At 67.7% G+C, this 57,671-nt stretch carries 46 protein-coding genes and 1 pseudogene (1 of these 47 running past the window's edge); 21 read left to right on the top strand and 26 right to left on the bottom strand.

The genetic code is table 11. The features are described 5' to 3' along the window. The 8 genes in view from RTY13_RS13810 to RTY13_RS13775 are tightly spaced (at most 58 nt apart) and all read left to right on the top strand, a layout consistent with a single transcriptional unit that may run on beyond the window. Window positions 1–719: the 3' end of a nitrite/sulfite reductase gene (locus tag RTY13_RS13810; protein WP_312784231.1), read on the top strand. Its footprint begins 949 nt before the window's first position; only the last 719 of its 1,668 coding nucleotides appear in the window; the start codon falls outside the window, past its left edge; its stop codon occupies window positions 717–719. After that, the gene (locus RTY13_RS13805; RefSeq protein ID WP_312784230.1) at window positions 706–1,794 is read left to right on the top strand and encodes a phosphoadenylyl-sulfate reductase; all 1,089 of its coding nucleotides are present in this window, start codon (window positions 706–708) and stop codon (window positions 1,792–1,794) included. The genes RTY13_RS13810 and RTY13_RS13805 overlap by 14 nt, the downstream gene beginning before the upstream one ends. Window positions 1,795–1,852: 58 nt before the next feature. Continuing rightward, window positions 1,853–2,872 (top strand): cysteine synthase A, encoded by a 1,020-nt coding sequence (locus tag RTY13_RS13800; RefSeq protein ID WP_312784229.1) that lies wholly within the window; start codon window positions 1,853–1,855, stop codon window positions 2,870–2,872. After that, window positions 2,872–3,897 carry a sulfate ABC transporter substrate-binding protein gene (locus RTY13_RS13795; protein ID WP_312784228.1) on the top strand — a complete coding sequence of 342 codons (1,026 nt, stop codon included), beginning with the start codon at window positions 2,872–2,874 and terminating at the stop codon, window positions 3,895–3,897. The genes RTY13_RS13800 and RTY13_RS13795 overlap by 1 nt, the downstream gene beginning before the upstream one ends. Continuing rightward, window positions 3,894–4,730 (top strand): sulfate ABC transporter permease subunit CysT, encoded by an 837-nt coding sequence (gene cysT, locus RTY13_RS13790; protein ID WP_312784227.1) that lies wholly within the window; start codon window positions 3,894–3,896, stop codon window positions 4,728–4,730. The genes RTY13_RS13795 and cysT overlap by 4 nt, the downstream gene beginning before the upstream one ends. Then, window positions 4,727–5,593, top strand: a complete 867-nt coding sequence (gene cysW, locus RTY13_RS13785; RefSeq protein WP_312784226.1) for a sulfate ABC transporter permease subunit CysW — start codon at window positions 4,727–4,729, stop codon at window positions 5,591–5,593. The genes cysT and cysW overlap by 4 nt, the downstream gene beginning before the upstream one ends. Before the next feature lies 1 nt (window position 5,594). Continuing rightward, on the top strand, window positions 5,595–6,623 hold the full coding sequence (locus RTY13_RS13780) for a sulfate/molybdate ABC transporter ATP-binding protein (RefSeq protein WP_312784225.1): 1,029 nt from the start codon (window positions 5,595–5,597) through the stop codon (window positions 6,621–6,623). Further along, a complete protein-coding gene (locus RTY13_RS13775; RefSeq protein ID WP_312784224.1) occupies window positions 6,620–8,059 on the top strand; it encodes an FAD/NAD(P)-binding protein in 1,440 nt (479 codons plus the stop codon). The genes RTY13_RS13780 and RTY13_RS13775 overlap by 4 nt, the downstream gene beginning before the upstream one ends. Here RTY13_RS13775 and RTY13_RS13770 read toward each other — a convergent pair. The 7 genes from RTY13_RS13770 to RTY13_RS13740 all read right to left on the bottom strand — a co-directional run bounded on the left by RTY13_RS13770 (window position 7,957) and on the right by RTY13_RS13740 (window position 19,260). After that, window positions 7,957–9,144, bottom strand: coding sequence for an aromatic amino acid transaminase (locus RTY13_RS13770; protein WP_312784222.1), 1,188 nt, complete (start codon window positions 9,142–9,144; stop codon window positions 7,957–7,959). The two genes, RTY13_RS13775 and RTY13_RS13770, sit on opposite strands and share 103 nt — an antisense overlap. Beyond that, complete coding sequence (locus tag RTY13_RS13765; RefSeq protein ID WP_312784220.1) at window positions 9,137–9,382, bottom strand: DUF6356 family protein; 246 nt, start codon at window positions 9,380–9,382, stop codon at window positions 9,137–9,139. The genes RTY13_RS13770 and RTY13_RS13765 overlap by 8 nt, the downstream gene beginning before the upstream one ends. A 104-nt stretch (window positions 9,383–9,486) precedes the next feature. Then, window positions 9,487–9,954 carry an Lrp/AsnC family transcriptional regulator gene (locus tag RTY13_RS13760; protein ID WP_312784218.1) on the bottom strand — a complete coding sequence of 156 codons (468 nt, stop codon included), beginning with the start codon at window positions 9,952–9,954 and terminating at the stop codon, window positions 9,487–9,489. A gap of 91 nt (window positions 9,955–10,045) precedes the next feature. Further along, a complete protein-coding gene (gene nagE, locus RTY13_RS13755) occupies window positions 10,046–11,722 on the bottom strand; it encodes an N-acetylglucosamine-specific PTS transporter subunit IIBC (RefSeq protein WP_312784216.1) in 1,677 nt (558 codons plus the stop codon). After that, window positions 11,719–14,259 carry a phosphoenolpyruvate--protein phosphotransferase gene (ptsP, locus tag RTY13_RS13750; RefSeq protein ID WP_312784215.1) on the bottom strand — a complete coding sequence of 847 codons (2,541 nt, stop codon included), beginning with the start codon at window positions 14,257–14,259 and terminating at the stop codon, window positions 11,719–11,721. The genes nagE and ptsP overlap by 4 nt, the downstream gene beginning before the upstream one ends. Further along, window positions 14,259–16,397, bottom strand: coding sequence for a family 20 glycosylhydrolase (locus RTY13_RS13745; RefSeq protein ID WP_312784213.1), 2,139 nt, complete (start codon window positions 16,395–16,397; stop codon window positions 14,259–14,261). Before RTY13_RS13745 ends, ptsP begins: the two co-directional genes overlap by 1 nt. A gap of 124 nt (window positions 16,398–16,521) precedes the next feature. Continuing rightward, the gene (locus RTY13_RS13740; protein WP_312784211.1) at window positions 16,522–19,260 is read right to left on the bottom strand and encodes a TonB-dependent receptor; all 2,739 of its coding nucleotides are present in this window, start codon (window positions 19,258–19,260) and stop codon (window positions 16,522–16,524) included. Window positions 19,261–19,509: 249 nt separating this feature from the next. Between RTY13_RS13740 and RTY13_RS13735 the strand changes: the two genes are divergently transcribed. The 3 genes from RTY13_RS13735 to nagA are packed head-to-tail and all read left to right on the top strand — an operon-like array spanning window position 19,510 to window position 22,450. Then, window positions 19,510–20,250, top strand: coding sequence for a GntR family transcriptional regulator (locus tag RTY13_RS13735; protein ID WP_312784209.1), 741 nt, complete (start codon window positions 19,510–19,512; stop codon window positions 20,248–20,250). Next, window positions 20,250–21,281, top strand: coding sequence for an SIS domain-containing protein (locus tag RTY13_RS13730; RefSeq protein ID WP_312784208.1), 1,032 nt, complete (start codon window positions 20,250–20,252; stop codon window positions 21,279–21,281). The genes RTY13_RS13735 and RTY13_RS13730 overlap by 1 nt, the downstream gene beginning before the upstream one ends. Continuing rightward, window positions 21,281–22,450: an N-acetylglucosamine-6-phosphate deacetylase gene (nagA, locus tag RTY13_RS13725; protein WP_312784207.1), complete on the top strand. Its 1,170-nt coding sequence runs from the start codon at window positions 21,281–21,283 to the stop codon at window positions 22,448–22,450. Before RTY13_RS13730 ends, nagA begins: the two co-directional genes overlap by 1 nt. 57 nt (window positions 22,451–22,507) lie before the next feature. Here nagA and RTY13_RS13720 read toward each other — a convergent pair whose 3' ends face one another. After that, entirely contained in the window at window positions 22,508–23,860 is a 1,353-nt protein-coding gene (locus RTY13_RS13720; protein WP_312784206.1) for a peptide MFS transporter, read from the bottom strand. A gap of 277 nt (window positions 23,861–24,137) precedes the next feature. Between RTY13_RS13720 and RTY13_RS13715 the strand changes: the two genes are divergently transcribed. Then, entirely contained in the window at window positions 24,138–25,187 is a 1,050-nt protein-coding gene (locus tag RTY13_RS13715; RefSeq protein WP_312784204.1) for a proline racemase family protein, read from the top strand. A gap of 32 nt (window positions 25,188–25,219) precedes the next feature. Then, window positions 25,220–27,013 (top strand): aminopeptidase P family protein, encoded by a 1,794-nt coding sequence (locus RTY13_RS13710; RefSeq protein WP_312784203.1) that lies wholly within the window; start codon window positions 25,220–25,222, stop codon window positions 27,011–27,013. Window positions 27,014–27,081: 68 nt separating this feature from the next. Here RTY13_RS13710 and RTY13_RS13705 read toward each other — a convergent pair whose 3' ends face one another. From RTY13_RS13705 to RTY13_RS13675, 7 genes are all read right to left on the bottom strand, one after another. Beyond that, complete coding sequence (locus tag RTY13_RS13705) at window positions 27,082–28,332, bottom strand: FAD-binding oxidoreductase (protein WP_312784202.1); 1,251 nt, start codon at window positions 28,330–28,332, stop codon at window positions 27,082–27,084. Further along, the gene (locus RTY13_RS13700; RefSeq protein WP_312784201.1) at window positions 28,329–29,513 is read right to left on the bottom strand and encodes a Xaa-Pro peptidase family protein; all 1,185 of its coding nucleotides are present in this window, start codon (window positions 29,511–29,513) and stop codon (window positions 28,329–28,331) included. Before RTY13_RS13700 ends, RTY13_RS13705 begins: the two co-directional genes overlap by 4 nt. Before the next feature lie 76 nt (window positions 29,514–29,589). Continuing rightward, a complete protein-coding gene (locus RTY13_RS13695) occupies window positions 29,590–30,294 on the bottom strand; it encodes a GntR family transcriptional regulator (RefSeq protein ID WP_312784200.1) in 705 nt (234 codons plus the stop codon). Window positions 30,295–30,372: 78 nt separating this feature from the next. Further along, on the bottom strand, window positions 30,373–31,371 hold the full coding sequence (locus RTY13_RS13690; protein WP_312784199.1) for a 4-hydroxyproline epimerase: 999 nt from the start codon (window positions 31,369–31,371) through the stop codon (window positions 30,373–30,375). Between the two features lie 11 nt (window positions 31,372–31,382). Beyond that, window positions 31,383–32,312 carry a dihydrodipicolinate synthase family protein gene (locus RTY13_RS13685; protein WP_312784197.1) on the bottom strand — a complete coding sequence of 310 codons (930 nt, stop codon included), beginning with the start codon at window positions 32,310–32,312 and terminating at the stop codon, window positions 31,383–31,385. 75 nt (window positions 32,313–32,387) lie between these two features. Continuing rightward, entirely contained in the window at window positions 32,388–33,827 is a 1,440-nt protein-coding gene (locus tag RTY13_RS13680; protein ID WP_312784195.1) for an aldehyde dehydrogenase family protein, read from the bottom strand. 43 nt (window positions 33,828–33,870) lie between these two features. Continuing rightward, window positions 33,871–34,899: an Ldh family oxidoreductase gene (locus tag RTY13_RS13675; RefSeq protein WP_312784193.1), complete on the bottom strand. Its 1,029-nt coding sequence runs from the start codon at window positions 34,897–34,899 to the stop codon at window positions 33,871–33,873. A 152-nt stretch (window positions 34,900–35,051) separates the two neighbouring features. On the opposite strand from RTY13_RS13675, the gene RTY13_RS13670 reads away from it, so the two are divergent. Continuing rightward, window positions 35,052–37,373: a prolyl oligopeptidase family serine peptidase gene (locus tag RTY13_RS13670; protein WP_312784192.1), complete on the top strand. Its 2,322-nt coding sequence runs from the start codon at window positions 35,052–35,054 to the stop codon at window positions 37,371–37,373. 143 nt (window positions 37,374–37,516) lie between these two features. Here RTY13_RS13670 and RTY13_RS13665 read toward each other — a convergent pair whose 3' ends face one another. Further along, window positions 37,517–40,276, bottom strand: coding sequence for a TonB-dependent receptor domain-containing protein (locus RTY13_RS13665; RefSeq protein ID WP_312784191.1), 2,760 nt, complete (start codon window positions 40,274–40,276; stop codon window positions 37,517–37,519). 458 nt (window positions 40,277–40,734) lie between these two features. Between RTY13_RS13665 and RTY13_RS13660 the strand changes: the two genes are divergently transcribed. Beyond that, window positions 40,735–41,793: an NAD(P)-dependent alcohol dehydrogenase gene (locus tag RTY13_RS13660; RefSeq protein ID WP_312784189.1), complete on the top strand. Its 1,059-nt coding sequence runs from the start codon at window positions 40,735–40,737 to the stop codon at window positions 41,791–41,793. A gap of 162 nt (window positions 41,794–41,955) precedes the next feature. Here RTY13_RS13660 and RTY13_RS13655 read toward each other — a convergent pair whose 3' ends face one another. The 8 genes and pseudogenes from RTY13_RS13655 to RTY13_RS13620 all read right to left on the bottom strand — a co-directional run bounded on the left by RTY13_RS13655 (window position 41,956) and on the right by RTY13_RS13620 (window position 51,045). Then, entirely contained in the window at window positions 41,956–42,645 is a 690-nt protein-coding gene (locus RTY13_RS13655; RefSeq protein WP_312784187.1) for a response regulator, read from the bottom strand. Window positions 42,646–42,653: 8 nt separating this feature from the next. Next, on the bottom strand, window positions 42,654–45,323 hold the full coding sequence (locus RTY13_RS13650) for a sensor histidine kinase KdpD (RefSeq protein ID WP_312784185.1): 2,670 nt from the start codon (window positions 45,321–45,323) through the stop codon (window positions 42,654–42,656). After that, window positions 45,323–45,913 (bottom strand): potassium-transporting ATPase subunit KdpC, encoded by a 591-nt coding sequence (kdpC, locus tag RTY13_RS13645; RefSeq protein ID WP_312784183.1) that lies wholly within the window; start codon window positions 45,911–45,913, stop codon window positions 45,323–45,325. Before kdpC ends, RTY13_RS13650 begins: the two co-directional genes overlap by 1 nt. Beyond that, the gene (locus RTY13_RS13640; protein ID WP_312784181.1) at window positions 45,913–46,656 is read right to left on the bottom strand and encodes a TorF family putative porin; all 744 of its coding nucleotides are present in this window, start codon (window positions 46,654–46,656) and stop codon (window positions 45,913–45,915) included. The genes kdpC and RTY13_RS13640 overlap by 1 nt, the downstream gene beginning before the upstream one ends. 32 nt (window positions 46,657–46,688) lie before the next feature. Continuing rightward, a pseudogene (kdpB, locus tag RTY13_RS13635) lies at window positions 46,689–48,733 on the bottom strand (potassium-transporting ATPase subunit KdpB). A gap of 31 nt (window positions 48,734–48,764) precedes the next feature. Continuing rightward, on the bottom strand, window positions 48,765–50,477 hold the full coding sequence (gene kdpA / locus RTY13_RS13630) for a potassium-transporting ATPase subunit KdpA (RefSeq protein ID WP_312784179.1): 1,713 nt from the start codon (window positions 50,475–50,477) through the stop codon (window positions 48,765–48,767). Between the two features lie 16 nt (window positions 50,478–50,493). Continuing rightward, window positions 50,494–50,580, bottom strand: coding sequence for a potassium-transporting ATPase subunit F (locus tag RTY13_RS13625; protein WP_312784478.1), 87 nt, complete (start codon window positions 50,578–50,580; stop codon window positions 50,494–50,496). Between the two features lie 276 nt (window positions 50,581–50,856). Next, a complete protein-coding gene (locus tag RTY13_RS13620; protein WP_312784178.1) occupies window positions 50,857–51,045 on the bottom strand; it encodes a hypothetical protein in 189 nt (62 codons plus the stop codon). A 183-nt stretch (window positions 51,046–51,228) separates the two neighbouring features. Between RTY13_RS13620 and RTY13_RS13615 the strand changes: the two genes are divergently transcribed. Genes RTY13_RS13615 through RTY13_RS13605 form a run of 3 tightly spaced genes read left to right on the top strand, consistent with a single transcriptional unit; the run spans window position 51,229 to window position 53,669 of the window. After that, entirely contained in the window at window positions 51,229–51,426 is a 198-nt protein-coding gene (locus RTY13_RS13615) for a hypothetical protein (RefSeq protein ID WP_409450313.1), read from the top strand. Window positions 51,427–51,437: 11 nt separating this feature from the next. Then, window positions 51,438–52,571 carry an ABC transporter substrate-binding protein gene (locus RTY13_RS13610; RefSeq protein WP_312784177.1) on the top strand — a complete coding sequence of 378 codons (1,134 nt, stop codon included), beginning with the start codon at window positions 51,438–51,440 and terminating at the stop codon, window positions 52,569–52,571. Between the two features lie 24 nt (window positions 52,572–52,595). Beyond that, entirely contained in the window at window positions 52,596–53,669 is a 1,074-nt protein-coding gene (locus tag RTY13_RS13605; RefSeq protein ID WP_312784175.1) for a YncE family protein, read from the top strand. 73 nt (window positions 53,670–53,742) lie between these two features. On the opposite strand, the gene RTY13_RS13600 is transcribed toward RTY13_RS13605, so the two are convergent. Both RTY13_RS13600 and RTY13_RS13595 read right to left on the bottom strand, forming a co-directional pair. Continuing rightward, a complete protein-coding gene (locus RTY13_RS13600) occupies window positions 53,743–54,534 on the bottom strand; it encodes an ABC transporter ATP-binding protein (RefSeq protein WP_312784173.1) in 792 nt (263 codons plus the stop codon). Next, on the bottom strand, window positions 54,531–55,589 hold the full coding sequence (locus RTY13_RS13595; protein WP_312784172.1) for an iron ABC transporter permease: 1,059 nt from the start codon (window positions 55,587–55,589) through the stop codon (window positions 54,531–54,533). Before RTY13_RS13595 ends, RTY13_RS13600 begins: the two co-directional genes overlap by 4 nt. 68 nt (window positions 55,590–55,657) lie before the next feature. Between RTY13_RS13595 and RTY13_RS13590 the strand changes: the two genes are divergently transcribed. From RTY13_RS13590 to RTY13_RS13580, 3 genes are all read left to right on the top strand, one after another. Then, a complete protein-coding gene (locus tag RTY13_RS13590; protein WP_312784171.1) occupies window positions 55,658–56,425 on the top strand; it encodes an alpha/beta hydrolase-fold protein in 768 nt (255 codons plus the stop codon). Window positions 56,426–56,996: 571 nt separating this feature from the next. After that, complete coding sequence (locus RTY13_RS17715; protein WP_409450316.1) at window positions 56,997–57,269, top strand: hypothetical protein; 273 nt, start codon at window positions 56,997–56,999, stop codon at window positions 57,267–57,269. Window positions 57,270–57,387: 118 nt separating this feature from the next. Next, on the top strand, window positions 57,388–57,660 hold the full coding sequence (locus tag RTY13_RS13580) for a hypothetical protein (RefSeq protein WP_312784169.1): 273 nt from the start codon (window positions 57,388–57,390) through the stop codon (window positions 57,658–57,660). Window positions 57,661–57,671 lie beyond the last annotated feature (11 nt).

The following is a 57,671-nucleotide window of genomic DNA, read 5'->3' as shown; positions in this document are numbered from 1 at the left end:
AGTTCGCCCGCTTCACCCGGTCGAACCTGCGAGAGCACAAGCAGGCCGGATACGGCGCCATCATCATCTCGCTGAAACCCGTCGACGGCGTGCCCGGCGACATCACGGCGGATCAGATGGAGGTCGTCGCCGATCTGGCGGAACGCTTCTCGTTCGACGAAGTCCGCGCCTCCTACGAACAGAATCTGGTTCTGCCCCACGTCCGGCTGGAGGACGCTCATGCGGTCTGGAGCCGACTGCGTGAGGTCGGTCTGGCCACGGCCAACGCCGATCTGGCCACCGACATCATCGCCTGCCCCGGCCTGGACTACTGCAGTCTGGCCAACGCCCGCTCCATCCCCGTGGCCCAGGCCCTGTCGCGCCAGTTGGCCGACGCTGGTCTTCAGGAAAAACTGGGGCCTGTGCGGATCAACATCAGCGGCTGCATCAACGCCTGCGGCCACCACCATGTCGGCCACATCGGCGTCCTCGGCGTCGACCGCAAGGGCGAGGAATACTACCAGCTCACCGTCGGCGGCTCGCCCGACGAGCAGGCGGCTCTGGGCGAGATCGTCGGCCGCAGCCTGCCCGCCGAGGAGGTCGCCCCCGCCATCGCCCGCGCCCTGGATCGCTATCTGGAAATCCGCAACGACGGCGAGTTGTTCATCGACACGGTTCGTCGCCTGGGCGCCGATCCCTTCCGCACCGCCATCTATGAGCCGATCGATGCAGTTGCTTGAGCAAGCCCAGGACGGCGTCCGTCTGACCGTATCCACGCCCGAGAACGATATCCGCGCGGCGGCCGCCGCCAACGACAGCCTGATCCTGGAGTTCGAGGCCTTCCGCGACGGGCGCGGTTTCTCATTGGCCGCCGTCCTGCGCGGTCACGGCTATCGCGGTCGACTGATCGCGGCGGGCAAGGTCCTGCCCGATCAGGCGCGGCACCTGCGCCGTTGCGGTTTTGACGCGGTGGAGCTGGCGCCCGGCGCCGACGCCGCAGCGTGGCGGCGCATGGATCAGGTCTTCAGCGCGGCCTATCAGCCCGCAGGCGGCGATGACCGGCTGGTCTGGCGGCAACGTCATGCGCCTGCCGCCGAGGACGCCGCCGCCCAAGACGCCAGGAACCTGGCCGCGCGCCTCAACGCCCAATGGGCCGACGCCGATACGGAAGACCTGCTGCGCGCGGTTCTGGACCCGGCCTTGGGACGCAGGTCCGCCGCCGTCTCTTCCTTCGGGGCCGAGGCGGCAGTGCTGCTGCACCTGATCTCGCGCGTGCAGCCCGACCTGCCCGTCGTCTTCCTCGAGACCGGCCAGCACTTCTTCCAGACCCTGGCCTATCGTCGTGAACTGGCCGAGCGGCTGGCTCTGACCGATGTGCGCGACATCGCGCCCGACGCCGACACCCTGTCCGTTTCCGATCCGCGCGGCGACCTGTGGCGCAGGGCGCCCGACGCCTGCTGCGCCGTTCGCAAGGTCCAGCCTCTGGCCCAGGCTCTTGACGGTTTCGACACCCGCATCACCGGCCGCAAACGCTATCAGAACCGCCAGCGCGCCGACCTCATGCCGTTCGAAGCCGTCGGCGGCGTCCTGACCGTCAACCCTCTGGCCCGATGGTCAGCCGATCAGATCGAAAACTGGCTGCGCGATCACCAGCTGCCGCGCCATCCGCTGGTCGAGCAGGGCTACCCCTCCATCGGCTGCTGGCCCTGCACCCGCGCCGTCGTCGCCGATGAAGGCGCGCGCGACGGCCGCTGGGCCGGTCAGGAGAAGACTGAGTGCGGCATCCATGGACGAACCCTGGCGCCGGTCTGTTGACCCTGGCCATCCGCCGCCTCGCCCAATCCCATTCCAAGACCTGACCCAGAGACCTCCCTTGTCCATCGCCAGCATTATCAACCTCATCGGCGACACGCCGCTGATCCGCCTGAACCGCCTGTCGGACGCCACCGGCTGCGAGATCCTGGGCAAGGCGGAATTCCTCAATCCCGGCCAGTCCATCAAGGACCGCGCCGCCCTCTCTATCGTCCAGAAGGCCAAGGCCTCGGGCGCGCTGCGGCCCGGCGGCGTGATCGTGGAAGGCACGGCGGGCAACACCGGCATCGGCCTGGCCCTGGTCGGGGCGGCGCTGGGCCACCGCGTGGTCATCGTCATGCCGCGCACCCAGTCCGAAGAGAAGAAGCTGGCCATCCGGGCCCTGGGCGCGCGTCTGATCGAGGTGGACGCCGCCCCCTTCTCCAGCCCCAACCACTTCGTCCACTACTCCGAGGAGGTGGCGCGCAAGCTGAACCTCAGCGAGCCCCACGGCGCCTTCTGGGCCAATCAGTTCGACAATACCACCAACCGCGCCGCCCACTATGAGGGCACCGCCGCCGAGATCTGGGCGCAGACCCAAGGCAAGGTCGACGCCTTCATCAGCGCCGTCGGCAGCGGCGGCACCCTGGCCGGCGTCGCCGCCTTCCTGCGCGAGCGCAATCCGGCGGTGAAGATCGGCCTGGCCGACCCTGCGGGCGCCGCCCTGTTCAACTGGTTCACCCAAGGCCAGATGACCGGCGAGGGCAGCTCGATCACCGAGGGCATCGGCGTGGCCCGGATCACCGGCAATCTGGAAGGCTTCACGCCCGACTTCACATATCGCGTGGAAGATGCTGAATTTCTGCCCATTCTGTTTGACATGGTGACGCATGAGGGTCTGTCGTTAGGCGGGTCTTCGGGCGTCAACCTAGCCGGCGCGGTGCGGCTGGCGCGCGACCTCGGGCCGGGCAAGACCATCGTGACGGTCCTGTGCGATCCCGGCACACGCTACGCCTCGCGTCTGTTCAACCCGGCCTTCTTGCGCAGCAAGGGCCTGCCGACACCGCAATGGATCGCCGCAGACGTGCGGGAGTTGGCGTGATGGCGGGACTTGCAACGGATCGACGCGCACTTCTCCTTGGCGCCGGCGCCTTGGCGCTCGGCGGATGCGCCCAGAGCAAGGGGACCGAAGCCGCCCTGCTGAACGTCTCCTACGACCCGACGCGCGAGTTCTACCGCGCCTATAACGCGGCCTTCCTCGCCCACTGGCGTGAAAATGGCGGCACGCCGTTCGCTGTCGAACAGTCGCACGGCGGATCTGGCAAGCAGGCCCGCGCCGTCATCGACGGCCTGCCCGGCGACGTCGTCACCCTGGCCCTGGCGTCCGACATCGACGAGATTGCCGCGCGCGGTCTGATCGCCGCCGACTGGCAGACGCGCCTGCCCAACAACGCCTCGCCCTACACCTCGACCATCGTGTTTCTGGTGCGCAAGGGGAACCCCGAGGGCATCCTCGACTGGCCGGATCTGCTGAAGCCCGGCGTCGAGGTCATCACCCCCAATCCCAAGACCTCGGGCGGGGCGCGCTGGAACTATCTGGCGGCCTGGGCCGACGCCCTGCGCCGTCCGGGCGGGACGGAACAGTCGGCGCAAGCCTTCGTCTCCGATCTGTTCCGCCGCGTGCCGGTTCTGGACACGGGCGCGCGCGGATCGACCACCACCTTCGTCCAGCGCGGCATCGGCGACGTCCTGCTGGCGTGGGAGAACGAGGCCTTCCTCGCCGCCCGCGAACTGGGGCCGGATCAGGTCGACATCGTCGCCCCGCCCTTCTCCATACTGGCCGAGCCGCCGGTGGCCGTGGTCGACAAGGTCGTGGACCAGAAGGGCACACGTGATCGCGCCCAGGCCTACCTGGCCAACCTCTACGACGAACCGGCCCAGATCCTGGCGGCCGAGCACTACTATCGCCCGCGCAACCCAGCCGTCTCGGCGCGCTTCGCTGACCGTTTTCCCCACCTGACTCTGGCCGACATCTCGGACTTCGGCGGCTGGAACGCGGCGCAGAAGCGCCACTTCGCCGATGGCGGGGTCTTTGATCAGATCTATCAGCTCGGCCGACGATCATGACCCGACCGGTGATCTGGAAGGCGCCCAGCCCCCTGCCCGGCTTTTCCTTATCGCTGGGATTCACGCTTGCCTACCTGTCGCTCTTCGTCCTCATCCCCCTGACCGCCCTGGCGGTCCGGCCGTGGGAGAACGGGCTGGACGGCGTCATCGCGGCCATCACCTCGCCGCGCGCCCAGGCGGCCCTGAGGCTCAGCTTCGTCGCCGCCGCTGTCGCCGCCGCCGTCAATGCGGTGATGGGCGGGCTGCTGGCCTGGGTGCTGACCCGCTACGACTTTCCGGGCAAGCGGCTGGCCGACGCCGTCATCGACCTGCCCTTCGCCCTGCCGACCGCTGTGGCGGGCATCGCCCTGACCGCCCTTTACGCGCAGAACGGCCCCGTCGGCGGTCTGCTGGCGCCGCTGGGGATCAAGATCGCCTACACCCCGGTCGGCGTGGTCGTGGCCATGATCTTCGTCGGCCTGCCCTTCGTCGTTCGCTCCATCCAGCCCGTGCTTCAGGATCTGGATCGGGAGGTCGAGGCGGCCGCCGAGACCCTGGGCGCCTCGCCGTTCCAGCGCGCCACGCAGATCATCCTGCCCGCCATCCTGCCGGCCCTGCTGTCCGGCGTCGGCCTGGCCTTTGCGCGCGGCGTCGGGGAATACGGCTCGGTCATCTTCATCGCCGGCAATATGCCGCTGCGGTCCGAGATCGCGCCCCTGCTGATCGTCACCCAACTGGAGCAGTTCGACTATGCCGGGGCGGCGACCATCGGTCTGGCCATGCTGATCCTGTCCTTCGCCATCCTGCTGGGCTTCAACGGCCTGCAAGGTATGATCGCGAGGCGGGGCGTATGACGGCCGAAGCCCTGCCCCTTGCGCCCGCCGCCGCCTCACGCAAACGAGGCCTCGGACGCAACCTGCTGATCGGCTTGGCCCTGCTTTGGCTGGTGCTGATCGTGCTCGCCCCGCTCGGCGTCATCCTGGCCGAGGCCCTGCGCAAGGGCCTGGGCGCGGCGACCGCCAGCCTGTCCCAGCCCGACGTCTGGGCCGCCGCCCGGCTGACCATGCTGACCACGGCCATCGCCACGCCGCTGAACGCCGTCTTCGGTCTGGCCGCCGCCTGGTGCGTCACCCGGTTCGACTTCATCGGCAAGACCCTGCTGATGTCCCTGATCGACCTGCCTTTGTCGGTGTCGCCGGTCATTTCCGGCCTGGTCTGGGTGCTTCTGTTCGGCGCCTCAGGCTGGTTTGCCCCCTGGCTGAACGCGGCCGGGTTGCAGATCATGTTCACCCCGGTCGCCATCATCCTGGCCACCATCCTCGTCACCCTGCCCTACGTGGCGCGCGAGCTGATTCCGCTGATGCAACAGCAGGGGTCGGATGAGGAACTGGCCGCCCTGACCCTGGGCGCACGGCCCTCGGCCATCTTCTTCTTCATCACCCTGCCCAATGTGCGCTGGGCCCTGCTCTACGGCGTCCTGCTGGCCAATGCCCGGGCCATGGGCGAGTTCGGGGCCGTCTCGGTGGTGTCCGGCCATATTCGCGGCCTGACCAACACCCTGCCGCTGCACGTCGAGATTCTCTACAACGAGTATGACTTCGTCGGCGCCTTTGCGACAGCCGCCCTGCTAGCCGCTCTGGCGCTCGTGACCCTGATCCTGAAGTCCTTCCTCGAGCGCCGCCACGCCGACGACCTCGCCGCGAGGGGGCGGCGCTGACATGACCCTCGAAATCACATCCATCACCCGCGCCTATGACGGCCTGCCCGCGCTCGACGACGTCAGCCTGACAGTCCGCGACGGCGAGTTCCTGGCCCTGCTCGGCCCCTCCGGCTCGGGCAAGACCACCCTGTTGCGGATCATGGCGGGACTGGATCGCCCGTCTGCGGGACAGGTGGGCTTCAACGGCGAGGACTTCCTGGCCCTCAGCCCGCGCCAGCGCCGCGTCGGCATGGTGTTCCAGAGCTACGCCCTGTTCCGCCACATGACGGTGGCCGACAACATCGCCTTTGGCCTGAAGGTTCGCCCGCGCGGATCACGTCCCGGCCGCGCCGAGATCGCTGAACGGGTTCAGGACCTGCTGCGGCTGATCCAGTTGGAGGGATATGGCGGCCGCTATCCCAGCCAGTTGTCCGGCGGCCAGCGCCAGCGCGTCGCCCTGGCCCGCGCCCTGGCTATCGAGCCGCGCCTGCTGCTGCTGGACGAGCCCTTCGGCGCCCTGGACGCCCGCGTCCGCCGCGACCTGCGCCGTTGGCTGCGTCAGGTGCATGAGCGGACCGGCGTGACGACGGTCCTCGTCACCCACGACCAGGAAGAGGCGCTGGAACTGGCCGACCGCGTCGCCATCCTGCGTCAGGGCCGGATCGAACAGGTGGACACGCCGCAAGCCCTCTATGACCGCCCCGCCTCGGCCTTCGTCCATGACTTCCTTGGCGAAGGTCTGCAGCTTCAGGCCACGGTGGCGCGCGGCGAGGTCGTGTCGAACGACTGGCGCGCGCCGTCCGACGCCCCGACCGGCGAGGCCCTTCTCTGCATCCGCCCGGATGATCTGGAAGCCGCCGACACCGGCCTGGTCGGCGTGGTCATGTCCAGCCTGCGACGCGGCGATCGCGCCCGTGTGGCCGTCTCCCTACACGGCCGCCGACTGGAGTTGGAACGACCCATCGGCGACCCGCTGGCGACCCTGGCGCCCGGCGCGCCGGTCCGCCTGCACCCCCGCCGCTTCCATGTCCTGGCGAAAAGCGCATGAGCGGGCCGACGGTCGCGATCATCGGCGCAGGGTTCAGCGGCCTGCTGACCACGCTCAACCTGCTGCGGATGTCGCCGGATGTTTCGGTGCAGTTGATCGAGCGGCGCGGCGTCTTTGGCCTCGGCCCCGCCTATGCGACCGGCAACCCAAAACATCTGCTCAATGTCCGCCTGTCGAACATGAGCGCCTTTCCCGACAAGCCGCACCATCTGGCCGACTGGATGGCCGAACAGCCCGCCTGGTTCGCCCGCGACGACTTCATCACGCGCGGCGACTATGGCCGCTATCTGGCCCACCTGCTGGATCAGGCCCTGCGCTCTGACCGGGACGGAGAGCGCCTGTCCCTGATCCGCGGCGAGGTCAGCGCCATCCGCCCGCATGAAGACGGTTGGAAGATCATGCTGGATGGGCGCAGTTCGACGGTCGCCGACGCCGTGATCCTGGCCCAGGGCAATCTCAGTCCGGCTGCGCCTGCGGGCCTCGATCCCGCCCTGATCGGTTCCAGCCGCTATCTGAGCGATCCGTGGGGCGCGCTGGACGCCCTGCCGGCCGAGGCCGACGACATCCTGCTGATCGGGGCTGGCCTGACCATGGTGGATGCCGCCATCGCCCTGCGCCGCCCTGGCCGCCGCTTCACCGCGGTCTCGCGCCACGGCCTGCTGCCTCGCAGCCACGGCTCGACCACCATGGCGTCACGCAAACGCACCTATTCGGGTGGACCGGCCGAGGTCTTGCGGCAGGCGAGGCTCGCCGCCGCTGAAGAGGACTGGCGCGCCGTGGTGGATGACGTGCGTCATTCCGCTCGGCTCCTGTGGTCATCCTGGTCCCTGCCCCAGCGCAGCCGGTTCCTGCGCCATCTTCGTGCGCTGTGGGACAATCGCCGCCACCGCCTGGCCCCAGGCGTCGCACGCGAGATCACCGCCATGCTGGCTTCGGAACAGTTGGAGATCTTAGCGGCCCGCGTCCTCACGGTCTCGGCCGTCAACGACCATGTCGAAGCCGTGCTGAAGCTGCGGGGCGGTCCTCAGTCCCCGGCCCGTCGGTTCGATGCGGTGATCAATTGCTCCGGCCCGACCGGCGACGTGACCCACAGCCACGACCCGCTGCTGAAAGACCTCTTGAGACAGGGTCTCGCCATCCCGGCCGCCCTGGATCTAGGCCTGGCCGTGGACCCCAAGAGCCGCCTGATCGACGGCCGTCTGCTGATCCACGACCGCCTCTTCGCTGTCGGTCCTTTGACGCGAGGCCTGTTCTGGGAAGCGACCGCAGTGCCCGACCTGCGCGAACATGCCCAAGTCGTCGCCCACCATGCTCTGGAGGCCTTGACCCCGTCTCACCCCGCCCTTGCGTCGATCTCGACCAACCCCGTTGCGAACCGCTCGAAATTGGCGTCGTTCAAGCCCGCGACATTGATGCGACCGGAAGCGTCAATATAGACAGCATGACGTTCACGCAGGACCCGAACCTCCTCCCCCGCCAACGGCAACAAGGCGAACATGCCCCGCTGTCCCGACAGACGGCTCAGATCCAGACGCTCCAAGGGGATCGCCGCTAGTCGTCTGCGGACAAGATTGACACGGTCGCGCATCGCCTCGAGCTCGCTACGCCATTGACGCGCCAAGTCTGGCGAGGTCAGGACCGCCTTGACCACGGCCGCCCCGTGATCCGGCGGATTCGACCACAGCAGCCGCGCCTGGCCAGCGGCGGTGCGCCCCATATTGACCGCAGTTGCCGTCGTCCCGCCCAGCATCATCAACATCCCGGCGCGATCACGATACAGACCGAAACTCTTGGAGCAGGACAGGGCCACAAGCGCGGTCTCGCAGACGTCCAACAGGGCGCGCACACCCGCCACATCCGCCTCGATCCCATCGCCCAAGCCCGGATAGGCCAGGTCGATCAGCGGCGTCAGGCCCCGGCTCGCCGCGACCGAAGCGATTTCCCGCCAAGCCTCCAACGGCAGGTCAGCCCCCGTCGGATTGTGGCAGCAGCCGTGCAGGAGGACGACATCGCCCGGCCGCGCCTGGGCCAGGGCCATGTTCAGCGCTTCGACGTTCGCATGTCCGTCGGCGTCCAGGTGCGCGAAGGTCTGCGCCTGCAGGCCTACGGCCTCGATCAGCGGCAGGTGCGCCGGCCAGGTCGGGACGCCGATCCAGACGCGCGCCTGAGGATTGGCCAGAGCGATTACCTGCAACGCCAGCCGCAAGGCGCCGGTGCCGCCCGGCGTCTGGATGCGCCCCAGCCGAGCGGACGCAGCGCCTTCAAGCCCTGGGAAGGTCGCTTCCTGAAGGCGCAAGGTGAACTCGCCATCGCCCGCCGGGCCGACATAGCCCTTGGACGTCTGTATGTTCAGGATGATCTGTTCTGCGGCCTTCACCGCCGCCATGATGGGGATGCCGCCGCGCTCGTCGCGATAGGTGCCGACGCCCAGATCAATCTTGTCTGTTCGCGGGTCCGCCTGCATCAGCATACCCAGTTCCATCAGGGAATCGGTGCGGGCGGGCGGCAGGCGATCAAACATGGGCGCTGTCCGTGGTCACCGCGCGGGCCGGGTCGGTGCGGTGGGTAACCATGCGATGATGCAGGGTCGTGACAACGCCGCTGCCCGTCTTGACGCACAGCCCCGGAAAGACGGCGTGGACGAAACAGGCCAGCGCTCCCAGGAACATGGCCCCGCCGAACGAGGCCGCCACGCCCATGTGCTCGAAATAGCTCTCACCCACCGATGCGGGGTGCTCGACGAACAGACGTTTGAACATGAGAATCTCCAGACCAGACGAAGAGTCTATTTCGCCAGCTCGAGAGAGATTTTCTTATTTCGTCCCTATTTCAGGCATGAGGGAGAATTTCATTCTCAGCATGATCAGCCGGCCTGTACCGGCACGGCGGTGGTGAACTTGAGCTGCTCCATGGCGAAGCTGGACGAGACGTCGCACAGGGGGGCGATGGCGATCAGACGCCGATAGAAGCGGTCATAGGCGGCGATATCCTTGACCAGCACCTTGAGCAGATAGTCGACCTCGCCGCTCATCCGATAGAATTCCACCACCTCAGGCAGGGCGCTGGCCTTCTTGAAGGCCTCCAGCCAGGCCTCGTCGTGCTGGCTGGTCTTGATCGAGACAAAGACCACCAGCGGCAGGTCCAGCGCATCCCGATCCAACAAGGCGACTCGGGCGACTATGACGCCCGTGTCCTGCAACCGTTTCAACCGTTTCCAGCAGGGTGTCTGGGACAGGCCGACCCGCTCAGCCAGGTCAGCGACGGAAACCGTTGCATCTTCCTGCACGATGGAGAGGAGACGGCGGTCAATAGCGTCCAGGACGATGCTCATAGGCACACCTTCTGAATCAGGTCCCGGCGCCCTGTCCAGTCTATTGGGCGGCGATCTTCCAACCCGCAGCTTCGACAGGCCGGAAGCCTGCCTATTCAGCGACACTCAGAATCTGGAGCGTTCGCTCGCCAGTCCGCACGAAGCCCCGCGGCAAGAGAGCGGTTAGTCGGTCCTGATCCACTTCAGCTTCATTCAACCGGACACATAGCCGTCCGGCGCTCCTGTGGACGACCTCGATATTGCCGGCGCCGCCCAGCGCCGCCAGGATCTCGGGCGCGAGCGATGGCGCGTCCTCTGTGAAAGCGACCGGAGCGGACGAAGGGCCGCCCGCACCGACCACCACCCTGATTTCGTCCGCCACCGCGTCGGCGATGGGCCCCAGCACGACCTGGAGCTGGTTCGGTCCCGGGGCGATGACCCCACGCGCGCCGAGGCGCTTCAACGCCGCTTCGTCCACGGCCTCGCGCGAGCGAATGTGCAGCCGCAGGCGCGTGGTGCAGGCGGCCACGGCGGTCAGATTGGCCGTCCCGCCCAGGGCCGCGACAAAGGCCCCGGCTCTCCCGCCCGCCACATCGGCGACCGGCGCCGCCACGACGGGTTCATCCTCACGCCCCGGCGTCTTCAGGTTGAAGACCCTGATGGCGACACGGAACAGGCCATAATAGAGGCCGCCGTAGATCAGCCCGACCGGCAGCAGCATCCACGGCCGGGTCGCGCGACCATAGTTCAGCACATAGTCGAACAGGCCCGCCGAGAAGGTGAAGCCGAGACGCGAACCCAGCAGGTCCATCGCCACCATCGACACCCCGGTCAGCACCGCGTGGATGGCGTAGAGCACCGGCGCCAAGAACATGAAGGTGAACTCGATCGGCTCGGTCACCCCGGTCAGGAAGGCGGTCAGGGCCAGCGAGAACAGCATCCCCCCGACCTCCTTGCGGCGTTCGGGCCGGGCCGCGTGGTACATGGCCAAACAGGCGGCGGGCAGGCCGAACATCATGACGGGAAAGAAGCCGCTCATGAAGACGCCCGCGCTGGGATCGCCCGCGAAGAAGCGGTTCAGGTCGCCGGTCGCGCCGCTGTAGTCGCCGACGATGAACCAGGCGACGTTGTTCAGGATGTGGTGCAGGCCGGTGACGATCAGCAGGCGGTTCAGCGCGCCGTAGACGAACAGCCCGAACTCGCCCGAGCCGACCACCCCGCGGCTGAAGACGTCGATGGCGTGGTCGATGCCGGTGAAGGTCAGGCCGACAACGGCCGCCACGACCAGACCGGCCACTCCCGCCACAATGGGCACGAAGCGGCGCCCGGCGAAGAAGGCCAGATAGTCCGGCAGCTTGAAGGTCGAGAAGCGGTTGTAGCAGGCCCCGGCGATCAGGCCGGCGACGATGCCAATGGGCACCCCCAGACGGGAGAGGGCCTGATCCTTGAAGGCCTTGGACGCCGCATCCGCCGCATCGCCGGTCAGCCCCGCGACCACCTCGGGCGGGACCGCCAGCAGGACCTTGGACGCCTCGACCGAGATCAGGAAACAGACCACGCCCGCCAGTCCTGCCGCGCCATTGTTGTCCCTGGCCAGGCCCACGGCGACGCCGACCGCAAACAGCAGGCCCAGGTTGGCGAAGACCGCCTGCCCCGCCGCCGAGATGAAGGCGATGTCGAGCAGGTCCGGCTGGCCCAGTCGCAGCAGCAGGCCCGCCACCGGCAAGACGGCGATGGGCAGCATCAGGGCCCGGCCGAGCGGCTGCAGGCTGGACAGTCCGATCTTCATGCGACCGCTCCGACGACACGGGATTTCATGAGGGCGGCCAGACGGTCGTCGGCCAGGGACCGCACGGCCTCGGCGCTGTCCAGAGACAGGGCCTCGGCCGCCAGCTGGCGACAGTCGGCCAGGTTCAAGCCCCGCAGCAGGGCCTTGATCTCGGCTGTCATGGACGGCGTGGCCGACAGCTCGGTGACGCCGAGACCGATCAGGATGGGCGCGGCCAGCGGATCTGAAGCCAGTCCGCCGCAGACGCCGATCCAGCGCGTATCCGCGGCGCCCGCCGCTGTCTGGGCGATCAGGCGCAGCACCGCCGGATGCAGACTGTCCAGCTGTGCCGCCAGGTGGGCGTTCTGACGATCCATGGCGAGTGCATACTGGGTCAGGTCATTGGTGCCGACCGAGACGAAGTCGATGTGGGGCGCCAGCAGGTCGGCCGTCATGGCCGCCGCCGGGGTCTCGATCATCACCCCCAGCAAGGGCGCCGCGCCGCCGGTCTCGGAGACGGCGATGTCCAGCAGGGCGCGGACCTGACGGACCTCGGTCGCCGAGGCGATCATCGGCAGCATGACCGCGACGGTCCCGCTGGACCGCACCCGGCAGATGGCCCTCAGTTGGGTCAGCAAGAGGTCGGGGCGATGCAGGCCCGTGCGCACTCCGCGCAGGCCCAGGGCCGGATTGTCCTCATGCGGCATGGGCAGATAGGACAAGGGCTTGTCGCCGCCTGCATCCAGGGTGCGGATGACCAGGGGCCGTCCGTCAAGGGCGTCAGCGATGGCCTGATACTGGGCCAGTTGCTCGTCCTCGGTCGGGGCGCTCTGGCGCTCCAGGAAGAGGAATTCGGTGCGCAGCAGGCCGCAGCCCTCGGCGCCCCCGGCCACGGCGGGCGCGGCCTCGGCCACGTCGCCCAGGTTGGTGAAGACCTCGATGCGGACGCCGTCGGCGGTGCGGCAGTCCTCGGCGGCCAGGGCGCGGGCCTCAAGACGGCGACGGTCGCGGGCGGCGACGGCGCTCTGCGCCTTGGCCTGACGGGCGGCGGACGGATGAGCGACCAGGCGTCGTCCGTCGGCGTCCAGCACCACCAGGGCGCCGTCCTCGACTCGATCCAGTCCCGAACCGACGGCAACCAGGGCCGGCACCCCCATGGCGGCGGCCAGGATGGCGACGTGCGAGGTCGGTCCGCCGCGCGCGGTGCACAGACCCGCGACCTTGACCGCATCCAGGGCGATCAGTTGCGACGGCAGAAGATCGTCGGCCAGGATGACCGAGCCAGCCCCCAGCACCACCGGCGCCGGCGCGGCCTCGCCCGACAGTTCGACCAGGACCTGACGCTCCAGATCCATCAGGTCGTCGGCGCGTTCAGCCGTGCGGGCGTCGCCGAGCGAGCGGAACAGGGCCACGCCCCCTTGTGTCGCCGTGCGCCAGGCGAAGCCCGCACTGCGGCCCGCCTCGACAGCCTCCTGCGCCGTAGCGAGCAGGCCGGGGTCATCGAGAAAGGCCAGATGGGCGGCCAGGATGGCGCGGCGATGAGCGCCTCCGGACGCCACCGAAGCCTCGATCCGCCCACGCACGGCGCTCAGGGCCTGCTGCAAGGCGGCCTGTTCCAGCGCGACGCCGCGTCCATGTTCGGGCGTCTCGATCTCGGCCTGACGCAGGCGCACCGCGCGACCGATGACCAGACCCGGCGCCGCCGTGACGCCCGAGAAGATCAGCTCGCCGTCTTCACCGGTGGCGGGCCCGGTCTGCGCGATCGGCGGTTCGGCGACGGGCGCGGCATGGGTCGCTTCCCCGCCCTCGCCCAGACCGGACGCGATCAGGGCGTGGATCGCTTCCAGCGCCGCCTCTGCTTGCGGACCACTGGCGCTCAGGGTCAGGTCGTCGCCGTCCTTCAGGCCCAGGGTCATCATGGCGGTCAGGCTGACCGCGTCGGCGCTGCGCTCGCCCAGGCTCAGGAGAACGCGGGCGTCAAAGCCCTTGGCGGCGGCGGCCAGTCGCGAGGCCGGGCGGGCGTGCAGGCCATGCGGCAGCGGCGCACGCACGGTGCGGGTCAGCGTCGCCTCCACAGCCTGAGGTGCCGACTCGGCGACAACGACCTGACGCACAGCCATGATCGGCTCGCCCGCCACGACCAGACGGTTCATCGGCAGCAGGCGGACCTCGCCCTCATTGGCCAGCAGGATGGGCGAGATCAGGCTCTTGGCGCCGGCGGCGATCACATCGAGATCCAGGCTCAACAGCAGATCGCCCGTCCTGACCCGATCCCCGGCGGCGACGTGGGCCGTGAAACCCGCACCGTTCAGAGACACCGTCTCCAGCCCCAGGTGGATCAGGATTTCCGGCCCATGATCCGAGCAGATGCTGACGGCGTGGCCTGTGCGGGCCAGGATCGACACCACTCCGTCGAAGGGCGCGCGCACCGTCATGCCTGTCGGGTCGATGGCCACCCCGTCGCCGACCATGCGCCCGGCGAAGGCGGCGTCAGGGACCTCGTCCAGCGAACAGACCCAGCCGTCGATCGGCGCGTGGACGATCAGTTCGACCGCCATCAGTCTTCCTCGCGTTTGGCGGGGTCGGAAACGCGCACCCAGTCGACGCCCCACATCGGGTCCAGTTCCTTCTGCGTGAACTTCAGGCAGAGGTCATGGCGCCCAGCCCGGGCCGGAAGCTGGCCTGACAGGGTGGTGATCCCGTCGTTGCCCGCGGCCTCGGCCAGAGGAAGGATCAGGGCCGGTTCGCCCTCACAACCGCCGATGCGGACCTCCAGCTCGCCGGCCGGGGTGCGCGGCGTCCCCAGGCGGATCTTGTCGCGATCGGCGCCGATCTGGAAGTTGAAGGGAACCTGACCCACGGCGGCCTCGAAACGCAGACCCTTGCTCAGGTCAGCCGACTGATAGATCCAGCAGGGATTCAGAATATCCATCAGCAGGGCCGGACGTTCCCCCTCCAGCGGGGCGTCGTCGATCAGCGACAGCGGCAGGGCCGCGCTGCACAGTTTCATCTGATGATCATAGCGACGCTGGCCGTCGGCAGGCGGCGTGGCGGAAACCTCGGTCAGGCCGCTGGTCGCATAATCGATGCCGAGGCTGCGATAGCGGACCAGTTGTGGCTCCAGACGGGTGCGGAAGTCGGCGAAGTCCATTCGCGCGTGCGGGGTCCAGGCCATTTCCGCCAGGGCCGAGATGCGGGGAAAGGCCTGATATTCGACCCGGTCCTCGGTCCGCATGTGCTCGGAGAACAGGTTGCCCTGCACGCCCAGAACGCGCCGCGCCTGTTCCGGCGTCAGTTCGTCCGGGGTCGGGTCGAAGCTGTAGACGTCCCGCAGGGTGGAGGTGAATCCGCGTCCCGGCGCCCCGTCATCGGCGCTCTGGCGGTTGTCGAAATAGAGGACCGGCGCCGGCGACATCACCGTGTCGTGGCCCAGACGCGCCGCCTCGATGGCCCCCTCGACCCCGCGCCACGACATGACGCTGGCGCTGGGATTGATGCCGCCCTCCAGGATTTCGTCCCAGCCGATCATGCGACGACCGTGGTCGTTCAGGCGTTTCTCCAGACGGGCGACGAACCAGGATTGCAGCTTCTCCTCGTCAGCCAGCCCCAGTTCGCGCATCCGCTCCTGCACGCGAGGCGAGGCCTTCCACTGATCCTTGACCGCCTCGTCGCCGCCGATGTGGACGTATTCGGAAGGGAAGAGATCGACCACTTCGTCCATGACGTTTTCGAAGAAGACCAGGGTCGCCTCCTCGACGTTGAACAGGGTTGGATAGACGCCCCAGTCGGCGGGCACGGCCGGAACGGCAGCGCCAGGCACGTCGGTCACGCCTAGTTCGGGATAGGCGGCGATCGCCGCGCTGGCGTGACCGGGCACGTCGATCTCTGGCACCACTACGATGTTGCGGGCGGCGGCGTAGGCGACGATGTCGCGGACCTGGTCCTGAGTGTAGATCCCACCATAGAGACGCGGGCGGCCGGTCGCCGGGTCGATGTCCTTCTGGGCCGCCGCGCCCGCATGGACACGCCAGCCGCCGACCTCGGTCAGCCTGGGATAACGCTTGATCTCCAGCCGCCAGGCCTGGTCGTCGGTCAGGTGCCAATGGAAGACGTTGAGCTTGTGCAGGGCCATCCAGTCGATGAAGCCCTTGATGAATTCGGGCGACTGATAGTGGCGGGCCGAGTCCAGCATGACGCCGCGCCAGCCGAAGCGCGGGGCGTCGGCAACGGCGACGGCGGGAATGGTCGCCGCCCCTTGCCCGGCCTCGGTCGTCGCCAATTGCCACAGGCTGATCGCCCCATAGAGCAGCCCGCCGAAGTCGCCGGCGGCGATGACCGCGCCGCGCGGACCGACGTCCAGTCGGTAGGCGTCTGCGGCGGCGCCGAGGTCGCGACGGAAGACGACGGCGCCGGGCGCGGCCTCGCCTTCGCGCACCGTCAGGCTCAGGCCCCGCGTGCGCCGCATCAGGTCGGCGAAATAGGTCGCCGCGCGCAGGGCCTCGGCGTCGCCGCGCGGCGTGATGAGAACCGTGGCCTCGTTCAGGGCGAAGACGCCGGGCGCCGGGGTGACGGCGGCGGGCCGCGGAATCACCGCGCCGGTCGGAACCTGGGCCATGACGGCGGAGGACGCAGCCAGGCTCAGCGCAAGCGTCAGCATGGGGGCGAACGCTTTCGCCGATCGAACGACCTGGGTCATACGCAGTCTCGCATCAAAAAAAGCGCGCGGGACGGTGACGCCCCGCGCCAGTCTGGCCTCAGGAGAGGGCCTTGGCGATAGGCGGAACAGGGGGCGACGAACGCCGCCCCCTGATCGCGGCGTCCTAGAACTCGACGCTCAGCGTCGCCATCAGCTTGCGACCGGTGCGATAGACGCCGCGCGGCAGGCTGACCGTATTGGCGTAGGCGTAGTATTCGCTGTCGAGCAGGTTCTGACCCGACACCGTCAGACTGACCCGATCGGTGAAGGCATAGGCCGCCGTGGCGTCGAGGCCCGTGTAGGCGCGGACATACATGTTGTCGCCGCGATCCACGCCGGTGAAATATTTCGACCGCCAGGTGTAGGTCATGCGCGCCGAGAAGGCGCCAGCCTCGAAGAAGGGACTGATGTTGACCTGGTGCTTCGAATTGAAAGGCAGGTCCTGACCGTTGTCGGCGCTGCCGTCGACATAGGTGTAGTTGGCCAGCAGACCCAGGCCATAGGCGTAGTTCTGCTGATAGGCGAAGGTCGCCCCCTTCAGATCCGCCGAACCCGCATTGGTCGGACGGCTGATCTGATAGGTGGTCTGCTTGTTCTGCGCCTGGTTGAAGTGGGTTTCCGGCGCGGTCGCCTGCAGGATGTAGTTGTCGATCTTCTTGTAGAAGATTTCACCCGACAGGATGGCGTCAGGTGCGAAATACCATTCGGCCGCCGCGTTCAGGTTGGTGGACTTGTAGGGGTCCAGATCCGGGTTCCCTCCCCCGCCGGTCAGGATCTGATCCGACAGCCAGAAGTAGTTGGACATGTCCGCATAGTTAGGACGGGCGATGACCTTGGCCGCGGCCAGTCGAATGATGAGATCGTCGCTCGCATTGATGGCCAGGTTCAGGCTGGGCAGGAAGTCGTCGTACTTCTTGCTCCGGACGCTCCACTCCCAGTCCGCCGCCGTAACGCCGCAGCCGCTGGCGGTCTGGTTCACGCAGACGTAGCCGCCGCTATCCGACTCAGTGCGGACATAGCGCAGGCCGATATTGCCGCGGACGCGGTCGTTCTCGAAATTCGCCTGACCATAGAGGGCGTTGATCGTCTCCTGGACATTCCAGTTCTGGGCGGTGAACTCCGCGTTGCCAAAGACGGTCGGCACCGGCTTGGCCTGCCAGGGCCGCAGATACTCGCCCGCTTCGATGTAGTCAGCGAGCGCCCGGCCATCGATGCGGAAACGCCCCTTCATCTGATCATTGGCGCCGTCAAAGCCGTCCAGATAATTGCCCGGCACCTGGCTGGGGTTGAACATTGAGGCGCTGTCGGGCGCGCCATAGATCTGAACCGTCACGCCCGACATCTTCTGATCGGTCTCGTGCTTGCGGTATTTGTAGCCGAACTGGAGCCGGCTGAAGAAGCCGTTGCGGTCGAAGCCGAGATCGGCCTGGGCGTAGCTCTCTTCGTCCATGGTCGGCTTGGAGACGATGTTGCCGCCCCAGCCGGCGTTGTATCCTGTCGGGCCGACCGCCGGATCGCCTCCGCCCCAACCGCCGTCGAACGAGAACTTCGACGCATCGTTCAGGACATTGCCGTTGGCGTAGGTCAGGACGCCGGGCGACCCGGGCGCGCCGGTGAAGTCGACCGTGTAGTCGGCCCAGTTCAGGAACTCGCCGAACAACTGGCGCTGGGTGCCGCCGTCGGCCTTGGTGTAGCCGATGTCGCCCGACAGGTCCCAGCCGTCGCCCGTGTACTTGCCATCGAGGTGGTAGCTGTCCGAGGTCATGGCCGCCTCGCGATACTGGATGTCCAGCACGCTCAGGGCGTTCTTGAACGAAGCCTTGGTGATGACGCCGTCATCGACCTGAACGCCTGTCAGGGCGCCCAGGCTGTTCCAGGTGTTGCCCTGGAAAGCGAACAGGGCCTGGTTGATATTGTCGTAGGTGGCGTCGATGCGCAGCCAGTCGAAGTTCAGGTCCAGGTTGTCGTTCGGACGCCACTGAGCGGCGACCGTGTAGCTGTTGCGCTCGCGGCCCTGCTCGAAGAAGTGGGTGCCGAAGGCGTTCAGTCCCTTGGCATTGGGATTGGCCAGCAGCGTCGTGGCGCAGGCCCCGACGCAGTTGCCGTTGGCGATCGAGTTGCCGCCAGGATTCTCGGCATTGCCGCCCGCGTAGTAGCTGGCCGGAATGGTGCCATAGGCTTCCAGGCCGTCGCGACGCAGGTCGTCGGCGGCGCGCTGAGCCGAGATCAGGACGCCGAAGGTGCGATCCTCATTGCGCCAGCCACCCAGCACCGACAGTTGGGCGTCACCGCTCTCGGAGCGGTCATTGTAGAGATAGGTGACTGCGCCTGAGAGGGTGTGACGGCCCAGGTCCAGCGGCCGACGGGTCGAGACATCGACCGTGCCGCCGATAGAGCCTTCGTCGACGCGGGCTTCCGGCGACTTGTAGACCTCGACCTTGCCGACGATCTGCGGGGCCAGCAGGGCGTAGTTGAAGGTCCGCCCCGGCTGATCGAGGATGAACCAGTCCGCCGAGGCGACCGTCTGTCCGTTCAGCAAGGTGCGGTTCAGCGCCGGGTCAGTGCCCAAGATCGAGACCTTCTCACCCTGACCGAAGGCGCGATCGACGGTGACGCCGGGAATGATGGTGATGGCTTCGGCCACGTTCGAGCTGGGGAACTTGCCCACATCCTCGGCCGTGACCACGTCCACGATGGCGTTGGCGTTGCGCTTGGTCGTGATCGACTGCTGCAGCGAGGCGCGGATGCCCGTGACGATGACTTCATCGACCTGAGTGGTCGGCGCATCCTGGGCAACGGCGGCGCCGGCGACCAGCGCCAGGGCGCTGACAGAGCCGGCAAGCAAGGCGTGACGGATATTCATAGCGCTGGACTCCCCTCCAGTGACCTGCCCCCGCAGGTCCGACCTACCCAATTCAAGACCAATATGGCCCGCCCCTCTTTCGACCAGATCGAGAGAACATGGGAATTGGAGGCAGAGTTTCACCAAAGCGTCGCATCCCGCAAGACCAAATTTCACATTGGGCCTAAACTTTCTTCATATTGGTCCTTGATTGGTTGCATAACATGAGTTCAGATAAGGGCGTTGGGACGCACTCTGGGGGAGGACGCCATGCCGTTTCTTGAAGCCATAGGATCGCTGGACGCCCAGAGGCCTGCGCCCCTGTATCAACAGCTGCAACAGGCTGTGCGCCAGGCCATCGAGCGCCGCACGCTGAAGCCCGACGACGCCCTGCCGCCCGAACGGGACCTGGCCAATGAGCTGTCGGTGTCGCGCATCACCATTCGCAAGGCCTTCGACGGGCTGGTGGCCGAGGGGCTCCTGACGCGGCGTCAGGGCGCCGGCACCTTCGTCGCCGCCCGCGTGGAGAAGAGCTTCTCCAAGCTGACCTCCTTTTCCGAGGACATGGCGGCGCGCGGGCGCAAGGCCACCAGTTCGTGGCTGAGCCGCAGCGAGGGCACGGTGACGCCCGAAGAATCCCTGACTCTGGGCCTCAGCCCCGGCGCGCCGGTCTATCGCTTCCACCGTATCCGCTATGCCGACGGGGCGCCGATGGCGCTGGAGTATTCGACGGTGCCCGCCTCCTGCCTGTCCAGCCTCGAAGCTGTGACAACCTCGCTTTATCAGGCCCTGGCCGTCAGCGGGCACAGGCCGAACCGCGCCCTGCAGCGCCTGCGCGCCGTCCTGTTCAACGCCGAACAATGTGAACTTCTGGGCATAACCCCCGGCGCGCCGGGCCTGCTGATCGAGCGGCGCGCCTTCCACAACGGCGAGCCGGTGGAAGTGACCCAATCCTATTATCGCGGGGACGCCTACGACTTCGTCGCCGAACTGAACGACGGACCTGCCTGATGCGCGCCGAAGATACCCAGATGTTCGCCGAGGCCGCCGCCTCGGGCCGGCTCGTCGCCGCCCAACTGGCCGCCAACGCCGGTGTCGTGGCCCAGGCGGCCAAGCGGCTGCGCATGCATCCGCCCAGCGCCACCCTCATCTGCGGTCGCGGCAGCTCCGACAACGCCGGCGTCTTCGCCCGCTATCTGATCGAAACCGAGGTCGGGGTCATGACCAGCCCCATGCCCCTGGCCGTCAGTTCGGTCTATGGCCGCGCGCCCCATGTGCCGGACGGCCTGTGCCTGGCCGTGTCGCAGTCGGGCAAGAGCCCCGATCTGGTCGCCGCCGCAGCCGGCGCCCGCGCGGGCGGCGCCTTTGTCGTCGCCCTGGTCAATGTCGAAGACTCGCCCCTCAGCCAGGTGGCGGACCTGACCATTCCCCTGCGCGCCGGTCCGGAACTGTCGGTGGCCGCCACCAAGAGCTTCATCGCCAGCCTCAGCGCCTTCGCTCACCTGGTGGCGAACTGGAGCGGCGACGCCGACCTGTCCGCCGCCCTCGACCTTCTGCCCCAGCAACTGGACGCCGCCTGGACCCAGGACTGGTCCGCCGCCCTGCCCGCTCTTGTCGACGCGACCAACCTCTATGTCGTCGGACGCGGCGTCGGGTTCGGCGTGGCCCGCGAGGCGGCGCTGAAGCTCAAGGAGACCTGCGGCCTGCACGCCGAGGCCTTCTCGACCGCCGAGGTCCGTCACGGCCCCATGGCCCTGGTCAAGACCGGCTTCCCGGTCCTGCTGCTGCCGCAGTCGGACGCGACCTACGACGACGCCGAGACTCTGGCGGCCGACTTCGCCCGGCGCGGCGCCCAGGTCTTCTTCGCCGGCGCCACGAGCGCGCCTGGCGTCACCGCCCTGCCGACCATCAGCGCTCACCCGGCGCTGGAACCGATTCTGCTGATCCAGAGCTTCTATCGCCTGGCCGCCGCCCTGTCCGTGGCGCGCGGCTTCGACCCCGACCGTCCGCCCTACCTCAACAAGGTGACCGAGACCGTTTGATGCCCACCCTGCTGCACAATGGGCCGATCCTGACCGACGACGGGTTCCGCGATGACTTCGCCGTGGTCATCGACAATGCAAGGATCGCCGCCGTCGGTCCGAAAGACGTCATCCGCGCGGCCTTCCCTGAAGCCCAGACTCGCGACCTGAACGGCGACCGCCTGGTCGCCGGCTACATCGACACCCAGGTCAACGGCGGCGGCGGCGTCCTGTTCAACGACGCCCCCACAGTGGAGACCATCGCCCGCATCGGCGCCGCTCATCGGCGCTTCGGCACCACCGGCTTCCTGCCCACCCTGATCAGCGACGACCTGTCGGTCATTGATCGGGCCATCGACGCGGTGGAACAGGCCATGCTTGAAGGCGTGCCCGGCGTCCTGGGCATCCACATCGAAGGTCCCTTTCTGAACGTGGCCCGCAAGGGCATCCACGATCCGGCCAAGTTCCGCACCCTGGACCTCGAAGCCGTGCGTCTTCTGACGCGAATGAAGACCGGCCGCACCCTGATCACCCTGGCCCCGGAAATGACCACGCCGGACATGATCGCGGCCCTGGTTGCGGGCGGCGTCGTGGTCGCGGCGGGCCATTCCGACGCCGATTACGCCGCCATGCGCGCCGCGCTGGACGCGGGCGTGACCGGCTTCACCCATCTGTTCAACGCCATGTCGCCGCTGACCAGTCGCGAGCCTGGCGTGGTCGGAGCCGCCTTAGAGGACACCCGCGCCTGGTGCGGGATCATCATCGACGGCCACCACGTCGATCCGGTGGTGCTGAAACTGGCCCTGCGCTGCCGCCCGGCTGACCGTTTCATGCTGGTCACCGACGCCATGCCCAGCGTCAACGCCCCCCATCTCGGCGACGGAGACGACCACTTCTATCTGCAGGGCCGCCGCATTTCGGTGAAGGACGGCGCCTGTCTGGACGAACGCGGCGTGCTGGCGGGGTCGGATCTCGATATGGCCGCCGCCGTCCGCAACGCCCGCGACCTGCTGGGCCTGGACCTGCCGACCGCCGCCATGATGGCCTCCGGCGCGCCCGCGGCCTTCCTGGGGCTGGAGCGAGAACGCGGCCGAATAGCGCCCGGCTATGCTGCCGATCTCGCGCGCCTGGGCGACGGGCTGAACGTCATCGAGACCTGGATCGACGGGCATCCGACGCATCATGCCTGACGCTTGGCGCCGCCCTGCTACAGCCTGCGCCGCCTGAACCAAACTCATTCCAAAGCCTTAGACATCCGGCCGCCAAGGCTCCGCCGCAGTCTTCGCCATCGCCCGTTTGATCGGCCACTGCAGCCCGAACAGGATCAGGGCGCTGACGCCCGCCACGACGGCGTGCGCCAGCCAGAAACGATCGGCGCTCATGGCTTCCAGACGTGTGCCGGCCCAGCCCACCAGGTTGTTCGCCACGAAGAGGTGCAGATAGAAGACCCCGACAATGGTCGCTCCGATCGCCTTGGGCGCCATGCGGACATAGAGGGCCAGGGCGACCGGCACGAGATGCGCAAAGCCGATGCTGTTGATGACGTGAAAGGCGACGGCCCACCACAGGCTGATCCTGGCCCCTTCGTCGGCTTGCGCCGCTCCTGTCGCCAACACCAGGAAGGCCAGCACCGTCAGAACCGCGCCGACGACCAGCTTGGTGATCTCGTCAGGCTCGGGGAAACGCCGCGACCACAGGCGCCAGAACAGGACCGACAGAGCCAGCATCGCCACAGAGGCGGCCGCATCAAAGGTGATGAGCCAGCTGGTCGGCATGGTGCGCCCCAACAGGGAGAAGTCGAAGCTGCTCTGGGCCCAGACCATATAGGCGTTGAAAATCTGCTGGTTGCCCAGCAGCGCCAAAGCCAGAACCGGCAGCATGGCCAACAGAAGGGCTAGGATGCGCCAGTCCGCCCTGGACAAGCGGACCCGGGTTTCCTGCGTCCTTCTGACGATCGGCGGATCGACGGGGAGAAAGCGCGCCCCGGCCAGATAGATACCCACCCCCGCCGCCATGCCGATGCCCGCCGCCGTAAAACCATAGTGCCAGCCGTAGACCTCGCCCAGAGTGCCGCAGACCAGGGGCGAAGCAATCACCCCGGCGCTGATGCCCAGGTAGAAGATCTGGAAGGCGTCGGCGCGGGCGTTGTCCTCGGGCGCGTACAGGCTGCCTACCTGGACGGCGATATTGCCTTTGAAACAACCCGTTCCGATCGCCAGGCACAGCAAGGCCCAAAAGAAGGACGCGTCGAACGCCATCAGAAAGTGGCCGATCGTCATCAGCGTCCCGCCCAGCAGGATCGTTCGGGTCCGCCCCAGCCAGCGGTCGGCGATCAGCCCGCCCAAAACCGGCGTCAGATAGACGAGACCAGTGTAGATTCCGAAGATCGCCGAAGCGAGGCCCTGGGTCGAAAGGGGGCCATAGACGCCTTCGACCACGGCGCGGAATTGAGCGAACCCGGCGACATTCTCGACATGACCCGGCTGAAGCAGTTGGCTGACCATGTAGAGGACCAGCAGGGTCTGCATGCCGTAGTAGGAAAAACGCTCCCACGCCTCGGCGAAGGCCAGATACCAAAGGCCCACGGGGTGACCGAACAACCGCCGCGTCGAAACGCCAAGAGCAAGGGAAGGCTCCGTCCGCGCGCCGCCGTCTTCGGCGGACGCACTGATATCCGCGCTCACGACGAGACCTCCGGCGCGAGGCTGGACGCCCCAATCAGGGCCGACGAGTGCTTCATTATCCCCTCCAGAATAACGCAGACGTTTCGGACGCAGGCCGCCACCCCACCGACGTTCCACGTCAAGCCTTGAGGCTATACACAACCACATAGTATACGGTATCTGATATGGCAAACGCCATCAGAGGGAGCCGCAAGTGGTCAGCATCAACGACTTGGAACTGAAGGCGGACCGCCTCTCCGTCATCGACATGCATACGGCGGGGGAGCCGGTCCGCATCTACGACGCGACTCTATTGGGCCTCCCTGGTGAAACCATCCTCGAAAAGCGCCGCGCCATGGGGGAGCGGTTCGATCACTTACGGCGCGCCATGATGCTGGAGCCGCGCGGTCACGCCGACATGTATGGGGCCATCCTGGTTCCGCCGAGCGACCCCGCCTATGACGCCGCCGTGCTCTTCACCCATGTATCGGGCTATTCGACGATGTGTGGCCACGCGACCGTCGCCCTGGGCCGCTTGCTCTATGACCAGGCCCGCCTTCAGGGTCGGAGCCAGACCCGCTTCACACTGGAATGCCCCTGCGGCCCGGTGGCCATCGAAGTGACGCCCGACGCCGATCCGGCGGCGGCGCCCTCGGTGCGGTTCGAAAGCGTCGAATCCTTCGCGCTGTCGCTGGACGACAGCCTCGAACTGGAAGGCTTCGGCCACGTCCAATTCGACGTCGGCTATGGCGGCGCCTTCTACGCCATCCTGCCCAGTAGCCGGCTCGGTCTCGATTTTCATCAGACGCCGCTGGAACAGTTGGTCGACGCCGCCGGCAAGCTGGTGGCCGAACTGCGCGCGACGCGCAGCTTCCGCCACCCGCAAGAGCCGGACCTCTCCTTCCTCTACGGCGCCATCCTGACCGACGGCGACCATGTCACGCCGGGCCAGCTGACGCATAATCTCTGCTGGTTCGGCGAGGCCCAGATCGACCGCAGCCCCACCGGCAGCGGCGTCTCGGCCCGCCTCGCCGTCGCCCATGCGCGCGGCCAGATCGCGCCGGGCGACAGCATCGCCTTCGCCGGGGCCTCGGGACAGGCCTTCGACGGCGCCGTCGCCCGGCCGACCGAGCGCGGCGTCATCGCCGCTGTCTCGGGCCGCGCCTACTACATGGCGCGCTCCGAACTGATCCTCGAGACCCAGGACCCCTTCGCCCAAGGCTTCATGCTGCCCGCCCGCTTCGGCGACTTCCTGTCGGCCTGACCGCCCTCGCGCATTACCCTCAAGGACACTCAATGGATAGACTGCAGATCGCCGCCGGCTGGACGCCCGCGCGGCTGGACAGCCTTCGCGCCGAAATGGCCCGGAACGACCTCGACGGCTTCATCATCCCGCGCTGGGATGCCCACCAGTCGGAATACGTCGTGATCGCCGACGAGCGCCTGGCCTGGGCCACGGGCTTTTCCGGCACCTGGGGTCTGGCGGTCGTCACCCTGGATCGCGCCGCTGTCTTCGTGGACGGCCGCTACACGGTCCAGGCCGCAGCCGAAGTCTCGACCGCTCATTTCGAACTGAAGCACCTCTATGACGAGCCGGTCGAGCGCTGGCTGGCCCGGACCGCCGCCAAGGGCGAGGTTTACGGCTATGACCCGATGATCCTCAATCCCATCGTCCATGCGCAGATCGAGCCGACGATCATCGAGCAGGGCGCCTCGCTGCGCGCGATATCGCCCAACCCGATCGACCGCGCCTGGAGCGATCGGCCCGACACCCCGATCAAGCCGGCCTTCCCCTTCCCCGCCGCCCGCTCGGGCGAGACCTCTCTGGTCAAGCGACACCGCCTGGCCGAACGCCTGAGCACGGCGCGCACCGATCTCCTGGTCGAGACCCAGACGGACAACATCGCCTGGTTGCTCAACTGGCGCGGCGACGAGGTGCCCGACAACCCCATCGTCCAGGCCTTCATGCTGGTCGACGCGACCGGCGCGGTCGACCTGTTCGTCGACGCCCGCAAGCTGGGCAATGATGGCGCGGCGTTCGAACTGGAGGGCGTGACGCTTCATGAGCCCTCGGCCTTCCTCGAACGCCTGAGCCAACGCCTGAAGGGCGGCGATCGGGTCTCGATGGATCCCAAGTTCTCGCCGGTCGGTGCGGCGACAGCCGCGCGCGAGGCCGGGGCGGTCGTCCTCATCGAGCCCGACCCCCTGACCGCCCTCAAGGCGGTCAAGAACCCGGTCGAACTGGCCGGTCTGCGCGCGGCGTCGAAACGCGACAGCATCGCCTGGGTCCGCTTCCTCGCCTGGCTGGACGCCAAGGTCGCCTCGGCGCCGATCTCGGAACTGGAAGCGGAGGAGGAAATCCTCCGCTATCGCCGCGAACTGGAGCATTTCGTCAGCCCCAGCTTCCGCACCATCGCCGGCGCCGACGCCAATGGCGCCATGTGCCACTACAACGCCCCGGCCGACGGCGGCGCGATGATCCAGCGCGACAGCCTGTTCCTGATCGATTCCGGCGGGCAGTATCTGGACGGCACCACCGACACGACGCGCACCGTCTGTTTCGACGCCCCGTCCGCCATCTGGCGCAAGCACTATACCCTGGTGCTGAAGGGCCATATCCGGTTGGCGACCCTGCGCTTCCCGGACGGCACGCGCGGCTATCAGATCGATGCATTCGCGCGCGAGGCCCTGTGGGCGCACGGGCTCGATTATGACCACGGCACGGGTCACGGCGTCGGCCACTTCCTGTCGGTGCATGAACACCCGCAGCGGATCGGCAAGGACCCAGTCATGACGTCGATCACCGCGGGCATGACCCTGACCAATGAGCCGGGCTACTACGAAGCCGGGCGCTACGGCATCCGCATCGAAAACCTGTGCGAAGTGGTCGAGGACGGCGACGGCTTCATCCGGCTGCGCGACATGACCCTGGTTCCGCTGGACCGCCGCCTGATCGACCTCGAACTGCTGACCGAGCAGGAGCGCGCCTGGGTCGATGGCTATCATGCGCGGGTGCGGTCGGAGTTGGCCGACCTGATCGCCGATCCGTTAGCGAAGGACTGGCTGATCGCCAATACGGCGCCGCTCTAGCCGCCGCCCAGTTCGACTGCCTCCCGTTCCGGCTCCGCCTCTGGCGGAGCCGTTTCGCTATCAGGGGTTCAGCGGAACCGCTCGATCCGTAGAGCATCCAGCCAGGCCGGAGCCGGTCGGCCCAGCGCCATCTGCTCCAGCCATTCGGCCGTGGAGGCCGCGAGCGTCAGGCCCAGATGCTGATGGCCGAAGGCGTAGTGGATCGCCGGATGGGCCTGAAGCCGCCCGATAGCCGGCAGATAGTCCGCCAGCGTCGGGCGCGGCCCGCACCAGCGGTCAGGCGCGTCGGAGAAGGCGACGCCCAGAGCCTTCAGATGCGCCTCAATGTGACGCCACTTGCGCGGGTCCGGCTTGGCGGACGGATCGCCGAACTCGACGTGGCTGGAGGCGCGCAGGCCGCCGTTGAAGCGCGCGACGGCCAAGGCGCGGTCCTCGAACACGGTCAGGGGCAGGTCGTCGGGCCAGGCATGTTCCGCCGACTGCACCGAATAGCCCCGCTCTCCAATCAGCGGGACACGCAGGCCCAGCGGCGCTATCAGGCGCGCCGACCAGGCTCCGGCAGCGACCACGACCTTGCCCGCGTCCACAACCGAACCGTCCGCCAACACGACCTCGGCGGCTTCGGCCGCGGGCCGCACGGCTGAAACCTCGGCATGGATCACACGCCCGCCCAACCGCTGGAAGCCGCTCAACAGGGCGTCGCGCACCTTCTGCGGTTCGCTGACCTGCCCCGTGCCGCTGAAACGGATGCCGCCAGCCGGACGTGCGGCCAGAACGCCGTCGTAGGCGGCCAGGTCGTCCGCCTCCATCGGCCGGAAGGTCGCGCTTCCGGTACGCGCGCCGCGCCAGGCATGCAGGCCCCGCCGCGCCGCCTCCGGCGTCGACCAGACGACGGCGTGGCCGGTCGGGCGGATCAGGTCGTCGGCCCCCTCGGCCAGGGCGGCCAGCCGCGCCCATGCCCCCAGAGGGTCTTGCAACAGATGCGCCAGCGTCTCCGCCCCCCGCGCCGCCGCAGCGGGCCGCGAAGCGGCCAGGAAGCGTAAGGCCCAGGGTCCCCACATGCCGACGTCGCGCGCCCGGAAATCCAGCGGCCCGCCCCAACCGAACAACCGCCCGGCCGCGCTCTTCAGCGTGGCGGGCGACGGCATGGGCTCGCACTGTTCGGCGGCGATATGGCCGATATTGCCGAAGGAAGCCCCGCGCCGGGGATCGCCTCGGTCAATCAGAACCACCTCGAACCCCGCCGCCTGAAGCCTCAGGGCGATGGCCGCGCCGACCAGACCGCCGCCGACCACCGCCCAACGCTGAAGCGTCGTCACGCGGCGGCGCCCTCGCCGAAGGGATCGTCCAGGCTGTGCGACGGCTGGGTGAACCAGACCGGCCCCGCCTCGCTCATGTAGAAGTGGTCTTCCAGACGGACGCCGAACTGGCCCGGAATGACCAGCATGGGCTCGTTGGAGAAGCACATGCCGGGCTGAAGCAACGTGGTGTCGCCGCGCACGAGATTGGGCGCCTCGTGGATGTCCAGGCCGATGCCGTGACCGGTGCGGTGCGGCAGACCCGGCAGACCCGGCAGACGATAGTCAGGCCCGTAACCGAGACCGGTCAGATAGTCGCGCGCGCCAGCGTCTACGCTCTCACACGGAGCGCCGATCCGCGCCGCTTCGAAGGCCAGGGCCTGAGCCTTTTTTTCGTGCTCCCAGACCCGGCGGAAAGCCTCGGTTGGTTTGCCGAAGACATAGGTGCGGGTGATGTCTGAATGATAGCCGTCGACCAGGGTGCCGGTGTCGATCAGCACCACGTCATCGACCTGCAAGGCGCGATCGCCCTCGCCGCCGTGCGGCAGACAGGTGTCGTCGCCGAACGAGACCAGGCAGAACCAGGAACCGCCCTCGCCGCCCAGAGCGCGGTGTTCGGCGTCGATGAAGCGCTTAACCTCGGACGTCAGCACCCCGGCCTTCAGCCAATGGCGGGTGCGGCGCTGGACCTCCAGGGTGATGGCCTTGGCGCGCGTCAGCAGGGCGATCTCGGCGGCGGATTTGACGCTGCGCAGGGCTGTGATCAGCGGTCCGCCGTCGACCAGGCGATCCGCGCCCAGGGCCTTGCTCAGGCCCAGCCAGATGAAGGCCGCCGCCTGATCGTCCACCGCCAGCTTGCCGTCCGACGGCACGCGGGTCGCCGCCAGGGCATAGGGGCTTTCTTCCTCTTCCCAGGTCAGGATCTCGCCCGCGACCGCGTTCGGCGCCGAAGTCAGCCCGCCGATCTTGTCCAGCTCGAAGCGAGGACAGACATAATCCAAGCGTCCATCCGCATGGATCAGGGCGCCGGTCAGGCGTTCCGATGGGTGCCAATCCAGACCTGTGAAATAGCGCAGCGAGGTCGTCGGTCCCAGCAGCAGGGCCGACAGCCCCTGCGCGCTCAATCGCTCGGCCATGGCCTGAATGCGGGAGCGCCGTTCGTCAGCGGTGATGGGGGCGGCAAAGGGAGCGGAGAAGGTCATGCCAGCAACGTATATCGTATCTGATTTATGCCTGTCCTTCTTTCATGCTTCGGGGCTCCCGGCAAGGGACGCCCCGCTAGGCGCGCTTGCGGCCTCGACCCGGCGTCGCCGAACTGGACGCGACGAAGTTCATGCTGAACTCCTCGCGCAGATCACGCAGCGTGTGCTCCAGGTGCGCCCCCACCATGCGGCGGACAGCCTTGGCGTCACGGTTCAGCCAGGCCTGCATGATCTCGTGATGTTCAGCCTCGGCCGTGAGGTGGCGGTCGGCGCCTTCGAGATGTTTGCGCACATAGCGATCGGCCATGACATGCAGACGCGCCGTGATCTCGGTCGTCAGCACCCGTCCGCCGGGCTGGATCAGGGCCATGTGGAAGGCGCGGTTCAGCGGCCCGACGCTAGGAAGGCGAGCGGCGGCGGCGGCGTCCAGTTCGGTCAGGATGCGCTGGGCGGCGGCGCGCTGATCATCATCCGCCGCCAGGCAGGCCTGGGCCGCAGCGTCGGGTTCGAGCTTCAGACGCAGTTCGTAGATTTCCTCGACCTCGCTCGCGCTCATGCCGCGAACGAAGAAGCCGCGGTTGGCGTGCGACACCACCAGCCCGTCCTGCTCCAGGCGGACCAGGGCTTCGCGCAGCGGGATCTTCGAGACGTTCAAATCCGCCGCCAGAGCGTCCTGCCGGATCGGCACGTCGGGCTCAATGGCGCCGGACAGGATCATGTCCCGCACAACTTCCATCAGGCGGTCGGAAAGCGTGCGGACTTCAAGCGGGGATGCGGCCATGCGGTCTATCGAGTCGACTGGGCCGGACGCCCGGATCATCCATAGCGCGCGATGGCCGCAATTACGACGCGGAATGCGTCAGACGACCTGGAACCCCTTCCAGAAGGCGTCCCGGCGATCCACCCAGATGGTGTTGAATCCCGTGGCCATCGCCGAGCCCTCAATGGAGGGAATGATCGCCCTGAGCCCGCCCACTGTCGTCTCTGCCTCAACCCGGCCGATGAAGCGGCTGCGGATGTAGCTTTGATGGACGAAGGCGTCGCCGACCTGCAACCGCCCCTTGGCGTGCAGATGGGCCAGCCGGGCCGAAGTGCCGGTGCCGCAGGGGCTACGGTCGATCGCCTTGTCGCCATAGAAGACGGCGTTGCGCCCATCGGCCCCCTCGCCTTTCGGAACATCGGCCCACAGGACATGGCTGACGCCGTTGATCGACGGCTCGTCGGGATGGACGGGATGGAAGGCTGCGCACACGCGCTCGCGCACCAGACCGCTCAGCTCGATGATGCGGCTGGCGCCGAGATCATCCAGGCCGGTGTAGGCGCCTTGCGGCTCGACGATGGCGTAGTAGTTGCCGCCGTAGGAGACATCGACCGTCAACGGCCCCAGGCCCGGAACCTCGATCTCGATCCCTTCCGCGGCCAGATAGGCGGGCACATTGCGGATACGGACCGAGGTCACGCGGTCGCCCTCGGTCTCATAGGCGATGTCCAGAACGCCCGCCGGGACCTCGATCTTCAGCCGTCCTGGGGTGCGCGGCCGGATCAGACCGTGCTCCAGGCCGAAGGTGATCATGCCGATGGTCCCGTGGCCGCACATGGGCAGGCAACCGCTGGTCTCGATGAAGAGGATGCCCGCATCGGCGTCGGGCAAGGTCGGCGGGTACAGGAACCCGCCGCTCATCATGTCGTGGCCGCGCGGCTCGAAGCACAGCGACGTCCGTATCCAATCGTAGCGGTCGAGGAAGTCGAGCCGTCGCTCGGCCATGCTGGCCCCTGACAACAGGGGCGCGCCGCCGGCGACCAGACGAACCGGATTGCCGGCGGTATGACCGTCGATGCAGAAGAAGACGTCGCGCATCCGTGCTCCGATCAGACGAGCTTGAGGGCCCTGCCCGAGCCGACGGGACGGGTCGCCGCCGCCTTCTCGACCAGGGCGATGACTTCAGCCCGGCGCGCGCCCGTCAAGGGCATGCGCGGCATGCGGACTCGCTCGGTCCCGCGGCCCATGATGGCCTCTGACAGCTTGATCGACTGCACCAGGTCCGACACGGCGTCGAGGTGCAGCAGCGGCATGAACCAGCGATAGATCTCGACCGCGCGGGCCAGATCGCCGTCCTTGACGGCCTTGACCAGGGCCACGGATTCCTCGGGGAAGGCGTTGGTCAGGCCCGAGACCCAGCCCTTGGCGCCTAGCACCAGACCTTCCAGCGCCACGTCGTCCAGGCCGACCATGACGGAATAGCGGTCGCCCAGTTCATTGATGATGTCGGTGATGCGTCGCGAATCCGGCGCGCTTTCCTTCAGGGCCACGATGTTCGGCACGTCCGACAGACGCTTCAGGTCGGCGTTGGTCAGCGCGATCCGGTACATGGTCGGATTGTTGTAGAGCATGATGGGCAGGCCGCTGGCCGCCGCCACGGCGCGGAAGTGAGCCTCAAGCTCCTCGGCCGTGGGCATGTAGACCATGGCCGGCAGGACCATCAGGGCGTCCACGCCGATGGCCTCGGCGTCCCGGGCGTAGGCCTCGGCGCGCGGCGTGGTCAGTTCGCTGACCCCGGTGATGATCGGCACGCGACCGGCGGCCACCTCGACCGCCGCCTTCAGGACAGCGCGCTTTTCCTCGGGCTCCAGCGAGTTGTTCTCGCCGACCGTGCCCATGACGATGATGCCGTCGACGCCGTCCTTGATCAGGCCGTCCAGCACCTTCTGGGTGGCGTCCAGATCCACCGCCAGCCCCTCGTCGAATTGGGTGGTCGCCGCCGGGATGACTCCGGTCCAGTCCAGCTTCGCCTTGGCCATAAGCCATTCCTCCTAAAGGTAGAATTATTTTCGTATACGATATTCAAATAACGACGAAGTCAAGCGATTAGCCGCCTATCCGGCGCTGTAGCTGGTCTTTGTCAGGGTGAAGAAGTCGGCGGCGGCGAAGCCCTGCTCACGCGGACCATAGGACGAGCCCTTCGTGCCGCCGAACGGCACATGATAGTCGACCCCGGCGGTGGCCAGGTTGACCATGGTCATCCCCGCCCTGGCCCGGCGCTGGAAGTCGCGGGCGTATTTCATCGACTGGGTGACGATGCCCGCCGACAGGCCGAACTCGGTCCCGTTGGCGATCTCCAGGGCCGCTTCGTAGTCCTTCACCCGGATGGTGGAGGCGACGGGGCCGAAGACTTCTTCAGTGTTGATCCGCATGGCCGGGTCGGTGTCGGCGATCAGGGTCGGCTGGACGTACCAGCCCGGCGTCTCCCGGGTCAGGCGCTCGCCGCCGGCGACGACCTGCCCGCCCTCGAAGGCGGCGAGCTCCATATAGCGATAGGAGGTCTCGCGCTGATCCTCGCTGACCGCCGGGCCGACCTGGGTGTTCGGATCGAGGGCGTGACCCACGCGCAAGGCCGCGACCTTCTCGGCCAGGGCGGCGACGAAGCGGTCATGGATGCCGTCCTGCACGATCAGACGGCTGGACGCCGTGCAACGCTGGCCAGTGGCGAAGAAACTGCCGTCGAGCGCAATGTTGACCGCCCGCTCCAGATCGGCGTCGTCCAGCACGATCAGCGGGTTCTTGCCGCCCATCTCCAGTTGCACGCGCGCCTGACGGGCGACCGCCCCGGCCGCGACCCCTGCCCCGACGCCTTGCGAGCCGGTGAAGCTGACGCCCGCCACGTCCTTGTGATCGACGATGGCCTGGCCCACGCGGCCGCCGCCGATGACCAGATTCAGAACGCCCTTGGGCAGGCCGGCTTCATGCAGGATGGCGACCAGCGCCTCGGCCGTGGCCGGGGTGTGGCTGGCCGGCTTCATCACCACCGTATTGCCGAAGGCCAGGGCCGGCGCCGCCTTCCAGGCCGGGATGGCGATGGGAAAGTTCCACGGCGTAATCAGGCCGTAGACACCGACCGGTTGGCGATAGGTCTGGACCTCGACGCCCGAACGGGTCGAGGCCAGGTTCTGGCCATGCAGGCGCAAGGCCTCGCCGGCGAAGTATTTCAGAATGCGGGCGGCGCGGGCCGTCTCGCCAATGCCCTCGGCCAGCGTCTTGCCCTCTTCGCGCGACAGCAGGCGGCCGACGGTCTCGCGGCGCTCCATCAGCAGGCTTCCGGCGCGGTCCAGCACGTCCGAGCGGATCTCGGGCGAGGCGTTGGCCCAGCCGTCGAAGGCCGCCGAGGCCGCAGCCACGGCGGCGTCGACCTCAGCGGTTCCGCCTTGCGGCGCAACGGCCACGATTTCGCGCACGTCCGACGGATTCAGGCTCTCGACCTTCCCAGAACCTCGGCGCTCGCCGTTGATCCAGTGGGACAGTTCAATCGGAGCGGTCATGGGATTGTTCTCTGAATAGGAGGAAGAATGGCCGGCGTCGGGCTCAAAGACCCAGGGCCAGGATCTGGTCGTAGAGGACCTTGGGCGTCCGCACGCCGCGTTCCAGGCTGCGGGCGCGGGCGGCGTAACGGCGCTCAGACGGCAGGCGCGCGCCCTGATCGGCGAACGCGGAGAACAGAGCCTCGGCCCGCGCGGCGTTGGCTGCGGGGTCGCCCCCGCCCATGATGGCGGGGTCAAAGGCCAGAATCAGCTCGCCATGCATGGGCGCCGCCTTGGTGCCGTCGTCAAAGGCCATGGATTCGCGGCTGGTCAGGTCGCCGATCAGCGGCCCCGCCATCAGCTCGATCATGGTCGACAGGGCCGAGCCCTTGTGCCCGCCAAAGGTCAACATGGCCCCGTCCAGCGCGGCGCGGGCGCTGGTCGTCGGGCGGCCCTCGGCGTCAACGCCCCAGCCCTCGGGGATGGGCTTTCCGGCGATGTCGTGCAGGGACATGTCCCCGCGCGCGACGGCGCTGGTGGCGAAGTCGAAGACATAGGGCTGCGCCCCCGGACGCGGCCAGCCGAAGGCGATGGGATTGGTGCCCAGCAGCCCCCGCTTTCCGCCCGCCGGAGCCACCCAGGAATGGCTGGGCGTCATGGCCAAGGCGGCCACGCCCATCCCGGTCAGATGCTCGATCTCCGGCCATAGGGCCGAAAAATGGAAGCAGTTGTTGATGACCAGGGCCGCCACCCCGACCGCCTTGGCCTTCTCCACCAGCAGGGGGGCGGCGCGCTCGAAGGCCAGCAGGGAATAGGCATGGCCTGCGTCGGCCCGCACCAGGGCGGGCGAGACGTCCTCGATCACCGGCTCGGCGTCCAGGGACATCTTGCCCGAGCGCATGGTCATGACGCAGCCCGGCAGACGATAAAGGCCGTGCGAGGCGCATTCGTCCCGCTCGCCCGCCGTCAGGGCGCGAGCCACGGCCTCGGCGTGCGCCGTCGACAGCCCCGCCCCGGTCAGCACCCTACACGAGAGGGCGAACACCTCGTGAATCGGCAGTGCGACCGTCTCTTCATTTTCAAACACGCCCACAGAACACTCCCGGATGCCCGATTGATCGCATGCAATATCGCCGCGCCACGCAGGCATCAGGACCACGAAAAAAGCGCAGACTTGACGCCGGAGGCGATCGGCTTCACCACTCCATTATCGAATACTGTATCCGATTTTAAGGGGGAATCTTCATGAAGCGCCTACCCGCCTTGGCCGTGCTGTTGATGAGCAGCGCCGCGCCCCTGGCCGTCGCCCCGATCTTCGCCACGCCCGCCCTGGCTGGGATCGAGGTCGCTGCGCCCGCCGCCATGTCGCCGTCCGTCTACGCCCGCGCCGAAGCAGTGCTGCCCCAGCACGTCGACGAGTTGATCTACGGTCTCAGCGTGCGCCCGCAATGGATCGGCGACGGCGCCGAGTTCTGGTTTGAGCGCCGCACGGCGCAAGGGCGCGACTATGTGCTGGTCGATCCGACCTCGGGCCAGACCCGCCCCCTGTTCGACCACGACGCCCTGACGGCCGCCCTGGCCGCCGCCTCGGGCAAGCCGCTGGCGCGCAAGGACCTGCAGCTCAAGGGGCTGAAGCTCGACGCCAAGACCCGGCGACTGGAGTTCAGCCACGACGGTCGCAACTGGCGCTTCGCCCCCGCCACCGGCGCGGTCGAGGCGGTGGCCGAGGCGGCCAAGGGCGTGGTCTCGCCCGACGGCCGCTGGCGCGCCGAGGTGCGGGACGGCGATCTGGTCATCGTCGCAACGGCGGACGGCGCCGAACGGCAGCTGACCCAGGACGGCGCCGCCTCGCCCTACGCCACGCCCCTGATCAATTTGAAGACCATGGTGGGCCAGGGCGTGCCCCAACCCGCCATGTCTCCCGAGGTCCAGTGGTCGCCAGACTCGCGCTACATCGCCACCTATCGCATCGACCGCGACCATGCCCGGCGTCTGTCCCTGGTTCAGTCGGCTCCCAGGGACGGCGGGCCGCCGCGCGTCTTCGACTACCTCTACCCCCTGACCGGCGACGCCGAGACGCCCATGGTCGAAGGCCTCTTCTTCGAGGTCGAGAGCGGGCGCCGCATCCCGATGCAGACGCCGCCTCGACCGGTCCTCTATTACGGCGGCCCCGACTACGAGTGGAGCGCCGACAGCCGCGCCGTGTTCGAGCGCACGCCGACACGCGGCTACGACGCCCTGCAGTTGAACCGCATCGAGGCGGCGACTGGTCAGGTCCGCCTGCTGACGGAAGACAGGTCCGACACCTATGTCGACTACTACGGCCATCACTGGTCCTATGACGACAAGTCGAACACCCACTACTGGACCGCCGATCCCGAGGGCTTCGCCCATGTCTACGCCATCGACGCCGAGAGCGGCGCGCGGCGTCAGATCACCTCGGGCGACTGGCGCGCCCGCTCGGTGGCGGGCGAAGACCACAGGACCAAACGCATCCTGGTCGTCGGCTCAGGGCGCGAGGCGGGCCGCGACCCCTATCTTCGTCATCTCTATTCGGCGCCGTCGGCCGGCGGACAGCCGCGCCTGCTGACGCCCGAGGCCTTGGACCACGACGTCTCGGTCTCGCCCGACGGCCGTTTCTTCGTCGACAACATGTCGGCGATCGACCAGCCGACACGCTCGGTCCTGCGCCGCGCCAGCGACGGCCGCATCGTCATGGAGCTGGGCCGGGCCGACGTCAGCGCCTATCTGGCGGCGGGCTATCGTCTGCCCGAACCGTTCCAGACCGTGGCCGCCGACGGCGTGACCCCGATCTACGGCGCCCTGTTCAAACCTGCCGACTTCGACGCTTCCAAGCGCTATCCGATCATCGAGGACATCTACACCGGGCCGCACTATGTGATGACGCCCAAGTCCTTCGAGGCGGCGATGACCGGGCGCAACGCCAACTCGATCGCCCAACTCGGAGCCATCGCCGTGACCATCGACGGTCGCGGGACCTGGGGCCGCTCGCGCGCCTTCCAGCAGCCGGCCTACAAGAACCTGCACGCCGTCGGGCTGGAGGACCACATCGCCGGCATCCGCGCCGTCGCGGCCCGCAACCCCTGGATGGACCCCGAACGGGTCGGGATCTACGGCTTCTCGGCCGGCGGCTATGACGTGGTGCGCGCCATGACCCGCCACCCCGAGTTCTACAAGGTCGGCGTCAGCGCCTCCGGCAATCACGACAATCGGTTGGACAAGGCCATCTGGAACGAACAGTGGATGGGCGCCCAGCTGGGGCCGCTCTACGATGAGAACTCCAACATCGCCTGGGCGCCGAAGCTGGAAGGCCGCCTGTTCGTCGCTCACGGCGAGTTGGATGAGAACGTGCCTCCCCTGGCCTCGCTGCGCCTGGTCGACGCCCTGATCAAGGCCAACAAGGACTTCGACTTCCTGATGGTGCCGAACGCCGACCACTTCCTGGACGCCGTGCCCTATTATCAACGCCGTCGCTGGGACTTCTTCGTGCGAGAGCTGCTGCACGAAACCCCGCCTGCAGCCTATCCCATGAAGCCGTTCGACTAAGCGACAACACGACCAGAAGAGAAGGCGGGCCGCACAGCCCGCCTTTTTCTTACCCTCTGCGGAGCGCCCTGGACACAAGAAAGGGGGCGGTCGATCGACCGCCCCCCTCCCCTGCGTGACGTCAGACGTCCTTCAGGTAAGGCCTAGTTCCCGAAGCGCCACTTGGCCCCCAGGAAGAAGAAGCGACCGATCAGATCGTCCATCCCCAGGTTGCCCCGAGCGGTGAAGGGGTGATCGCGCGGGCCTTCGTTGAACACGTTGCGGACACCGGCGGTGAAGCGGACGTTCATCGGCGTATCCACCGCCACCGACAGGTCGTGATACCAGATCGACGGGATGTTGTAGTAGCTGCCGACGTCCTCGGCCGGGTTCAACACGGTGTTGCTCGTGACCGTGTCGTCGACATAGCGGCTCGACCAGTTCACCTGGACATCGCCCTTGTAATAGGTGGCGTTGATCATGCCCCGGAGCTTGGGATTGCCCGCCTCTCCGGCCGAATCGAAGGCCGTCTCGTCCCCTGTCGCCACATCTCGGTCGATGAAGATGTTGTGCTTCAGGTAGGAGGCGACGCCCTGCAGGCTGATGCGGCCCAGGTCATCGTCCCGACGCAGCAGATCCGCGACCTCGGCGTGGTAGGTGGCCTCGAAATCAACGCCCTCGACCTCAAAGGACGCCACGTTGATGTAGCTGTCGCGCACCTCATACAGGTTGCCGTCCGAGCGACGGGTCAGCATGCCGCAGAACTGGTTGTCCAAGGACGGCAGGTCGACGCAGTTATCGACCGTCTGCTGGGCCCCGATACGGGCGATGCCGCCGTCGAGCTTGATCTTGTAGTAGTCCGTTGAGAAGGCGAATCCCGGCAGGAAGCGCGGCCGCACCACGGCGCCGACCGTCATGGTGTCGGCTTCCTCGACGCCCAGATCCGGGTTTCCGGTGCTGAACACCAGGGTCGTCATGCGGCGTGTGTTCGGGTCCCAGGTCACCGGATCGAAACCCAGAGCCAGGCAGTTCTTGCGGCGGTTTTCGGTGCCGCTGTCCAACAGGTTGGGATCGCAGGGATCGCTCAGACCCGAGGCGCCGCGGCTGCCGGGGTTGAACATCTCGCCCAGCGACGGCGCGCGCACCGCCGTCGCCTTGGTCAGGCGGAAGCGAATGTCGGGGATCGGCGCCCAGGAGCCGGCCAGCTTCCAGGACTCGACGCTGCCCGCGCGCTGATAGTCCGACACGCGATAGGCGCCCTCGACTTCCAGCGCATGGACAAAGGGTTTGTCCTTGACCAGGGGCGCCAGGATCTCGGCGAAGGCCTCGCGCACCTCGTTGCTTTCCTTGATGGGCGAGAACTGGCTGGCGAAAAAGCCGAGCGCCTTCTCCCACACATAGGAGGGCGCGAAATCGATCTCGTCCTTGCGGTATTCAGCGCCCGCCGACACCTTCACCGCGCCCGCCGGCAGCTGGAACAGGTCGCCCGCGATCAGACCCTGAATCAAGGTCTGGCTGGTGTCCGTGGTCGAGGTGTGGTCGGCGCGGATATAGTCGACGGCTTCCGCCGAGATCGTGCCCTGGCCAAAGATATTGACCGGCACGCAACCGCGCGCCCGCGCTTCCAGGCTGCGGCAGACGATATTGCCCGACAGCGGATCGCGAATGGCGTCCGAAGCCTCGAACCAGCGCTCGTCGATGCGGTCGTTCAGATTGCGGTTGGACGTCTGCGACTTGCCGTACTCGAAGACCGTCGACCATTTCCATGTGTCGGCGAACTCTCCCTCCAGCCCCGCAGCGACGCTGTAGTATTTGCGGTTCATATCCGTGCCGCGCATGCCGAACTCGTCATGCGAGCGAGCGTAGTACATGGAGTTCTCGCCCGCCGCGATCAGGCCGTCGCGCACGGCGGTCGGCATGTAGGGATTGTCGGTCGACACGCTGGTGCTCCAGGAGTCGAACACGGCGCTGATGCGGTCACGGGCGGTGATATCGGCGAACACGACCTCGCTGAAGACCTTGAGGTGATCGTTCAGGCGATAATCGGCCTTGGCGTAGACATTGGTCCGTTCCAGCGACGCGACCAGGGTGTCGGCGTTCTGATTGCCGCCTTCGTCGGTGGAATAGGATCCGTCGATCACGCCGCGATCCCCCGCCTTCAACGGGCGGAAGGTCTGGCTAGCGGAATCGAAGATCACATCCGTCCAGGCGCCGCCCGGCCCAAATGGCAGGTAGCCGGTCGGCGTGCCCAGAGCGAAATAGGCGAAGCGCAGATCCCGCATCGGAATGCGCGCCGGAACGCCGTCGGTGGAGCCGGCATTGGCGGGATTGGACACGAAGGCATAGCGCGTTCCCAGCCCCCGGTCGCCGCGCGTCAAGCCAGCGCTTTCGGTGCGGCTGACATGCAGAACGGCATTGCCGCGATCGTAGTTGACCCCCGTCGTCAGACCATAGGTCAGGGTGTCGTAGTCGCCGCCCTCGTCCGAGCCGTACTGCAGGTTCGTCTCGAAGCCGTCAAAGTCATCCTTGAGGATCAGGTTCACCACGCCGGCCACGGCGTCGGCGCCATAGACCGCCGAGGTGCCGCCCGTCTGCACCTCGACCCGCTTCACCAGGGCGGCTGGAATATTGCCGAGGTCGAAGGCCAGGAAGTTGGAATCGTCGGGGGTGCCCGCACGGCGGCGGCCATCCACCAGGGTCAGGGTGCGGCGAACGCCGAGATTGCGCAGATTGACCTGGTTCAGGCCGATGTTGCCGAAGCTGTAGCTGGTGTTGGCGTTGGACAGGCCCGTCGCCACCTGAGGCATCTCGTTCAGGATCTCAGCAATATTGGTGATGCCCTTCGCCTCGATCGTCTCGGCCGTCATGGCCATGGTCGGCGTCGGCGCATCCAGACCGCTCCGCTGCAGGCGCGAGCCAGTCACCACGACCTCCTCGACCTGGGATACTTCCTCGGGTCCTGTCGATGACCTGCTTTGGGCCTGAACGGCCATCGGCGCCGCCAGCGATCCCAGGCTGACCCCCGCAATCAGCGCCCGTTTTCTCCAACCCGAGGCCGCAGCCGCCTGCCCACTCATCGCACTCATAAATCATCCCTCCCCTGAGAGTATTTTTGAATGCGATATAATGTATACGATATACTACTTCTGTCCACCCGCGTTATCGCTGGCGCTTTCCATTCAATGTCGAGACGTCAAGGATTGCGCCGCCCCGCCCTGCGCGCCCTCGAGAAACGTCAGCCCGCAGGTCGCCGCAGGGCGTCGACGATGATCTGGAAGGCCAGTCGTCCAGAACCACTGGATGGAACATGTGACCGAGGCGGAATACCTTGCCCCCGTCCAGGCCGACTAACCCCCTACCCGCGTCCCCCGAGGAAAACATCATGACCGTCAAAGCCTATGGCGCCCACGCCGCCGACAAACCGCTCGAAGCGCTCGACATCGTCCGCCGCGCGCCCGGCGAGCATGATGTTCAGATCGAGATCGCCTATTGCGGCGTCTGCCATTCCGACCTGCACACGGTGCGCGGCGAATGGGCCGGCACCCTCTATCCTTGCGTGCCCGGTCACGAAATCGTCGGTCGCGTCTCCGCCGTCGGTGCCCATGTCAGCCGCTTCAAGGAAGGCGATCTGGTCGGCGTCGGCTGCATGGTCGACAGTTGCCAGACCTGCGCCGCCTGCGACGAAGGCCTTGAGCAATACTGCGAGGGCACAGGCATGGTCGGCACCTACAACGGCCCTACGCCGGACGCCCCCGGCCACACCCTGGGCGGCTATTCGCAACGCATCGTCGTCAGCGACAAGTTCGTGGTGAAAGTCAGCCACCCCGAGGATCAACTGGCCGCCGTCGCCCCCCTGCTGTGCGCTGGCATCACCACCTGGTCGCCGCTGCGGCACTGGAAGGCCGGCCCCGGCAAGAAGGTCGGCGTCGTCGGCATCGGGGGCCTGGGCCACATGGGGGTCAAGCTCGCCCGCGCCCTGGGCGCAGAAGTCGTGGCCTTCACCACCTCGGAAAACAAGCGTGAAGACGCCAAGGCCCTGGGCGCTCATCAGGTCGTCGTTTCGCGCAACGCCGATGAGATGAAGGCGCACCGCGGCAGCTTCGACCTGATCATCAACACGGTCGCCGCCAGCCACGATCTGGACGCCTATACCAACCTGCTGCGTCGCGACGGCGCCCTGGTTCTGGTCGGCGTGCCCGAGCACAACCACCCGTCGCCTCAGTTCGCGTCGCTGATCTTCCGGCGCAAGTCCATCGCGGGCTCAATGATCGGCGGCATCGCCGAGACCCAGGAGATGCTCGACTTCTGCGCCGAGCACGGCATCGTCGCCGACATCGAAATGATCCCGATCCAGCAGATCGAAAACGCCTACGCCCGCATGACCCGCAGCGACGTGAAGTATCGCTTCGTCATCGACAGCGCGAGCCTGGCGACCGTTTGACAGGGTCCCACATCGCCTGAACTGTCGCCGAGGCACGCCTCGGCGACAGCCATCACATAGGTGCGACAGAAGCCCTCAGCACGGACGCCCAGCGGTGACCTGTCGGACGACGCCCAAGCGCGCGCCGACGCGCGATCCAAAGGCGTCCCACCGGCATGTTGATCAATCGACCAGCCGATACCCCACGCCCGGCTCGGTGGCGATCAGCCGGGGCTGGGCCGGGTCGGCCTCCAGCTTCTGGCGCAGTTGGCCGATGACCACGCGCAGGTATTGGGTGTCGTCGGCGTGGGCCTTGCCCCAGACGGCGGTCAGCAGATCGCGGTGGCCGACCACCTTGCCGGCGTTGCGCGCCAGATGGGCCAGGACGTCGTATTCCTTGGGCGTGACGCGCACGCCCTCGCCCGCGCGGGTGATCAGGCGGCGCTCCAGATCGATGACCACATCCCCCGCCGTCAGCGGCCCGCTTGCCTCGACGCGCGGCGCGGCCTGCCTCAGGTTGGCGCGGACCCGGGCCAGAAGCTCGCCGACGCCGAAGGGCTTTTCGACATAGTCGTTGGCGCCCAGGTCCAGGGCCGCGATCTTCTCGGCCTCCTTGTCGCGCGCCGACAGGATGATGATAGGGCCAGCGTAGAATTCCCGCGCGCGGGCCAGGACGTCCTTGCCGTCCATGTCGGGCAGGCCCAGGTCCAGCACCACGGCGTCGGGGCTCCACAGGGCGATGCCGCGCAGTCCCTCCTGCCCGCTGTCGGCGCGGCGCGGCTCATAGCCGGCGGCGTCCAGCGCCGGGGACAGGAAGCGGTGAATCTGGGGCTCGTCGTCGATGACGAGAATCTGGGGACGGACAGCGGCCATGAGGAAGTCTAGAGCAGGCTCGGGTGGGTGACGACGGCCTTGGGCAGGCTGATCAGGATGCGGGTGCCTTTCCCATCCTGAATAGGACTGGCGGCGGCGATGCGGCCGTTCATGGCCTCGACGAAGCCCTTGGCGATGGCCAGCCCCAGACCGGCGCCCTTGGTGCGGTCGGACGGCTCCTCCATGCGGCGGAACTTGTCGAAGACCCGCTCCAGCTCGGCGGTCGGGATGCCCTTTCCTTCGTCCTCGATCGAGATGACCACCGCGCCGCGATCCTCATAGGCCGCCAGTTCGACCGTCGAGCCGTCAGGGCTGTAGGCGATGGCGTTCTCGAGAATGTTCACGAGCGCCTGCTCCAGCAGCCCCTGATCGACCATGACCAGACTGAGCTGGGCCGGAAAGTCGCGGGTCATCGTCCGCTGGCCCAGACGCCGCGCCACCCGCCTGCCCGCCGCGTTCAGCACGTCGCGCACGTCGACCCAGTCGGCGCGGATGTTCAGGCCGCCGCCCTCCAACCGGGTCATGTCCAAAAGGTCGCCGACATAGCGGCTGAGCCGCTCGGCCTCCTCTCGGATCGACAGCAGCAGGTCGGCGCGCACGGCGGGCTTCAGCTTGTCGCCCAAGTCGATCAGGGTGGTCGAGGCCCCCAGCACCGTGGACAGGGGGGTCCTCAGGTCGTGGCTGACCGAGTTCATCAGCGCGCCCCGGAAACGATCCGTGCGGCGCAGGGTCTCGGTCTCGACCGCCTGACCGGCCAGATCGGCGCGCTCGACCGCGACGGCGCCCTGGTCCAGCAGGGCCAGGGCCAGTTTCTCTTCGTCGGAGCCGGGCGACAGGGCCGCCGCCTCGATCCCGGCGACGCCCGCGCGATCGCGTACGCCCTGCAAGGGCCGGAAGGTCCAGCGCGCCTGCGGCAGGGTGCCGGTTCCGTGTCCGGCGGGCTCGCCCTTCTCCCAGGCCCAGCGGGCGGCGGCCATGGCTTCGGCGCCCAGTTCAGGCTTGCCCGGCGCCCCGGCGATCAGGGTCAGTTCGTTCTCGACCGGCAGCAGGACCACCGCCCCCGCCCCGGCGGCGGCGGCCGTCTGTTCGGCTAGAATGCGGGCGGCGGCGGCGCGGTCGCCGACGCCGGTCAGCCTCTGGCTGGCGGCCAGCAGGGCCGAGACGGCCGAGGCGCGCCCTTGCGCCGCCTTCGCCTGCTCGCGCACCCGGCCCGCCAGAAAGCCCGTCGTCAGGGCCACGGCCCAGAAGACGATCAGGGTCAGGACGTCGGTCGGAGAGCCAATGGCGAAACTGTATTTCGGCTGCAAGAACAGGAAGTTGTAAGTCAGGAAGGCGACCGTCGCCGCCGCAAGGGCCGGGCGCAGGCCGTACAGCACCCCCGCCGCCAGCACCGCCGACAGATAGATGACGCCCAGATCAACCCGCTCGAACGTCCGATCCAGCAGCAGGGCCAGGCCGGTGGCGGCGATCACGAAGGCCGCGCCCACGGCGTAACCGCGCCAGCCGCCAGGCAGGGACACGCGCGGCTCGCGCAGCGTCTTCTCTTCCAGATCGGCCCCGTCAGTGATGACGTGGACGGCGACCCCGCGCGCCTGACGCAGCAACTCGGCCGCCAGCGACCGGCCCAGCCATTCGGACAGGCGGCTGTCGCGCCCCTTGGCCAGCACGATCTGGGTGACGTTGTTCTGATGGGCGTGATCCATGACGGCGCGCACCACGTCGTCGCCGGACAGGACCACGGTGCGCCCGCCCAGCTGTTCCGCCAGCTTCAGCGCATCCGACAGCTTGCCCGCCGAGCCGACGCCGTGCCGCGGGCCCGAGGGCCGGTCGACGTGGGCCACGGTCCAGGGGGCGTCCATCATCATGTCCGACAGCCGCCGACCGGCGCGGACCAGAGGCGCGGCGTGGGCGTCGCCGCTGACCAGCACCAGGATCCGCTCGCCCGCCGCCCAGGGCCCCGGCACCCCCTGTTCGCGCAGGCGGGCCACCAGCTGATCGTCCACCGTCTGGGCCGCGCGGCGCAGGGCCAGTTCGCGCAGGGCCGTCAGGTTCTCGATCTTGAAGAAGTTGTCCGAGGCCAGTCGCGCCGTCTCCGGCACATAGACCTTGCCCTCGGCCAGACGCTTGCGCAGCTCCTCGGGGGTGATGTCCACGACCTCGATGTCGTCGGCGCGCGACAGGGCGCTGTCGGGCACGCTCTCGCGCTGGCGCACCCCGGTGATGCGCAGCACCACGTCCGACAGGCTCTCCAGATGCTGGACGTTCAGGGTGGTCCAGACGTCGATCCCGGCGCCGAGAATCTCCTCGACGTCCTGCCAGCGCTTGGGATGGCGCGAGCCGGGGGCGTTGGAGTGGGCGTATTCGTCGACCAGCAGCAGGTCCGGGCGGCGCGCCACGGCGCCGTCGATGTCGAACTCCAGCAGGGTCCGGTCGCGATAGGCGATGGGGTTGCGGGCCATGACCTCCAGCCCGCGCAGCAGGCTCATGGTCTCCTTGCGGCCGTGGGTCTCGACCACGCCGACCACCACGTCGTCGCCTTCCGCTTTCCGGCGCCGCGCAGCGCGCAACATCTCGTAGGTCTTGCCGACTCCAGGCGACATGCCCACGAAAACCTTCAGCCGCCCACGCTTGCGCGGGGCGGCCGGGGTCTTGTCCGTCGGAAGAACAGGTGGCGCCATCAACCCTCCGCGGCGGAGCGCGCGAAGCGGGCGTCCAGCGCCATATTGGTCAGCAGCACATTGACGCGCGGCTGGCCCAGCACCCCGAACGTTCGGCCTTCGACGTGCTGCTCGATCACCTTGCTCACCTCTTCCACCGCCACGCCCCGCGCCTGGGCGATGCGGGCGGCCTGAAGCTTAGCGTAGGCCGGAGAGATATGCGGGTCGAGACCCGAGGCCGAGGTCGTCACGGCGTCCGCGGGGATAACCGCCGACGCTCCGGCCTCGGCCCGCAGCGCATCCGCGTCCGCCTTGACCCGGGCGATCAGGTCCGGGTTCAGCGGGCCGAGGTTCGACCCTGACGAGGCCGAGGCGTCATAGCCGTCGCCCGCCGCCGAGGGACGCGGATGCAGATAGGCCGGCTCGGCGAAGTTCTGCCCGACCAGGGCCGAGCCGACGACCTTGCCGGCCTTGTCCCGGACCAGGCTGCCGTCGGCCTGCTCCGAGAAGGCGGCCTGGGCCACGCCCGTCACCGCGAACGGATAGGCGACGCCCAGAACGCCGGTGAACAGGACGATCATCACGATCGCCGGACGGATGTGGTTCAGCATCAGAAGGTCGCCTTCAAGCTGGCCACGGCGCGGCTGTCATAGGCGTCGCCGAAGTCGTGTTCGTCGGTGTCGAAATAGCGGACGTCCAGCGCCAGATGGTCGGTCATCTGCCAGGCCGCGCCCAGGTTCCAGGTGGTGTAGTCGAAATCGGACGACACCCACTGACGCCCCACCGCCGCCGAAATGGTCCACTTGTCGGCGGGGCTGATCGCCCCGTTGATCTCGGCATAGGTCGCCTCGTCCTCAGAGGCACCGAAGAAGTCGGGCGAGTAGTAGATGGCCGCCCCCAGCGTCGCCGGGCCGACCGCGCGCGAGGTCGCGGCCTTCAGCTCGACATAGTCGTAGTCGGCGCCGTCCGGCTGACCGGCGTAGAAATAGCTGACCAGGCCGAAGTCCCAGTTGAAGCCGCCGAACTCGGGCCGGACCCCGGCGTAGAGGTCGATCTCGGCGTCGGTGTCGCCGTCGCCGGCGAAGGAGACGTTGCCGGCCCAGGCCCCGGCGTAGAACAGGCCATGGGTCACATCGACCCCGGCGGAGACGGCCGGATCGCTCTCGGTCTGGCTGACGCCGCGGAAGACGTAGTCGGTGCCGACGGCGGCGTTGAAAGCGACGTCGGGGCCGGTCTTTTCCTCGGCCTTGGCCGGGCTGCTGCACAGGCCCAGGGCGATGATGGCGACCAGGCAGGCGCCGCCGAACAGGGCGTCGTTGGAGCCGGAGGCTTTGGAGAGGTTACGTTTACGCATGAGTGTTTCCTTGGTCGCGCTCAGGTCTGGCTTCAGGCCAGGCCGAGGGCGGAGATGACGATGTCGATGAGCTTGATGCCGACGAAGGGGGCGATCAGACCGCCCAGGCCGTAGATCAGCAGGTTGCGGCCCAGCAGTTTTCCGGCCCCCACGGCGCGGTATTTCACCCCGCGCAGCGCCAGCGGGATCAGGGCGATGATGACCAGGGCGTTGAAGATGACCGCCGACAGGATGGCGCTCTGCGGGCTGGACAGCTTCATCACGTTCAGCGCCGCCAGCGACGGCAGGCCGACCACGAACATGGCCGGGATGATGGCGAAATACTTGGCCACGTCGTTGGCGATGGAGAAGGTGGTCAGGGCGCCGCGCGTGATCAGCAGTTGCTTGCCGACCTCGACGATCTCGATGACCTTGGTCGGGTCGCTGTCCAGATCGACCATGTTGCCGGCCTCGCGGGCGGCCTGGGCGCCGGTCTGCATGGCCACGCCGACGTCGGCCTGAGCGAGCGCGGGCGCGTCGTTAGCCCCGTCGCCGCACATGGCGACCAGACGGCCCTTGGCCTGTTCGGCCTTGATCAGGCGCATCTTGTCCTCGGGCGTCGCCTCGGCCAGGAAGTCGTCGACCCCGGCCTCCGAGGCGATGGCCGCCGCCGTCACCGGGTTGTCGCCGGTGATCATGACGGTGCGCAGGCCCATGCGGCGCAGGTCGGCGAAGCGCGCCTTCACGCCCGGCTTGACCACGTCCTTCAGGTGGATGACGCCGACCAGGGCGTCGTTCTCGGTCACCGCCAAGGGCGTGCCGCCCGAGCGGGCGATGCGGTCCACGGCGGCGCGGAACTCGGCCGGGGCGGCGCTTTCGGCCACGCCCAGGGACTTCAGCACGGCGTCCACCGCCCCCTTGCGCCAGGACTGGCCGTCCGCCTCCAGGCCCGACTGGCGGGTCATGGCGCTGAACGGGATGGTCTTGGCGCCGGCGGGCATGTCGCCCGTCACCCCGGCGTTGCGACCCAGTTCGACGATGGAGCGGCCCTCAGGCGTCTCGTCGGCCAGGGAGGCCATGACCGCCGCGCGCATCGCCGCCTCAGGACGCACGCCCGGCACGGTGATGACTTCCGTGGCCATGCGGTTGCCGAAGGTGATGGTGCCGGTCTTGTCGAGCAGCAGGGTGTCGACGTCGCCTGCCGCCTCCACCGCGCGGCCCGAGGTGGCCAGCACGTTCACCTTCAGCAACCGGTCCATGCCGGCGATGCCGACGGCGGACAGCAGCCCCCCGATCGTCGTCGGGATCAGGGTGATGAAGAGGGCGCCCAGGACGATGGGGTCCAGCTTGATCCCCGAATAGGCGCCGAGGCCCAGCAGAGACGCCACCGCGATCAGGAAGACCAGGGTCAGACCGGCCAGCAGCACCGACAAGGCCAGTTCGTTCGGCGTCTTGCGACGGTCCGCGCCCTCGACCATGGCGATCATGCGGTCAAGGAAGGTGGCGCCGGGGGCCGAGGTGATGCGCACCTTGATCCAGTCCGACACCACGGTGGTGCCGCCGGTGACGGCCGAGCGGTCGCCGCCGCTTTCGCGGATGACGGGGGCGCTTTCGCCGGTGATGGCGGCCTCGTTGACCGAGGCGACGCCTTCGATGATCTCGCCGTCCGAGGGGATGACGTCGCCGGCCTCGACCAGGACGATGGAGCCGATCTCCAGCTCCCCCGCCGGGGTCGGAACCACCGTGCCGGTCTTGGGATCGACGATCAGCTTGGCCTTGGTGGTGACGCGGGTGGCGCGCAAGGAGTCGGCCGCCGCCTTGCCGCGCCCTTCGGCGATGCTTTCGGCGACGTTGGCGAACAGGACCGTGGCCCACAGCCACAGCGCCAGCTGGATGGCGAAGCCCGCCGCCTGGCCGCTCGCCGCCGCCACGACCGCCGAAGCGGTCGCCAGCAGGGCGACGATCCAGGTGGCGAAGATCACCGGGTTCTTGAGCAATTTGGTCGGTTTCAGCTTGACGACGGCGTCGCCGAGCGCCCGGCTGAGCATGGCCCCGGACAATCCGCCCGCGATGGGCGTCGACCGGGGGCTCGACGGATCGAGCGTGACTTGAGTCATGGGATTATCCGATCAGAACCGGGCCACGACCTGGAGCATGTCGAAATGCTCCACGATCGGACCCAGGGAGAGGGCGGGGAAGAACTGCAGGCCGCCGAGGATCAGGATCACCCCGATCAGCAGGCCGATGAACAGCGGACCGTGGGTCGGCAGGGTCCCGGCCGAGGGCGCCAGCCTGGGCTTGACGACCAGGGCGCCGGCGACCGCCAGCACCGCGACGGCGGGAACGAACCGGCCCAGCAGCATGGCCAGACCCAGGGTGGTGTTCCACCAGGGGGCGTTGGCGGTCAGACCGGCGAAGGCCGAACCGTTGTTGCCGGTCGCCGAGGTGTAGGCGTAGAGGACCTCGGACAGGCCGTGCGGCCCCTTGTTCAGCAGTCCGGCCAGAGCTTCGGGCAGGACCGCCGCGACGGCCGAGAAGCCCAGCACCGACAAAGGCACGACCAGGACCGCCAGCATGGCGAACTGGATCTCGCGCGCCTCGATCTTCTTGCCCAGGTATTCGGGCGTGCGGCCGACCATCAGGCCCGCCACGAAGACCGCCAGCATGGCCATCAGCACCATGACGGCGATGCCCGAACCGATCCCGCCGGGCAGGATCTCGCCCAGTTGCATCAGGAACATGGTCACAGCCCCGCCCAGCGGCATGTAGCTGGCGTGCATGGAGTTGACCGAGCCGTTCGAGGCGCCGGTCGTCTGGGCCGCCCAGGCGACGGAAGACGGCACGCCGAAGCGGACCTCCTTGCCCTCCATATTGCCGGCCGACGCATCGACGCCGGCGGCGACAACGGCGGGAGCCGGCTGCATTTCGATGGCGTAGAGGGCCGAACCGGCGGCGCCCAGCAGGATGACGGCGGCGACGGCCAGGGCGCGAACGTCGCGCTTGGCCAGGACGCTGCGGCCGAAGGCGAAGAAGGCCGCCCAGCCCAGGACGTTGATGCTGATCGCCGTGATCAGATTGGTCAGCGGCGTGGGGTTCTCCAGCGGGTGGGCCGAGTTCACGTTGAACACGCCGCCGCCGTTGATGCCCAGTTGCTTGATGGCCAGTTGGCTGGCGGTCGGGAACAGGCTGATCGTCTGCGAACCGCCTTCCAGCGTCGTCGCATCGGTCGAGGCCGCCAGCGATTGCACCACGCCCAGACCGGCCAGGACCACCGCGACGATGAAGGCGATGGGCAGCAGGACATAGAGGCTGGTGCGCGTCAGGTCGGCCCAGAAGTTGCCGAGGCCCTCGCCGCGATTGGCGATGAAGGCGCGGGCCAGGGCGGCGGCGATGGTCGCGCCGGTGGCCGCCGAGACGAAGTTCTGCACCGTCAGGCCGACCATCTGGGTAAAGGTCGAGACGGTGGTCTCGCCGCCATAGCTCTGCCAGTTGGTGTTGGTGACGAAGCTAACGGCGGTGTTAAAGGCCAGGTGCGGGCTGAGGCCGTCAAACCCCTGCGGGTTCATCGGCAGGACGCCCTGCAGACGCAGCATGGCGTACAGCAGGGTAAAGCCCGCCAGGTTGAAGGCCAGCAGCGCCCCGGCATAGCCCAGCCAGCCCTGGCTGCGGCTCGGGACCACCCCGGCGGCGCGATAGAAGAGGCCCTCGACCGGCTTCAGAACCGGGTCCAGCCAGTTGCGTTCGCCGTTCCAGACGCGCGACATATAGATACCGATCGGCCAGCCGAGCATGACGGCGAGGCCGATCGTCAGGGCGATTTCCGCCCATCCTTGAATATTCATCTTGAGGCGGCTCCGCTCAGAACCGCTCGGGGCGCAGCAGGGCTGCGACCATGTAGCCGGCGATGACGAGGGCGCCGACGCCCCACAGGACGTTCAGCAGCATCGTCACAACCTCTTCAACGCAACGGCGAGGGCGGCGAAGGCCAGGAAGGCTCCGCCGCCGATCGCCAGAAAGATCACATCGGCCATGCCGAAGCCTCCAGCTCAGTTAGAGCCGGAAGAGACGCTTTCGGGGCGTAAGCAGGCCATACGGAACTCAGCGCCGCGCATAAGGCGGGCATAAGGACGCCGACGCCCCCAGTCCTGCTCGTCACTTGCAACGCACAGGAGCAGAAAGCCCTCGTCTTGGGAGCTACGGGGCTTTGAGATGTTTGGGAGGCTAGACTTCCAGCTTCCTAAAAGGGCGGACAAGCAGGGAGAGGCCCAAGAAGGAGGCGCTGGCGACCATGCCCATCAGTGCGAAATAGGGGCCCGGCGACATCAGGTTCCAGGTCGAGCCGACCAGCCCCGCCAAGAGGTTGCCGGCAAAGGCCGCCGGGAACCAGGCGGCGATCATGGTCGCCGTCATCTGCACCGGCGCCAGTCGCCCGAACAGACCCAGCCCGCCTCAGGCACGGCCAAATGATCAGCCTGGCCCAGCGCCGGCGGAACGCCTGCCGCCTGACTGGATGAACCAGGTCCGCTAGCTGGCCGATATGCACTGGACGCCCATCGACTGATCGAGACGCCCTCGAACAATGATGAACCGATCATGGACGGTCCGCGTCAGGTCGGCCGTCGCTATCCTGACTACGCCCTGCTGGATGTGGGGGCCAACTGGCGCGTGCGGGACGACGTGACGCTGAAGTTCGGGGTCTACAACCTGACCGACAAGGTGCTGGACGTGGCGACCTACGACTTCCAGGGCGACGGCCGTCGCTACTGGATGGGCGTCAGCTGGGATTTCTGAGGATGGGCCGGATGACGGAATTCAAGCCGGGCCGTCGCGCCCTTCTGCTGGGCGCCGCCGCCCTTGTAGCCGGCGCCGGGGCCTGTGCGCGCCGTGACGACGAGGGCCCCTCATCTCTGCTGACCGATCTGCGCGACCGCCCGCTGGCGGTGACGCCGCCGATCAGCAAGCTATCGATCGACGACAGCCGCTTCCTGATCGCCCTGTCGCTGATCCATCCTGACCCGGTCAGCCTGCTGGCGGCCTGGGCTGGCGACGTAAACCGCCTCAGCTCCGAGATCTACGCCGCCTATCTGGCCAAGTCCCCGACGCTGGCCACCCTGCCCAAAACGCCGAGCTCCGCCGCAGCCTTCAACGTCGAGGCCGTGCTGGGCGCCCAGCCGCAGGTCGCGCTGGTCTCTCTGGACTCTGGTCCGACCGACGCCCAGGCCGCCCAGCTGGAACAGGCGGGTGTGCGCGTGGCCTACATCGACTTCTTCCAGCACCCGTTCGAGAACCAGTCGCGCAGCCTGTCCCTGCTGGGCAGCCTGATCGGCCGCGAGGAACAGGCCGAGGCCTACAACGCCTTCCGCGCCGCCAAGCTGAAAGTCATCTCGGACCGGGTCGCGGACCTGAAGGACGAACAAAAGCCGACTGTCTTCCTGGAAGCGCACGCGGGCAACGGCCCCGACTGCTGCAACTCGGTCGGGGCCGGAAACATAGGCGACTATCTGACCTTCGTCGGCGGCCGCAATATCGGCGCAGAGGTGCTCAAGCAGCCGTCCGGCAAGCTGAACCTGGAGTTCGTGGTCGAGCGCGATCCCGACATCTACATCGCCACCGGAGGCCCGCATCTGGAGAAGACAGGCGGCTTCGTCGTCGGCCCGAAGTACGACGCCGAAACCTCGCGCGCCTCGCTGCGCCGCGTGGCGGATCGGCGCGGCCTGTCGACGCTGAAAGCGGTGCGCGAGGGCAAGGTGCACGGCCTGTCGCACCAGCTGATCAACTCGCCCATCGACATCGTCGCCACCGAGGTTCTGGCCAAGTGGATCCAGCCGGAGTTGTTCGCCGACCTGGACCCGCGCGCGACGCTGAACACCATCAACGAACGCTTCCTCGCCGTGCCCTACCACGGCGACTACTGGACCGATCTGGTCCCCGCTTGACGCCCTGTCCCAAGGAGAGACCCCATGATCACCCTTCGCCACAGCGCCCTTATGGCGACCAGCCTCGTCGCCCTCATGGCCGCCGGCGCCGCCTCGGCCCAGACGATCGAAAAGACGGTCAAGGTCGCCCCGGGCGGCCTGTATGAGATCGTCTTCAACCCCGCAGACAGCGACATCTATGTCGCCGCGGTCGGCCCGCGCGGCGCCAACCAGGCTCAGATCGTGCGTCTGGACGGCCAGACCCTAGCCGCCGAGACGCCCATCGACGTGTCAGCCCGCCCGCTCTACGGCCTGGGCCTGAACAGCCGCACCCAGACCCTGTACGGCACCGACACGCGCACAGGCGCGGTCTCGGCCATCGACCTGAAGACCGGCGCCGTCGTCGCCACCATCCGTCACGACGAGGAAGACGACAGCGCGCACGTGCGCGAAGTCATCGTCGATGAGCAACGCAACAAGGCCTATGTCACTGTCGTCGGCGGCGACGCGGGCGACTCCTCGCGTCCCAACCTGATCTGGGTCATCGACGGCGCGACCCACAAGGTCGAGCGGACCATCGCCGCGCCGGTCGGCGGCCTGACCGGCGCCGCCTTCGACGGCTCGACCAATCGTCTCTACGTCACCGGCATGGGCAGCAATGAAGTCGCCGCCATCGACCTGACGACCGGAGAAACGGTCGGCAAATGGGCTTCGCACGGCGAATCCGCCATCAACGTGGCGGTCGATTCCGAAGGGCGCCGCCTGTTCGTCGCCAACCAGAAGTCGGGCGAGCTGACGGTCCTCAACGCCGACACCGGTGCCCTGATCCACAAGGTCGCCACCGGCGAAGGCGCGCTGAGCGTGGCCTACAATGGCGCGGTCAAGCAGATCTATGTCGCCAACCGTCAGGCAGGCACGGTGACGGTGCTGGATTCCGACACCTATGCGGTGAAGGCCAACCTCCCGACGGGCACCCTGCCCCAGACCATCGCCATCGATCGCGCCACCAACGCCGTCTACGTCACCAACAAGGCGCGCGGCCTGCCGCGCAACGCCCCGGCCGGTACGCCCGTCCCGGTGGATCCGACGGGCGACGTGGTGACGCTGATCCGTCCCTGACCTTCACGTTTCCTCCCCAAACTGGCCCGGTCGATCCGTCGATCGGGCCTTTTTTGTTGGGTTGTCCGTCGGATCAGCCTGCCTTCAGCACATCGTCGATCAGGACCTGAAGCACCCCGCGTTCACAGCGCTGGACGCGCGCCGAGACGCGATAGACCTCGGCCAGGATGTCCGGCGTCACCGCCTGATCCGGCGCGCCAAAGGCCGCCAGCCGCCCCTTCGCCATGACCGCGATCCGGTCCGACACGCGCGCCGCGGCCTGCAGGTCGTGCAGGACGATCATCACCGTCATGCCTCTCTCGGCCGCCGCCTCGCGCGCCAGATCCAGCACGCGCAACTGATAATAGAGGTCCAGGGCGCTGGTCGGCTCATCCAGCAGCAGCAGGCGCGGTTCGCGCGCCAAGGCCTGGGCCAGCCCCGCCAACTGTTTCTGACCGCCAGACAGCCGGTCCAGACGCTGCCCGGCCAGGGCTTCGGCGCCGATGCGTTGCAAAACTTCGAAGGCCCGCTCGACTGCCTGGGCGTCAGTGAAGGCGGCGCCGCCCAAGGGCGTGGCGCGAATGGCGGCCACCACGGTTTCCAGCACCGTCAGCGCCACGCCCTGCGGCAAGGTTTGCGGCATGTAGGTGACGCGTTTGGCCCGGTCCGCCAGCGACAGGCCGGTCAGCTCAGCCTCGTCCAGCCGGATCGACCCCTTGGCCGGGATCAGCCCCGCCAGCGCCCGCAGGAAGGTGCTCTTGCCCGCCCCGTTGGGACCGACGACCGAGACGACTTCGCCCGCGTTGAGCGACGGCAGGGTCAGACCCTCGACAATGGGCCGTCCGCCGTAGCCGGCGCTCAGGTCCTGAACCCGCAATCCCGTCATGCCCGGCCTCCGTTGCGGAAGATCAGCAACAGGAAGACCGGCACGCCGATCACGGCCGTGACGATTCCGACCGGCATCAGCACGCCCGGGACGATGGCCTTGGACGCCGCCGAAGCCAGCGACATGATGACGGCGCCCGAAAGGATGCTGGCCGGCAGGAAGAAGCGATGATCCTCGCCCACCAGCAGGCGAGCGATGTGCGGCCCGACCAGGCCGATGAAGCCGATGGCGCCGACAAAGGCCACGGCTGTCGCCGACAAGAGGCTGACCCGAAGCAGGGACAGGAAGCGCAGGCGTTTCACGTCCACGCCGAAGCTCATGGCGCGATCTTCACCCAGCCGCAGCGCCGTCAGCCCGCGCGACGCCAACATCGAGAATGGCGTGACCAATCCCACCACCAGGGCCAAGGCTCCGACATTGCCCCAAGTGGCCCGCGACAGCGACCCCATGGTCCAGAACACCAGTTGCTGCAACGCTTCGGCCGAGGACAGGAACTGCACCAGAGCTGTCAGGGCGTTGAAGGCGAAGACCAAAGCGATGCCGAACAGGACGATGTTCTCGACCCCCGATCCCTTCATCCGCGCCAGGGCCTGTAGCGCCAGCACCGAGCCGAAGGCGAAGACAAAGGCGTTCAGCGGCACCAGCCAGTCCGACCCGATGAAGCTGGCTCCCACCCCCAGCACGATGGCCAGTGAGGCTCCGAACGAGGCCGCTGACGACACGCCGAGCGTAAAGGGGCTGGCCAGCGGGTTGTTCAGCACCGTCTGCATCTCGGCCCCGGCCAGGGCCAGTGCCGCGCCGACCATGGTCGCCATCAGGGCGTAGGGCAGACGCACCTGCCAGACGATGGCCTGCTGCGCCGTGCTGAGAGACGACGGATCGAAAACGCCCTTCACCACGGCCGCCGCCGAGATCGAAGAAGGTCCGGTGACCACATCCAGCAGCAAAGCCGCCGCCGCCAGCAGGGTCAGAACCCCAACCGCAACGAACCTGGCCCGAACGTCCCGGGAATAGGCGAGCACCGCATCTGGCGCCGCACGTTCTGCGTTCGCCAATCTGACGCCCTCCATTACGCGAATGCGTCGCAATACACCCCCGCACCATTATCGGCTAGGGTGTCGTCATGACGATGTCCGCTCCTGTCTTCACCGACGCCTCCCCGCCCCTGACCGGAGGCTGTCGCACGCTGCATCTACCAGCCGAAGCAGAGGCGCCTGGCCTTACTCTCTGGATCAACAAACCCTCAGGCGAACGCCCCCCGCAAGGATGGCCCGCTCTGATCATGCTGGACGGCGAGGCCTACTTCACCGCCGCGGCCGAGATGGCGCAACGCCTAGCCCGACGTTCAACGAAGACGCGTATCGAGCCCTTGATGATCGTGGGCATAGCCCTGGACGACAGCGCCGATCGCCAAGCGACGTTCGGCTTCTCCTCCCTAGAAGAGCGATCGGGCGCACCGCCTCGTGGACAGCATTTGCTGCAACGCTTGATCCTCGACATCCTGCCCCGGATGGAGATGGAGGGCGCGGACACGGCGAACCTCACCCTCCTGGGCCACTCCATGTCCGGATTGTTTGTCCTTGAGGCACGCGCCGCCGCCGCGCCCTTCGCACGCTATGTCGCCGTCGGCCCCTCGATCTGGTCGAACCCTTCAGTCATCCATGCTCAGCCTTCAGGATCAACCTGCGCCGATGATCTGACGGTCTTCGTCGGCAGTGAAGAAGAGACAGAGGGACTAACCCAAGACCACCTCGCTCGCCGCATGATCAGCAACACCCGCAGCCTGCTGGCGAAAGCCGGAGTCATGCTCTCCGTGCTGAACGACGAGGATCACGGCTCGACCCCCTACGCCTCGCTTCCAGCCGCGCTGCGTTTTGCATCACGACCATAAGCTTGGCCTAAGTGCATGCTTGGCAGCGACAGCCAAGAGCCGGATATGCACACTCGTCGACTGAGCGGCTTGCCCGAAAGCGGTCGCAGCTAACCGCTGCCTTGAGTCAAACGCGCTTTCCAACATCTGGGCGTTTCCTTGATCACCTCACGGAGTACGTCTCCTCTTGAAGCGCCGCCCATGTCGCTTCATGGGTTGAATACGGCTTCGGCAGTTGAGCTACGTCCCCCGCCCCCTTAGATGTGCGTAATGAGTGCACCTCCCGCGGGAGGTTTCTGAACGAGTCCCCACCGGGGCTCTACGAGCTCTACCGGGGCGTCCTGGTGTTCGGCCGCCAGACCTGGCTGAAGGACCGCAGCACCGGTGCGCGCAATGCGCGCAAGGGCGATCCCGCCAGCATCGTCCGCCAGAAAGTCCGGCCCTGCGCATCGTTCCTGAGGAACTCTGGCTCAAGGTCCGGGCCCGCTACGAAGAAGACCGGCTGGGTCCACAGAAGACATCGTCATTGGTCTCGGTGCGCCCGAGGCATCTGCTCAGCGGCAAGCTGACCTGCGGCTGCTGCGGCGGCCCGATGATCCGCAGCGGATCCGAGGAGAGATTCGTCTGCTCCTGGCGGCGAGAACGCGGTCCCGCCGCTTGCGACAACGGGCGCGGGGCCAAGGGCACCGACATCGCCGACCACGTCCTGGCGGCCTCAGGGATCGCCTGCTGTCGCCCGACATCGTCGCCTCGGCCATGGAGGAGGCGCGCCTCGAGATGGAGAAACGCAATCGGGAAGTCCGAGGCCGGCGCGGCAAGCTGGAAGGCGACCTGGCCGAAGCCATCCGCCGGTCGGACCGCTTGATCGACCAGGTCGCCGACGGCGTACTGAGCGGCGCGGCGATCAAGGACAAGCTGGCGCACTCGAGGCCCAGCGCGCGGCGTTGGAGGCAGAACTGGCGGCTGAGGAAGCCCCCTCGCCGGTGTCCCTGCATCCGGTGATCGCCGAGCATTATCGCCGCGTGGTGGGCGACCTCGCCCAAGCGCTTCATCGCAGCGACAGCGAAGCGGCGGCCGAGGCGCGAGATCTGGTGCGTCGCCTGATCGAGACGGTCGTGGTGACGCGGCTGGCGCAGCGGGGCCAATATGGGCTGACCGTGAAAGGACAAATCGCCGCCCTGGTCGGCCAGGACGGCGATTGTACTATTGTAGTGGGTGCGGGAGCAGGATTTGAACCTGCGACCTTCAGGTTATGAGCCTGACGAGC

Source organism: Brevundimonas sp., assembly GCF_032055285.1.
Taxonomy (GTDB): domain Bacteria; phylum Pseudomonadota; class Alphaproteobacteria; order Caulobacterales; family Caulobacteraceae; genus Brevundimonas.
This window is presented reverse-complemented; position numbering and strand designations above follow the sequence as displayed.

Bases quoted from the DNA above. Each gene is read 5' to 3' on its own strand.
- RTY13_RS13640 (WP_312784181.1), bottom strand. From the start codon at position 46,656: ATGCGTAAACGTAACCTCTCCAAAGCCTCCGGCTCCAACGACGCCCTG.
- RTY13_RS13735 (WP_312784209.1), top strand. From the start codon at position 19,510: ATGCCGTTTCTTGAAGCCATAGGATCGCTGGACGCCCAGAGGCCTGCG.
- RTY13_RS13670 (WP_312784192.1), top strand. From the start codon at position 35,052: ATGAAGCGCCTACCCGCCTTGGCCGTGCTGTTGATGAGCAGCGCCGCG.
- RTY13_RS13795 (WP_312784228.1), top strand. From the start codon at position 2,872: ATGGCGGGACTTGCAACGGATCGACGCGCACTTCTCCTTGGCGCCGGC.
- RTY13_RS13710 (WP_312784203.1), top strand. From the start codon at position 25,220: ATGGATAGACTGCAGATCGCCGCCGGCTGGACGCCCGCGCGGCTGGAC.
- cysT (WP_312784227.1), top strand. From the start codon at position 3,894: ATGACCCGACCGGTGATCTGGAAGGCGCCCAGCCCCCTGCCCGGCTTT.
- RTY13_RS13600 (WP_312784173.1), bottom strand. From the start codon at position 54,534: ATGACGGGATTGCGGGTTCAGGACCTGAGCGCCGGCTACGGCGGACGG.
- nagA (WP_312784207.1), top strand. From the start codon at position 21,281: ATGCCCACCCTGCTGCACAATGGGCCGATCCTGACCGACGACGGGTTC.
- nagE (WP_312784216.1), bottom strand. From the start codon at position 11,722: ATGAAGATCGGACTGTCCAGCCTGCAGCCGCTCGGCCGGGCCCTGATG.
- RTY13_RS13740 (WP_312784211.1), bottom strand. From the start codon at position 19,260: ATGAATATCCGTCACGCCTTGCTTGCCGGCTCTGTCAGCGCCCTGGCG.
- RTY13_RS17715 (WP_409450316.1), top strand. From the start codon at position 56,997: ATGATCCGCAGCGGATCCGAGGAGAGATTCGTCTGCTCCTGGCGGCGA.
- RTY13_RS13685 (WP_312784197.1), bottom strand. From the start codon at position 32,312: ATGGCCAAGGCGAAGCTGGACTGGACCGGAGTCATCCCGGCGGCGACC.
- RTY13_RS13770 (WP_312784222.1), bottom strand. From the start codon at position 9,144: ATGTTTGATCGCCTGCCGCCCGCCCGCACCGATTCCCTGATGGAACTG.
- RTY13_RS13695 (WP_312784200.1), bottom strand. From the start codon at position 30,294: ATGGCCGCATCCCCGCTTGAAGTCCGCACGCTTTCCGACCGCCTGATG.
- kdpC (WP_312784183.1), bottom strand. From the start codon at position 45,913: ATGCTGAACCACATCCGTCCGGCGATCGTGATGATCGTCCTGTTCACC.
- kdpA (WP_312784179.1), bottom strand. From the start codon at position 50,477: ATGAATATTCAAGGATGGGCGGAAATCGCCCTGACGATCGGCCTCGCC.
- RTY13_RS13620 (WP_312784178.1), bottom strand. From the start codon at position 51,045: ATGACGGCGACCATGATCGCCGCCTGGTTCCCGGCGGCCTTTGCCGGC.
- RTY13_RS13765 (WP_312784220.1), bottom strand. From the start codon at position 9,382: ATGTTCAAACGTCTGTTCGTCGAGCACCCCGCATCGGTGGGTGAGAGC.
- RTY13_RS13700 (WP_312784201.1), bottom strand. From the start codon at position 29,513: ATGACCTTCTCCGCTCCCTTTGCCGCCCCCATCACCGCTGACGAACGG.
- RTY13_RS13615 (WP_409450313.1), top strand. From the start codon at position 51,229: ATGGACGGTCCGCGTCAGGTCGGCCGTCGCTATCCTGACTACGCCCTG.
- ptsP (WP_312784215.1), bottom strand. From the start codon at position 14,259: ATGGCGGTCGAACTGATCGTCCACGCGCCGATCGACGGCTGGGTCTGT.
- RTY13_RS13650 (WP_312784185.1), bottom strand. From the start codon at position 45,323: ATGGCGCCACCTGTTCTTCCGACGGACAAGACCCCGGCCGCCCCGCGC.
- RTY13_RS13610 (WP_312784177.1), top strand. From the start codon at position 51,438: ATGACGGAATTCAAGCCGGGCCGTCGCGCCCTTCTGCTGGGCGCCGCC.
- RTY13_RS13780 (WP_312784225.1), top strand. From the start codon at position 5,595: ATGACCCTCGAAATCACATCCATCACCCGCGCCTATGACGGCCTGCCC.
- RTY13_RS13730 (WP_312784208.1), top strand. From the start codon at position 20,250: ATGCGCGCCGAAGATACCCAGATGTTCGCCGAGGCCGCCGCCTCGGGC.
- RTY13_RS13605 (WP_312784175.1), top strand. From the start codon at position 52,596: ATGATCACCCTTCGCCACAGCGCCCTTATGGCGACCAGCCTCGTCGCC.
- RTY13_RS13660 (WP_312784189.1), top strand. From the start codon at position 40,735: ATGACCGTCAAAGCCTATGGCGCCCACGCCGCCGACAAACCGCTCGAA.
- RTY13_RS13745 (WP_312784213.1), bottom strand. From the start codon at position 16,397: ATGACCCAGGTCGTTCGATCGGCGAAAGCGTTCGCCCCCATGCTGACG.
- RTY13_RS13625 (WP_312784478.1), bottom strand. From the start codon at position 50,580: ATGCTGCTGAACGTCCTGTGGGGCGTCGGCGCCCTCGTCATCGCCGGC.
- cysW (WP_312784226.1), top strand. From the start codon at position 4,727: ATGACGGCCGAAGCCCTGCCCCTTGCGCCCGCCGCCGCCTCACGCAAA.
- RTY13_RS13760 (WP_312784218.1), bottom strand. From the start codon at position 9,954: ATGAGCATCGTCCTGGACGCTATTGACCGCCGTCTCCTCTCCATCGTG.
- RTY13_RS13680 (WP_312784195.1), bottom strand. From the start codon at position 33,827: ATGACCGCTCCGATTGAACTGTCCCACTGGATCAACGGCGAGCGCCGA.
- RTY13_RS13775 (WP_312784224.1), top strand. From the start codon at position 6,620: ATGAGCGGGCCGACGGTCGCGATCATCGGCGCAGGGTTCAGCGGCCTG.
- RTY13_RS13655 (WP_312784187.1), bottom strand. From the start codon at position 42,645: ATGGCCGCTGTCCGTCCCCAGATTCTCGTCATCGACGACGAGCCCCAG.
- RTY13_RS13805 (WP_312784230.1), top strand. From the start codon at position 706: ATGCAGTTGCTTGAGCAAGCCCAGGACGGCGTCCGTCTGACCGTATCC.
- RTY13_RS13590 (WP_312784171.1), top strand. From the start codon at position 55,658: ATGACGATGTCCGCTCCTGTCTTCACCGACGCCTCCCCGCCCCTGACC.
- RTY13_RS13690 (WP_312784199.1), bottom strand. From the start codon at position 31,371: ATGCGCGACGTCTTCTTCTGCATCGACGGTCATACCGCCGGCAATCCG.